The organism is Nonomuraea insulae (genome assembly GCF_042656245.1).
Genome location: NZ_JBHSPA010000006.1, coordinates 353963 through 408517, shown reverse-complemented (window position 1 = coordinate 408517; position 54555 = coordinate 353963). Strand labels below are relative to the sequence as shown.

The following is a 54555-nucleotide window of genomic DNA, read 5'->3' as shown; positions in this document are numbered from 1 at the left end:
TGCGGCCGGATCCGGTACCTCTTGGTCACCTTGCGGCGTACGGGGCTCTTCACTGCTTTTGAGGCCGCTGATGGCGTCCTGGTCTCCTGCGTGGTCCGGTCCGCCCGGGATTCGTCCCGCGTGGTCCGGTCCGCCCGGAAGTCATCCCGGGTGATCCGGTCCACCCGGAAGTCGTCCTGGGCGGTCCAGTCTCCCTGGAATTCGTCGGTGTCCCACGCGTTTTCGTGGATCATGTTCGGCCACCGGGGATCGATCGACGGCCAGTCATGTACCGTTTCGAGCCGCTCGTAGACCTCCATGAGGTCTCCGTACGCGACCGTCCGCAGTCCCAGTTCGGGCCCGCCCATCCAGCCGTCGACCTCGTACAGGCTGCCTGGGACCGCCGACCCTTCGGGGTGGGTGGCGGCTGAGGCGGCCGAGGCCAGCGCGATTATGGTGATCTCAATGCCGAGGAGCGCGACTACGATGAGGCGCACTGTTCCACGTATCCACATGTCGATGCCTTTTCGCGGAAATAGCCCTTCCGCCTGAAACGACAATCCCACCTTTCACAGGAGATAACTCATGCCGCGAGCGCAACTTTGCCTTGTGGCGGTGATCACCGTGCGGGTCCATGACCTAACCAGGTCCTACGACGTAAAGTGACGAACGTGTCCGAAGCCCGAAACCGAGGAGCGGAGAGCACCCGAGAGGTCATCGTCGAGACGGCCTTGCGACTTTTTCGGGAGCGCGGCTTCGACGCGACCACTATGCGGGCCATCGCCGCCGAGGCGGGGGTCTCCGTAGGCAACGCCTACTACTACTTCGAGGGCAAGGAGGCGTTGATCCAGGCGTACTACGACCGCGCACAGGCCGAGCACGAGGCGGCCTGCAGGGAGTTCCTGGCCACGGAGGAGTCGTTCGCGGCCAGGCTGAGCGGGGTGTTGCGCGAGTGGGTCCGCGTCTCGGAGCCCTACCATGAGTTCGCCGTCAAGTTCTTCAAGCACGCGGCCGAGCCGACGAATCCGCTGAGCCCCTTCAGCGAGCAGTCCTCCCCGGCGCGTGAGGCGTCCATCGCCATCTACCGGCAGGTGGTGGAGGGGTCGCGCGACCGGATGAACGCCGAGCTGCGTGAGGAGCTGCCCGAGCTGCTGTGGTTGTTGTCGATGGGGATGGTGCTGTTCTGGGTGCACGACACCTCGCCGGGGTGTGAGCGTACGTACCGGCTGATCGACGTGACGGTGCCGCTGGTGGATCGGCTGGTCGGGTTGTCGCATCTGCCGGGGTTGCGGGGGATCACGAAGGACTTCATCGCGGCGGTTCACGAGCTGCGCGCCTAGGCGACATACCGAGCGGTTGGTAAGTTGGGTCTCCCAAGATCTGGAGGCCGCATGACGCAGAACTGGGGCATGACGATCCCCTTTTACGACCGCTCGCTGGCGAACTCGAAGGACCTGATCGCCGAGCTGCCCGGGCTCGGTTACACCGACGCGTGGTCCGCCGAGGTCAACGGGGCCGACGGGTTCACGCCGCTGGCCCTGGCCGCGCAGTGGGCGCCGGGGCTCAGGCTGGGCAGCGCCATCGTGCCCGTCTCGACGCGCGGCCCTGGGCTGCTGGCCATGTCCGCGGCCACGCTCGCCGACCTCGCTCCCGAGCGGTTCGTGCTGGGCATCGGGGCCTCCTCGCCGGCGATCGTCGAGGGGTGGAACGCGGGCACGTTCGGCAAGCCGTACGCGCGCACCCGCGACACCCTGCGCTTCCTGAAGAAGGCGCTGGCGGGGGAGAAGGTCTCGGAGGCGTATGAGACGTTCGAGGTCAAGGGCTTCAGGCTGGAACGCGCGCCCAAGGTGCCGCCGAAGATCGTGCTGGCGGCGCTGCGGCCCAGGATGTTGCGCCTGGCCGCCGCGGAGGCCGACGGGGCCATCACCAACTGGCTCTCGCCGCAGGACGTGCGGAAGGTGCGGGCGGAGATCGGCCCCGGCACCGAGCTGATCGCCCGCCTGTTCGTCTGCGTGGACGAGGACACCGACCGCGTACGCCAGATCGCCAGACGGATGCTGGCCGGCTACCTGACCGTCCCCGTGTACGCGGCCTTCCACGACTGGCTGGGCCGCGGCGAGGTGCTGCGCCCGATGCACGAGGCGTGGGCGGCCGGCGACCGGCAGGGCGCGGTCAAGGCCATCCCCGACGAGGTGGTGGACGCCCTGATCGTGCACGGCGACGCCGCCACCTGCCGCGCCAGGATCCGCGAATACGTGGCGGCCGGCCTCGACACCCCCGTCCTGGCCCCCATCCCGAGTGGCGACGTCCCCATCGACCAGGCAGTACGCGAGCTGGCTCCGGAAGGGTAGGCATGGACGGGTTACTGAGACTGGACGCCGTCGGGCAGGCGAAGGCGGTCAGGGACGGCCAGGTGTCGGCACGGGAGCTCGCCGAGGCCGCGATCGCGCGCATCGAGGCCGCCGACGGCGAGCTGAACGCGGTCATCCACCGCCGCTTCGAACGGGCGCTGGCCGAGATCGACGCGATCCCCGCGGACGCGCCCTTCCGCGGGGTGCCGATCCTGCTCAAGGACCTGGGCTGGCGGGAGGCGGGGGAGCCGTACAGCGGGGGCTCCAACGTGCGCGACGGTCTGGAGGGGGCCGAGTCCTACGGCGTCGCACGGCTGCGCGAGGCCGGGTTCGTGCTGCTCGGGCGGACGAACACGCCCGAGTTCGGCAGCACGATCACGACGGAGCCGGTGGCGTTCGGGGCGACGCGGAATCCCTACGATCCCGCGTACTCGGCGGGTGGCTCCAGCGGCGGCTCGGCGGCGGCGGTGGCGGCCGGGATGGTCGCCCTGGCCACCGCCAGCGACGGCGGCGGGTCGATCCGCGTCCCGTCGTCCATGTGCGGCCTGGTGGGCCTCAAACCGACGCGGGGACGCGTGAGCCACGGCCCCCAGGGCGAGGGGTGGAGCGGGTTCTCCTGCCCTGGGTTCGTCAACAGGAGCGTGCGCGACGCGGCCGTGGCTCTCGACGTGGTCTCCGGCCGGTACCCGGGCGACCCGTACGACGCCCCCGCCCTTCCTGGGAGGCTGGCCGACGAGGTGGGCCGGGATCCGGGGAGGTTGCGGATCGGGTTCCTCACCAAGCACCCCAGGGGCGACGTGCCGGAGGTGCCCGAGCTGACCGAGGCCGTCACCGGGGCCGCCGCGTTGCTGGACTCGCTCGGGCACGAGGTCACGCCCGGCGGCCCCGGGGCGCTGGGCGACGGTGACTTCCCCCGCCATTTCGGGGCCATCGTGGCCGACAATCTGGCCGCGCACGTCGCCGCCCTGGGTGAGGCGCGCGGCAAGCCCGTACAGCCGGAGGAGCTGGAGACGCGCAACGCCGCCATGGTGGGCGCGGCCGCCCGGCACAGCGCGGCCGAGCACATCCTGGCCACGCAGTGGGTGGACGGCTTCCGGCGCCGCATGGCCGCCTGGTGGAGCGAGGGGCACGACCTGCTGCTGGTGCCGTCGATGGGGGCGGCGCCGTTCCCGCTGGGCTGGATCCCGCCCGACGACCTGAGCGTCGCCTTCGGGCGCACCTCTTACGTCGTGGCCTACACCTCGCCGTTCAACGCGACCGGGCAGCCGGCCGTGTCGCTGCCGCTGCACAGGAACGGGCTGGGGCTGCCGGTGGGCGTACAGCTCGTGGCCGCGGCGGGCCGGGAGGACCTGCTGGTACGGGTGGCGGCGCAGATCGAGTCGGCCAGACCGTTCGACCACGCGGCCCTGCCATGAAGGAACTCGTGGCCAGGCCGACGCGTTATATCGTGAGAATCGAGGGGTAGGGGGATCTCATGATGGCGAAGGCAGCACGGGCGGCAGCGGCGTGGCGCACCTACCGCGAGGTGACCAAGCCCGGTTCGCCCAAACTGATGACCAGGCTGCGCGCGATCCCCCGCATGGTGGGGTCGGTCATGCGCGGCAACTACGCGGGCATGGGCAAGGGCAAGCTCGCCCTGCTCGGCATGGGCGTGGTCTACCTCGTGTCGCCGATCGACGTGATCCCCGACTTCCTCATGGTGATCGGCGTCGTCGACGACTTCGGTGTGTTCCTGTGGCTCATGGCCTCGCTGCTCGGCGAGAGCGGACGCTACGTGCAGCACGAGCGCGGCGTCATCCAGGCCCGCCTGGAAGAAGGCTAGATCTCCTCCATCCGCAGCCACGCCCTCGACGGCAGCGGATGGCCGAACAGGCGGGCCGCGTTGCCGTAGGCGACTCTGGCGATGTCGGCCGGTGGGAGCGTTCCGAGATTGCGGGCCACCGACTGCTGCGTGTCGGGCCAGGTCGAGTCGGAGTGCGGGTAGCCGCTCTCCTGCAGCACGTGGTCGAGGCCGACCGCGAGCCGCACGCCTGACAGGGCGTGGTCGTCGAGTGTGCCGAAGAAGAAGTTGCGGCGCAGCACCTCGCTCGGCTTCAGCCCGCCCTCCCACTCCGCCTCGCCCGCGACCGGGTGGTCGAGGGCGTAGTCGGCGCGCTCGGCCAGCATGGGCAGCCAGCCCACCCCGCCCTCGACGATGAGGATGCGCAGCGAGGGGAAGCGCAGCGGCAGCCCCGACCAGAGCCAGTCGGCGCAGGCGAACATGGCGCTGGTGGGCATCAGCGTGGTGATGGCCTCGATGGGCGTGTCAGGGGAGGGCACGGGCGACCAGGAGGAGTCGCCGGTGTGCAGGCAGACGACGGTGCCGGTCTCCTCGCAGGCGGCGAAGAACGGGTCCCAGTGGCCGGTGTGGATCGAGGGCAGCCGCAGCCGGGTCGGGAACTCGGGGAAGACCACGGCCTTGAAACCCCTGGCGGCGTTCGCGCGGATCTCCTTGGCGGCCACGTCGGGATCGGGCAGCCACGGGAGTTGCAGGCCGACGATCCGCTCGGGGTAGGTGCCCGCCCAGACGTCGATGTGCCAGTCGTTCCACGCCTTGACCAGGGCCAGGCCCAGCTCCTGGTCGCGGGTCCTGGCGAACGGCATGCCCGACTGCTGGGCCAGCATGCCGGGGAAGCAGAGCGCGGCCCAGATGCCGGCCACGTCCATGTCCTGGATGCGGGCCTCGATGTCGTGGCAGCCGGGGCGCATCTGCTCGAACCTGACCGGATCGAGCGTCCACTGCTCTCTGGGCAGGCCCGCGCCCACGTCGATGCCGGCGCACGGGTAGGTGGCGCCGCTGTAGCGCCAGACCTGATGGCCCGCCTCCGTCTCCACGACCTTGGGCGCGACCTCGGCGTATTTCTCCGGCAATCGGCCTTCGAACAGGTCAGGAGGCTCGATCAGGTGATCGTCGGCGGAGATGATCACATAGTCGCGCCGCCTCGGGTCAGGGTCGGGGAGCAGCGGCGTAGTCACGCACGTAACCGTACGACGAGCGGATAACGTCGAACAAGCTGCGACGTATCCGTTGGGTATCCGAGATGGTCTGAACCCGGGATCGCCGGGAGGGGGATGGCTGGCGATCCCGGGAGTGGAGGGCCCGCTCGCGCAGGGACGGACCCGGTCATCCCGCTACCCCTCTGAGATCGGTTCAGTCAGCAAATGACGGCGAAGTTCGGCGATGGCGGCCGGAGAGAGTTGGAGCACCCGGGTGACGTATCTCTCGATGGAGCCGTGCCGGGCCGTGAGGTCGGTGAGGAAGAGGCGCATGGTCTCGGCGGGCGCGAGGCCGAATCCGGGCCACATGGGCGCGTCAGGGTGCCTCGTGCGCCAGTCGGTGACGAAGCGCTCGGTGGCCAGGCCGGTGAGCGCGTAGTCCGCCACGATGTCGTCCTCGCTCACGCCCGCCAGCGACAGCACCAGCGCGGTGAGCACCCCCGTACGGTCCTTGCCGGCGGCGCAGTGCACGACCACGGGCGCGTTGTCGGCCCGCGCGATCGTCTCCAGGGCGGTCCTGAGGTTCTCGACGCCGTCCTCGGTCACCTCCAGATAGCGATCGGCGAGATAGCGGGAGATGCCGATCTCCTCGCTGAAGACGGAGGTGTTCCAGCGCCGCCCCTCGATCGGCAGGTTCTGGTAGTGCTGTCCTTCGGTCTCCGGGACCCGTCCGGCCTTTTCGACCTCGAACGGGTGCCGCAGGTCGATGACGCTGCGCACGCGTAGCGCCTGGAAGGCCACCAGGTCGTCGCCGGCCAGCCAGCCGAGGGAGTCGGCCCGGTAGAACCGCTGCCACTTGACGGTGCGCCCGTCGTCGGCGGCATACCCTCCTACGTCGCGGAAGTTGCAGAGGTTGCTGAACTCAATGTGGCGGATCACCCTCAACAGCCTAATTGGCGGCGGTCTGCGCATCCGGGGTCGCGGGCGTCTCCTGGGACCTCTGTTCGGCCGCCTCGCGCCGGATCAGCAGGATCCACCCGCCGATCGCGATCCCGATGAACAACCACCACTGCACCCCGTAGGCCAGGTTGAGCCCGCCCCCGGCGCCGACGTCCGGCTCGGGGACCGGCGCGGGCGCCGCGGCGGGCTTGGGCTGCTGCTCGGTCAGCTCGACGTAGCCACCCACGAGCCGGTACGGGAGCCCCTGGCCGATCTGGTCGGCGTTGATCAGCAGCACCTGGCCGGCCGGCAGCCCGGAGCGCTCGCGGATCCCGCTGGACTCCTCGGTCTCGCTGAGCCGTAGCCGCCCCGTTACAGTTATCTGCCCGGTGGACGGGGCGGGCACCTCGGGGGCGGCGTCGGCGGTGGCGCCCGCGCGGACCCAGCCCCGGTTCACGATCACGGCCGTGCCCGCGCCGGTGACGAGCGGGGTCAGGACGTAGTAGCCGTTGACGCCGTCCTGGGGGCGGCGGCGTACGAGGAGGGCGTGGGCCGCGTCGTAGGTGCCGGCGACCGTGACCTTCCTGAACCGGTCGTCCTCCCCGACCTGCCGGCCCACCGCGGCGAGCCGCTCCAGGGGCACGGGCGCGGCCTCGATGTTGGCGCTCACCCGCTCGCTGTTGGCGGAGCGCTCCTCGAAGCGCCCGAACTGCCATCGCCCGAGGAAGACGAAGGCGGGAATGACCAGCAGCACCACCACGTGGAGCGCGAGCCATCGAGGCGTCAGCAGGAACCGGTACACGCCTCCAAGGGTAGGCACCGGCACCTGTGGTTCCGAACTCAGGCGCTCCCTGGAATGGGCGTGACCTCGCGCGGCCCGCCCACCTCGTGTCCGTCGGCGCATCGGAAGCGGAGCTCGATGGGGGCGCCGCAGTCGCGATGCGTGAGCAGCACCGGCGGGCCCTTGTCGTCCGCCAGGTGTTTGTCTCCCCAGTGCATGAGCGAGACCAGCAGGGGATAGAGGTCGCGGCCCTTCTCCGTGAGCCGGTATTCGTCGCGCTGCCGCTTCCCCGGCTCGCGGTAGGGCTCCTTGCGCAGCAGCCCCTCGTCGACCAGCCGGGCCAGACGGGCGCTGAGCACCTGGCGGGGGGCGCCGGTGATCGCCTGCATGTCGGCGAACCTGCGCACGCCACTGAACGCCTCGCGCAGAACCAGGAAGGTCCACTTCTCCCCGACGATGTCCAGGGTGCGCACGATCGAGCAATTGTCCACCCGGAAACCCATGCGGGATGGCATGTTCATTTTTGCATTATACCTGAGTTCAATTGACAGACTCAGCTTCGACGGGCACGCTGAGTCTATGCAAGGAACTCAGATCCGCCCGGCTCGTCAGGACGACGAGGAACGCGTAAGGCGCTTCCTGGCCGGGCTGACCCTGCACACCCAGACGCTCCGGTTCTTCACCGGCGTCTCGGCCCCCACCGCCGCACTCGTGCGCGTGCTGCTGGCCCTGGACGAGCGCCGCGACGCGATCGTCGCCACCACGGACACGGGTGAGATCGTCGGCCACGCCATGAGCTTCAAGGGCGACTGCACCGACGTGGAGATCGCCGTGGTGGTGGCCGACGAGTGGCAGGGGCGCGGGATCGGGCCCAGGCTGGTGGACACGTTGTTACTCAGGGCCTCCGTGCGGGGAGCGCGGAGCGTGGGCATGGACGTCCTGGGGGAGAACCGGCGCGTGCTCAGGCTCGTCCGCAGGCTCTGGCCCGACGCCCGGATGAAGGTCGTTTCCGGGGCCGTCGAAGTGACCGCTATGATCGATCAGGCTGGCCTATTTGCGGAACAAGGTTCTGGTAGCACACCATTGACAGTGTGAAGAGTGTCAAGAACGGACGCGACGGCCGCACCCGGATCATCGAGGGTGCCCTCCGCCGTTTCAGCCAGGACGGGGTTTCGGCCACCACCCTGGCCAGCCTGCGTGAGGAAAGCGGCGTCAGCGTCGGTAGCTTCTACCACCACTTCGCCAGCAAGGAGCACGTCTTCGGCGTGCTTTACGCCGAGATCCTCACCGCCTATCAGAGTTCCTTCCTCGCCGAGCTGGTCCGGCACGGGGAGGCCCGCGCCGGCATCGAGGCCGTCGTCGCCTTCCACATGCGGTGGGCCGGTGAGCACCCCGAGCGGGCCCGGCTGCTGATCAGTGAGCGGCCGCCGCGCAAGCACGAGCCGGGCGGCGCGGAGGTGGCGGAGGAGCGGCGCACGTTCTTCCGGCAGGTCTCCGACTGGTGGCGGCCACACATGAAGAACGGGCTGCTCCAGCCCGTCCACGCGACCATGTGCTACGTGTTGTGGCTCGGGCCCGCGCAGGAGATGTGCCGGTTGTGGTTCGCCGGGGCGCACACGCCCACCGAGGAAGAGATCCAGGGACTGGGCGAGGCCGCCTGGCAGAGCCTGCGCCAGCGCCCCGAATGACGCCACGCGTGAGCTGCGTCAACGCGGGGCGAGCAGGGTCTGGCCTGCGCGGGGAGCAATGATCTGAGCACCGTCTGTGGTGTTATTGTCCACATGTGAGACGACCTCGGGCGCTGGTGCTGCCCACCTTGCCGGAGAGCGCGCTCGCCCGACTGGGTGAGATCGCCGACCTGACCGAGGCTCCCGCACGACCGAACCTCGGTTTCACCGACGAGCAACTCGCCGACCTGGTCATCGAGACCGGAGCGACCGTGCTCATCACCGATGGCGACCAGGTGCGCACGTCAGTGCTCGGACTGCACCTGGACGTCGTGGCCACCATGGGACCGCCCGGCAGCGTGGACCTGGCGCTGGCGGCCGAGCGCGGGGTGACGGTCCTGTACGCCGTCGACCGCGACCCCGAGGCGGTCGCCGAACTGACGCTCGCCCTGCTGTTCGCCGTCTGCAGGAACATCGTCACCGCCGACAGGGAAGTACGCAGGGGGCAGGTCTACCACGGCGGGGTGCCGCCCGCGCAGCGCCACCGCGGCCGCCGGTTGTCCGGCAGGACGTTCGGCCTCGTCGGCCTCGGCCGCGTCGGCAGGGCGCTGCGCTGGCGCTGTGAGGGGCTGGGCATGCGGGTGATCGTCTGCGACCCGTTCGTGCCCGAGGCCACCCACACGCTCCCCGCGCTGCTGGCGGAGGCCGACGTGGTGTCCCTGCACGTGCCGCTGACGGAGGAGACGAGGGGGTTCTTCGGCTACTCCGAGTTCGGCTCGATGCGGCCGGGATCGATCTACCTCAACACCTCACGCGGGGCGCTGCACGACCTGAGGGCGCTGGTCGACGCGCTGCAATGGGGCCAGGTGGGCGGTGCCGGGCTCGACCACTTCGAGGGTGAGTGGCTCGACCGGGCCCATCCGCTGACCCGGCTGCCGAACGTGGTGCTGACGCCCCGGCTGGGCGAGGCCACCGGGGAGAGCCGGGAGGAGCTGGCGGAGACGCTGGTGGAGGACATCGCGCGGTTGTTGCGCGGGGAGGAGCCGGCGCACGCGTACCTGCCGGTCACCGCTTAGACGGCGGCTCGCAGGCGCGTCGGCACACGCCAGCTCGCCCGGTCGAGCGAGATGTCCAGCCGCAGGTCGCCACGCTGCCTGCGCAGACCCGGCACGCGTACGCGGTCGTGCACGTCGAACCTGCCCCGATGCGGATAGCCGAAGCCCAGCTCGCCGGGCAACACGCGCAGGTCGTCGCGGTTGCCGCAGCGCGGGCACGTCCAGGACACCAGGTCCATGCCGCGGTTGTAGTCGGAGCAGGCGCTGAAGTACTCGTCGGGCCCGAATCGGGACTCGCAGGCCAAGCAGGGGATCAGCATGGGTCCGCTCCTCGGAGGACGTGGTGACCCTTTAGAGATACCGCGCGTGACTTGTTCGCCGCTTGCAGAATGCTTGGGAGCTTAAGTAACAGTATGAGCACTGTCGGTATGGTGAGTCGGCGGTGCAAGGATGGTCTTGTGGAACGACTGCGCCATCACCTCCTCCGAACCGGCTACACGATCGACGGCGTACGCGAGCGCCTGGGCAGCATGGCCGCCACCGCCCTGGCTCGCGAGGAACTGATACCGGCCCTGCGCGCCACCGCGGACGGCGATCCGCTGGCGACCCTGATCAGGTTGTGGTGGCTGGGCGTTTCCGTCCCCGCCAAGGGCCTCGCGCCCGAGGTGCTCGAGTCGGGGCTGGTCACCGCCGAAGGTGACCAGGTCAGCGCCACCGTGCACCTCCAGCCGTGGGAGAGCGGCGGCTACCTGGTCTCCGACAGGAAAGTACGCCCGGGCGACCCCGCGCTGCGGCCCGACCACGTGGTGGGGGCCGGCGGCGCCTCGGCCAACCTGGCCCAGCTCGTCACCCGACGCCCGGTGGGCCGCGCGCTCGACCTGGGCACCGGCTGCGGGGTGCAGGTGCTGCACCTGGCCGGCCGGGCGGAGCGGATCGTGGCCACCGACCTCAACCCGCGCGCCCTGGAGCTGGCCCGGCTGAGCTGGGAGTTGTCGGGGGTGGAAGGGGCCGAGGGGATCGAGGCGCGGGCGGGGTCGATGTTCGAGCCGGTCGAGGGCGAGTTGTTCGACCTGGTGGTGAGCAACCCGCCGTTCGTCATCGCCCCGGCGCGTGAGGGGCGGCTGACCTATCGCGAGTCCGGCGGGGAGGGCGACGACTTCTGCCGCGACCTCGTCCAGCAGACGCCCCACCACCTCGCCCCCGGCGGCCAGGCGCACTTCCTGGCCAACTGGCTGCACGTCGAGGGCGAGGACTGGCACGACCGCGTGGGCGGCTGGTTGCGCGAGACCGGCTGCGACGCCTGGGTGGTCCAGCGCGACGTGCAGGACCCGGCCGAATACGTCGAGCTGTGGCTCAGGGACGCGGCCGTGCAGGGCACCAAGGAATACGCGGAGCTCTACGATCGCTGGCTGGCCTGGTTCGAGGAGCGCCGGGTCGAGGGTGTCGGGTTCGGCTGGATCACCATGCGCAACTCGGGCACGCTCGACCCGGTGGTCCGCGTGGAGCATCTCGCCCACCAGGTCGCGCTCCCGGTCGGCGACTACGTCGACTCCGTCGTCGACGCCATCGCCTCGGCGCATCGGGCGCAGGGGCTGGACGCCGCGCTGCTGCGTACCGTGGACGGGCTGCTCGACGAGCGGGTCGGGCTGCCGGGCGCGGAGGACCCGATCCGCATCGTGCTGCGCCAGACGCAGGGGCTGCGCCGCAGCAGGGAGGTCGGCACGGTGGAGGCCGCGCTGGCCGGTGTGTGCGACGGTGAGCTGGCGCTCGGGCCGCTGCTCAACGTGATCGCCGAGCTGGTGGGCGACGGTGAGATCGCCGACTCCGACGCGGTTCGGTCCCTCATCGCCGAGGGTTACTTCCTGCTTTAATCCGGCGTTGATTCGACGTTGACACCTTGGGTGGATGCTCTCAGTCAAGACACGGACCTGGGGGGTTCGAGGGCCGTGTCAGGTCCGGCCGGTCGTCCGTGTGAGGCGGCTAGCCGCCACGCGGAGCATCCGGATAACCGGGCCCCCTAGCGATGCGTGGTGGCAAGGATGATCGGCCGGGCTGAACACCATCGATCACGAGTTTCTTCGTGACTCCCTAAGGACAGCCTTGATCAACCATGTGTGGATGACACGTCTGGACGACGAGCTGTACTCAGGACTCGACGACGGACCCAGCAGTGGACCCGGCGACGGACCCGGCAGCGGGGATGCCGTCGAGCAGGACCTTGAGATCACCGGCCTCGGGAGCCCCGAGCCTGGAGAAGATCTCGTGAGCCCGCCCTAGGCAGTCGAGACTCCTCGTCGTGCTGCCGAGACCGAGCAGCGCCTTGCCGAGCACGGTGAGCGAGAGCGCCTCCCCGTACGGGTGGCCGATGTCGCGGGAGACCGTCAGGGCCTCCTCGGCGTGGCGTACGGCGTCGGGGTAACGCTTGGCCGCGATGAACGTCTCGGCCAGCCGGGAGCACACCCGCTGCTCCCAGACGCGCTGCTTGCTGGCGCGGAAATAGGCCAGGCACTCGGCGTGGTGATGGACGGCCTCGGTGAGCCTGCCCACGCGGCTGAGCACGATGCCGAGGTGGTAGCGGGCCCTGGCGGTGCCGGCGCCGCTGCCGATCTCGGTGAAGATGGCCAGGCCCTTCTCCGCCGCGGCGATCGCGTCTTCCGGCCGGCTCAGGCCGAGGTGGTCGCGCGCCGAGTAGCTGAGGACCAGCGCCTCGCCGGCCGGCACGCCGTTCTCGCGGTAGAAGCGCATCGCCGAGTCGAACAGCGCCAGCGCCTCGGTGTGCCGCCGCTGCCTGCCGACGACCACGGCCAGGGCGTTGAGCACCTCGCCGGTGACGATCTTCTCCTCGCGGCGCAGCGACAGGTCGTGGACGACCCTGAAGTGCTCCTCGGCGTCCTTGAGCCGGTTGCCGGCGAACAACACCCGGCCCAGCACGTAGCGGGCCCGCAGCTCGCCGGCCTGGTCGCCGATGTTGAGCGCGGTGGCCAGCACGGCACGGGTGCTGAGGTCGAACTCGCGGGTGTGGGTGCCCGACTCCAGCAGCGGCTCCATGGCCACCAGCAGGTCGGCGGCGGGCAGGAGCTGCTCGGCGACGCGGGCGGACGCGGCGGCCTGGTTGATGGCGGCGAACAACGAGTCGCCCTCGGAGATCAGCCAGGCGACGGCCTCGTCGGCGGTGGTGAACGCGCGCCCGGCGCCGACGACCACGAGGTTGGCCGGGATCATGCTGCCCTCGTAGGCCAGGCTGTGCGCGGACTGGGCCGAGGCCAGGTAGAAGCCGAGCAGGCGGCGCAGCGCCATCGTACGGGCCTGGGGCCGCTCGACCTTGTCCAGCACGCGCCTGGCGAACAGTTTGAGCAGGTCGTGGAAGCGGTAGCGGCCCGGCGCGGGCGCCTCCAGCAGGCTGGCGTCCACCAGCGACTCCAGCACCTCCTCGGCCTCGAACGCGCTCATCGACAACACCGCGGCGGCGGCCCCGGCGGAGATGTCGGGGCCGTTGGGCAGGGAGAGCAGGCGGAAGGCGCGGGCCTGGGTGGCCGAGAGCTGGCCGTACCCGAGCGCGAACGTGGCCTCCACGGCCAGGTTGCCCACGCGCAGCTCGTCGAGGCGGCGCTGCTCGTCGGCCAGCCGGGGCACCAGCGAGGCGACCGTCCATGAGGGCCGGGCGGCCAGCCGGGCGGCCACGATCCGGACCGCCAGCGGCAGGAACCCGCACGCGGCCACCACGTCCATGGCCGCGCCGTGTTCGGCGGAGACCCGCTCGGAGCCGGTCACCGTGGCGAACAGCGACAGCGCCTCGTCCGGCTCCATCACGTCCAGGTCGACCAGCCTGGCCGAGGGCAGGTCGGCCAGCTTGACCCGGCTGGTCACGATGGCCGCGCACCCGGGCGCGCCCGGCAGCAGCGGGCTGACCTGCTCGGCGTCGCGGGCGTTGTCCAGCAGCACGAGGATGCGCCGCTCGGCCAGGATGGAGCGGTAGAGCGCCGAACGTTCCGCCAGGCCGTCGGGGATGACGTCGACCGGGATGCCGAGCGCGCGCAGGAAGGCGCCGAGCGCCGACTCGGGCGCGGTCGCCTCGTCGGTGTAGCCCCGCAGGTCGGCGTAGAGCTGGCCGTCGGGGAAGAGGTCGCCGGCCAGGTGGGCCACGTGTACGGCCAGCGCCGTCTTGCCGACGCCTCCGATGCCGGAGATGGCCGCCACCGGCACGCCCTCGGCCGACAGGAGGCCGCGCAGGCGTACCGCGATCTCCTTGCGGCCGGTGAAGTCGCTGACCGCGGCGGGGAGCTGCGCGGGGCGCGGCAGCTCCAGCGCCGGGGGCTGCTGCTCCTCCTCGTCCAACTGCTCGTCCTCCTGGGTGACCTCGGCGGCGGCGAGCGTGGGGTCGGCGGCCAGGATGCGCTGGTGCAGGGTGGTCAGCTCGTGGCCAGGCTCGATGCCGAGCTCGTCGATGAGCGCCTCGCGCGTCTCGGTGAAGACGTTGAGCGCGTCGCCCTGCTGGCCGCAGCGGTAGTAGGCGAGCATGAGCTGGGCGCGCAGCCGCTCGCGCAGGGGGTGGTCGGCGGTCAGCGCGATCAGCTCAGAGACGATCTTGGCGTGGTTGCCCAGCTCCAGGTCCACGTCCATGAGCGTCTCGATGACGCTGATGCGCCGCTCGACCAGCCGGTCGCGCTGGTGCTCGGAATAGGGCCCGACGGTGCCGGCCAGCGGCTCGCCCTCGAACAACGCCAGCGCCTTCCGCAGGGCCCTGGCGGCCTCGGTGAGCCGGCCGGACCTGCGCGCGGCCTCGGCCTGGCCCATGCCGCGCTCGAACCGGGTCAGGTCGAGCGCGTCGTCGGGCAGCCGCAGCGCGTAGCCGCGGCCGATGGAGGTCAGCAGCTCGGGGCGGGAGCGCGCGGGGCGGTCGGGTTCGAGGACGGTGCGCAATCTGGAGACGTATGTGCGCAACGCGCCCAGAGCCCGTGGCGGCGCGTCCTCGCCCCACACCGCGTCGATCATCTCGTTGGGGGTGACCGCGTGGCCCTCCCGAAGGAGCAGCATGCCGAGAATGGAACGCTGCAGCGGGGTGCCCAGGTCGAGTTCCCGGTCATCACGCCACGCGCGGACAGGACCGAGCACGGCGAACCGCAGCCCGCCCTCAACGCTCTGACCAGCCATGCCGTCTGTCTCCAAGCCAATGGAACGATTTGTTACCAAATGATAGATCCATCATTGCTCGTCACCTAGATGTGGACTGATCGTTAACCGAGCCGTTGATCCGCCTTCAATCCGGTGTTGAGCGCGTCCCTGGATGCTGGTGGTCGGTCAGACATGCCACGCATCGCGGGGGCGTGTGTCATGTAGAGGGAACACAGGCGGGAAAAAATACAGACCCCGCCCTGGAATCGGGCGGGGCCGTGGTGGACGTTGTCAGGCTGCCTCGACCAGATCGAGCCTCATGAGCAGTCGTTCGCGTACGACCGGCCATTCGGAGTTCAGGATCGAGTAGAAGGCGGTATCTCGGACCGTGTCGTCGGCGCCTCGGCTGTCCGCTCGCCGCACCCCGTCGAAGTGCGCGCCGAGGGCCTCGATGGCGACCCGGGACCTGGTGTTGCGTACGTCTGCCTTCAGGGTGACGCGGTGGACGTTCCATGTCTCGAAGGCGTGCGAGAGCAGCAGGAACTTGCTCTCCCGGTTGACCCCCGCGCCCTGGGCGCCTGCGCCCAGCCAGGTGTAACCGATGTCGGCCACGGACGGAACGTCCCCCACGGCACCGCGTGTACCCGGAGGCCAGGGCATGGGGCCCTGCCAGTACTCCAGGTGCATGAAACGGGTGGCACCGACCACGCGGTCGGTGTTCAGCCACCGGATGGCGAAGGGCAGTGAACGGCCCTCCGCCTGCTCAGCCATGGCGGCCTCCACATAGGAGACCACCTCGTCCCGGCCATGCGGGACTCGGGTGAAGGCGTAAGTCGAACGGTCTTCACCCGCCGCGGCGACGAGGTCATCGACCGCCGCGAGGCTGAGAGGTTCCAGGCGCACGGAGCGCCCGGACAGGGTGACAAGAGCGGGCATGAGCACATGATGAGGGCTGCGTGCCGTCCATCGGAACCAGGCGTCGGCCCCAACTTTTCGGCGGTTTTGCTGACACTGTGTTTCCGCAGGTCAGAGGCCCCTTTTGGGGGATGGTAAACCCGCTCTTGGGGAAAGATTCGCCTAACCGTGGCATGGCTCCGGGACGAGCGCGGGGTGGCGTTCGCTCACCGCGCCGTGCCGGACGAGCGACAGCTCCTTCAGGCCACTCGAGAGCTGGTCGAGATTGGCCGCGATCCACGGAAGCCGAAGGGGATCGGGGCTGTTCAGAGCGGCCAGCCGCTCCTCCGCGGTGTCGCCGTAGAGCAGGCTCACCGCGACGCGTACCCGGGCGGCCGAGGGGTCGTCGCCGAAGGCGTGTCCCGGCAGGACTCCGATGCCGTGTTCCTCCAGCAGGATCTTGGTGATCTCGGCGGAGCCGCCGAGTCTCAGGTGGCTCAAATCGGGATAGAGGTAGAAGCCGCCCTGCGGGGCGGGCACACTGGCGCCGATCTCCACGAACCTCTCGCGTACGGCCCGCGCCATGGCGCCGTGCAACCGGCGGCTGCGCACGATGCGGTCGGTCAGCTCGGGCGGGTCGCCGAAGGCGTAGGCCGCGGCCTCCTGGACGGGCGCGGCGGGCGCCGACCAGATCTCGCTGGCCACCGCGAGCAGGCGCCTGCGCAGCGCGTGCCCGTTCTCCGGCAGCCGGGCCACGCCGATCCGCCAGCCGCCCAGAGCCAGGCTCTTGCTCAGCCCGGTGGTGATGATCGTGCGCTCGGGCGCGAGATCGGCGGGCGAGGTGTACGGCAGGATCGGGTCGTGCATGAGATCCCGGTAGATCTCGTCGGAGATGATCATCAGGTCGAGTTCCCTGGCGACCCGTACCAGACGGGCGACGGTCGCCGGCGTGGCCAGCCGTCCCGTCGGGTTGTCGGGCAGGGTGACCAGCACGGAGCTGACGATCCTGCCGTTCGCCCTGGCCCGGCGCACCTCGGTGGCCACCAGGTCGGGGTCGGGCACTCCGCCCTCTCCTGGCGGTGCGGGCACCAGGATTGGACGCGAGCCCACGAGATCGGCCTGCGCGGCGTAGCTGACCCAGCTGGGCATGGGCAAGACGATGTCTCCGCCGATCGCCAGGAGCAGGCCGTACAGCAGCGGCTTGCTGCCGGGTCCGCAGACGACCAGTTCGGGGTCGGTGAGGAGCCCCCGTCGTGTCCAGTGGCCCGCCGCCGCGGCTCGCAGCCCGGACGCCCCCGCGACCGGCCCGTAGCCGTTGCGCTCTGACGCGGCGGCCAGCTTGTCGCGCAGCGCCGGGTGGACGGGCAGACCGGCCTCACCGAAGGCCAGGTGCAGCACGCGCTCCCCGGCGCGTCGTCTTCGTTCGATGTCCTCGTTCGCCGCCAGCGTGGCGGAGAGAGTTACCGTCATGTGTGTCACGTTCCCAGGGTGGTTGGATGAAGGCATCAGCACAAGCGAGGCTTTTTGTGGGTAGGCATAAGGAAGTCCGATGCTCGAATTGCGCCGTTTGGTCCTGATCTGCGAGTTCGCTCGGAAGGGCAGTATCGCGGCGACTGCGGAGTCGCTCGGCTACAGTCCTTCGGCCGTTTCGCAACAACTCGTCGCGCTCGAACGCGAGACCGGCACGGCCCTGATCGACAGGACCGCGCGCAGCGCCGAACTCACCGACGCGGGACGCCGGCTGGTCACGCACGCCCAGCGCATTCTGTCGATGGTCGAGGAGGCCGAGTCCGACCTGTCCGCGCACGCGGGGACACCCGCGGGGCGCGTCGTGGTGACCGCCTTCCCGACGGCGGCGGTGGCCTTCGCGCCCGCGCTCGCGCGCTCGCTGCGCCGCCACACCGAGCTGGCGCTCAGGCTGGGGCAGAGCAGGTCGGGCCGGGGGATAAGAGAGGTGGAGTCGGGGGAGGTGGACATCGCGCTCGTCGACGACTGGTACGGCCGCGTACGCGACAGCGAGAGCCTGCGCGTCTTCCCCCTGCTGCGCGATCCCCTGGTGCTCGTCGTGCCGCGCAAACATCGCCTGGCCGACCCCGACGTGCCCGTCGACCTGCGCGAACTGCGGGACGAGCCGTGGATGGCCACCCCCGACGGCGAGCCCTCGCGACTGGCGGTGGACCGGCTGCTGGTGGACGTGGGCGGCACCCGGCCGACGCCGTGGGAGTTCGAGGGGCTGGGGACCATCCTGTCGCTGGTCGCCAAGGGGATCGGCATCGCCGCCGTCCCCGCGCTCGCGCTGGCCGCCGGGGTGCGGGGCCTGGCCGTGCGGCAGTTCCCCGGCAATCCGGTGGGGCGCGACGTGCACGCCGTGGCGCGCGGGTCCAGCGTGCACCGGCCGTCGGTGTCGGTGACGTTGCGGGCGATTCACGTGGCCGCCCGGTACATCGCGGCCGATCTCGAACCGGTGCGCCCGGCCGAGCGCACGCGGGACGGCGGGCCGGTCTTGGAGTGGGTCGGTGGCACGGTACCCTCCGCGGGCAGCTCGGTGGGGCGCTCGTTCGGGGAATGACATGGCTCTGGGTGGACGGCCGGCCGGTGGGGCGCTCGTTCGGGAATGACATGGCTCGGTGGGGTGCTCGTTCGGGAATGACATGGTGATCTCGGGGAGGCGGTAGCGTCTGCGTTCATGGCGCCGACGTACGACATCGAGCAGTTGCTGCTCTCCCAGCCGAGCACGCGCACGGTCGCGGGCGTCGATGAGGTGGGCCGCGGTGCGTGGGCGGGTCCTGTCACGGTCTGCGCCGTCGTCACCGACCTGTCCGAACCCCCGAAGGGGCTGACGGACTCCAAGCAGGTCTCCGAGGTCAAGCGCGGGCCGCTGGCCGCCGAGCTGGCCACCTGGGTGGCCGGCGCCGGCTTCGGCGAGGCCACGCACCAGGAGATCGACACGCTCGGCATGACGGAGGCCCTGCGCAGGGCCGCCCGCCGGGCGCTGGAGTCACTGCCGGTCCGGCCGGACGCGGTGATCCTGGACGGCAAGCACGACTACATCGGCGCGCCCTGGCCGGTACGCCTGGAGATCAAGGGTGACGCGGCGAGCATCTCGGTCGCCGCGGCGTCCGTGCTGGCGAAGGTGCGGCGCGATGCGTACATGGCGACGATCGGGTGTGAGGAGTACGGCTTCGCCGAGAACGCGGGCTACCCCTCGCCCGCGCACCAAGAGGCCCTGGCCCGGCTCGGGCCCACCCCGCATCATCGGCTTTCCTGGTCATACCTGGACGACCTGCCCCAGTGGCGGCACTTGAAGCATCACCGGGACCCGATGGCGATCGAAGGGCAGGCCAGCCTCTTCGCATAGGTCCGCGTGTGGCGCACGCATTCGTGGCCGCGATCGGTCATCATTCGGGGAATGCGGATCGGGGTCTTTGTCGTCGCGGGACTGTTTCCCGGGCAGGAAGCCGGACGGGTGCTGACGAACGCCGTCGAATGGATCGTCGCGGCCGAGGAGTCGGGGTTCGACGACGCGTGGATCGCCGAGCACCACTTCATGCCCTATGGGGTGTGCCCGTCTCCCACCACGCTGGCGGCGGTGGCGGCCGGCCGCACCACGCGGATCGGGCTGGGCACGGCCGTCAGCGTGTTGTCCAGCCAGCATCCCGTGGCGCTCGCCGAGCAGGCCGCCATGTTGCACCACCTGTCCGGCGGGCGGTTCACGCTCGGCGTGGGCAGGGGCGGGCCCTGGGTGGACCTGGAGGTGTTCGGGACCGGGCTCGAACGGTACGAGCGGGGGTTCGGGGAGTCACTCGACCTGCTGCTCGACGCCCTGTCGGGTGGCTCCGTGGCCGCTGACGGGGAGTTCTTCCGGTTCAGGGAGGTGCCTGTGGTGCCCTCTGTCCGGATGCGGCCGGTGGTCGCGTGCACCTCGGCGGGGACCGTCGGGCTGGCCGCCTCGCGCGGGCTGGCGATGTTGCTGGGGCTGCACGTCGGGGACTCGGAGAAGGCCGCGCTGGTACGGCAGTACCGCGAGCGCGGGGGGCCGGCGGCCGGGCATGTGGCGGCGGGGGTGGCGTATGTGGCCGACTCCACGGGTGCGGCCGTGCGGGAGCTCAAGGAGGCCATGCCGTCGTGGCTGGGGCCGGGGCTGGCCGGGTACGTGCCGGTGGACGATCGGCCGCGGAGCCCGCGGGACGCCCGAAAATATGTGGATTTGTTGGCAGATATCCATCCGGTGGGGTCGGCCAAACACTGCGCGGAGACCCTCCGGCGTACCGCGGAGAGCACCGGCATCGAGCACTTCATCCTGCTCATGGAAGGGCTGGGTGAGCACCGGCGGACCCTGGCGAACATCAGGAGGTTCGGCGCCGAGGTGCTCCCGCTGCTGCGCGGGTGACCCGGCGAGCCGGGCGGGACCGGCTCGCCGGACGGGGCTCAGCAGTCCACGAGCTCCGGTTTCTGGTTGAGGATCTGAGCGCGCGGGGTGACGAAGTCAGACAGAGCCTTCGTCGCCCCCGGGTCGAAGACGGCCACCCGGTGGCAGTTCTGGAAGGCCAGGCGCACTCCGTAGTGACGCTCCAGCGCGCCGCGCATCGAGTCGCTCGCCAGGCAGCGCAGGAGCTGGCCGCGCGCCTCCTCGGACGGCGGCGGCACCTGGTTGTCGGCGAACTCGGCCCCGCTGTGCTCACGCTGCTTGACCAGCTCGCTGATCAGCGACCACGCGTAGGGCAGTGAGTCGCGTACGCAGGCGAGAAACGCCGCGTCGTCCACTTCACCGGCTCTGGCCTGGTCGAGCAGATCGTTCGGGACGGTCAGCGACATGCTGTCTCCTCTCGAAGGGGGGGTCAAAACTGACGCTAGGTCGGAAAAGGGAAAGGCTCCAGAGACCTGGCGGGAACAGTCATGTGGTCGGTCAGGGGCCGTAGACGAAGTCCGGGTCCACCTGCTCGGCGAGGTCGCAACCGGCCCTGTCGTTGCCCCAGGCCTTGGCGTTGCGCAGGTGGAACTCGACCGTCTGGCGGCCGAAGCGCGGCCAGTCCTTGTCCTGCTCGTCGAGGGTCTTGCGGAGCACGGCCAGTGCGTCCGCGTTGGCCGGCTCCAGGTCGTCGAGGGTGAAGTGGCGGCCCTGCTCCATGGCGCGGACGACGGAGGAGTGCTCCATCCAGGTGAGGAGATCGTCACCTACGTGCTCGCGCAGGAAGTCCACGTCGGAGACGCCGTGCACCTTGTTGCCGATCACGGCCAGGGCGACGCCGTACTTGGCGGCGTAGTCGCGGTACTGCCGGTAGACGCTGACGCCCTGCCTGGTCGGCTCGGCCACCAGGAACGTCAGGTCGAAGCGGGTGAACAGGCCCGAGGCGAAGGAGTCGGCGCCGGCGGTCATGTCCACCACGACGTATTCGCCCGGGCCGTCGATCAGGTGGTTGAGCAGCAGCTCCACCGCGCCGACCTTGGAGTGGTAGCAGGCCACGCCCAGGTCGTCCTCGCTGAACGGGCCCGTGGCGAGCAGGCTCAGGCCGTCGGGGGTGGTCAGGGCGTGGGGGTCGTCGGCCAGGTCCTCGAAGCTCAGGAGCGTGGAGCCGCGGCCGGGCGGGGTGGTCTTGACCATCGCCTCGGCCGAGGGGATGCGGGGGTTCGTGCCGCGCAGGCGGTCCTTGATCTCGGTGAGGTCGGATCCGAGGGGGTCGGGCTGACGGTCGAGGCCGAGCACCAGGGCCAGGTGCTGGTTGATGTCGGCGTCCATGGCGACCACCGGGCCGCCCTGGCTCGCCACGTGCCTGGCGAACAGGGCCGACATCGTCGTCTTGCCGCTGCCGCCCTTTCCGACGAACGCCACTCTCACTTCGCGCTCCAGGTGAGGATGAAAATCGTTTCCGTTTGGGACGGTCCTCATCATGCCACATCCCGTCCCGTCGAACCCCCACAACCGCCCCAGACGCTTTTCCACCGCCCCCTCGCGCCGCCCTTTCGCCGACCTCCCCCGCGCCACACCGGGGATACCGGGGGAGAGGTGTTGCTGGAAGCCGCCACCCGCCACCCGCCAGCCGCCGCCCGCCACTGTCGCCACCGTCGTCGCCACCGTCACTGTCGTCGCCACCGTCGCCACCGCCGGTGGGGAGGTGCAGGGGTGTTGTGGTGAGAGTGGGGGCGAGGGGTTAGGTGCAGGTGGTGTCGAGGTTGATTGGGGTGGTGCCGGTGGGGGTGGCTGAGGGGGTGGGGGCGGTTCGGGTGGAGGAGGAGTGTTCCTCCAGGGCGCCGGTGACCTTGCGGCGGATGAGGTACCAGTCCGGGTCGGCGGTGCTGATGAGCGGCGGTACGAAGCTGAGGCTGCGCATCTTCGCGTCCTTGACCTTCTGCGACAGGTCCACCACGGCAGGCAGGAGGTCCTGGGGCAGGTCGGTGGAGATGGCGCGCTTCGTGGCGGCGGCGAGGCGTTCGAAGCTGTTGAGCACGGTCAGCGGGTCGGCCTGCTTGGCGACGGCGTTGAGCAGGCACTTCTGGCGCCCCATGCGTACATAGTCGTCGCTGTCGGTACGGGAGCGCCCGTACCAGAGGGCCTCCTCGCCGGACAGTTTACGGGTGCCGGCGGGGAGCAGGCCCTCGCGGCGCTTGCCGTACACGATGGGTTCCTTGATGGTGACCCGCACGCCGCCCATGGCGTCGATGATCTCCGCGAAGCCCTTCATGTCCACCATCGCGTAGTAGTTCACGGGCAGGCCGAGGATGTCGCTGATGGTCTGCTTGAGCAGGGCGGGGCCGCGCTTGCCCTTCTCCACACCGGGCACGATCTCGGGATGGTCCTCGGCGAACTGGAAGACCTCGTTGAGCAGGCCCGGTGTGTCCGGTCCCGCGCCGGTGAAGCCCGAGGGGAAGCGCGCCCTGGCCGGACCCTCGGGGAGCCGGACCTGCTGGAGGTTGCGCGGCAGGCCGAACAGGACGGTCGCGCCTGTCTCCACGTCCACGCTGGCCACGGTCATGCTGTCGGTGCGCACGCCGGGCCGCCCGGGAGCCGCGTCCGCGCCGACGAGCAGGAAGTTCACCCGGTCGGCGCCGTTCCATGGGTCCTCGGCCAGGATGGGCGCGGCGGTGCCGTTGCGTGAGAACAGGGTGTCCACGACGTCGCGCGACAGGTACGCGAGCCTGGTGGCGTACGCCGTGGGCGCCAGCACGAGCGCGCAGAGGGCGACGGCCAGCGCGGTGGTCAGGACCCGGCCGATGGTGTCGGAGCGGGCCGGACGTACCAGGATGAAGGACCAGATGATCACCCCGGTCCAGGCGAGCGCGATCACCACCAGCGCGACCGTGAGCCAGGTGAGCCACTGCGGCTGGACGGCCAGGGACAGCAGGTTGGCGCTGAAGGCGGTGAACACGGTCAGCACGGCCGCGATCAGGAGCACGTACGCCACCATGAGTGCCAGACCGGTCTTGCGGCGCTCCGCGGCGAGGTGCGCCACGCCCCACAAGACGGTCGAGGCGAGCGTCAGCGCGATGCTCGCGCCGAGCCCGAATCGTCGATTTACTCCCGTCATACCTGGTCAAACCCCCACTGTGCGCCCATCCAAGCCACCCTAGTAATGCGTGGTGCGTGAGAGTCGGTGCGAAAGGGAAGGGTTCGGTCAATTCCCGGTCAAGACAACCTTGAGATATAACGTGATTTTGAGCAAGCGGCACGGCAGTTATGGGTTCGACGCGCCCTGGGCACTGGTCGGTTTGCTTTTCGGAGCGATCGTGCTGGGCGGTCTGGCGGCGGTCTCGTTCGCCTTCGACATCCTCGCGGCGGGCATCGCCTTCCTCGCCGGTGGGCTCTACACGCTGGCCAGCGCGGTCAGCTACGTCTACACGACGCGGCGCGGCAAGTTCGCCGTCTGGCATGAGGAGCTCCAGCGGCTGCGGGGGGACGAGCGGCTGCTCGACCTCGGCTGCGGCCGGGGAGCGGTGCTGCTGATGGCGGCCGCGCGGCTGGACAAGGGCACGGCGACGGGCATCGACCTGTGGCGCGTCAAGGACCAGTCGGGCAACGAGGAGCCGGTGACCAGGGCCAACGCCGAGGCGGAAGGCGTCTCGGAGCGGGTGGAGCTGATCACGGGCGACATGCGCGACCTGCCCTTCGGCGAGGGGTCGTTCGACGTGGTGGTGTCGAGCCAGGCCATTCACAACATCCCGGGCGAGGAGGGGCGGGCGCAGGCCGTACGGGAGGCGTATCGGGTGGTGCGGCCCGGCGGGCTGATGTTGATCGCCGATTTCCAGCACACCCCCGCGTACGAGAACACGCTGCGCGAGATCGGCGTGACCGACGTGCGGCGGCGGGACGCGGGCTGGCGGTTCTGGTACGGCGGCCCCTGGTTCGCCACCGGCATCCTGGAGGCCAGGAAGCCCGCCGGTTAGGGAGATCGTTCGCCGGGTAGCGAGAAGATCCTATGAGCGACGTGGAAACCGGCACCATCACCACGAAAGTACCCGCCCGGCTGGACCGGCTGCCCTGGTCGCGATGGCACTGGATGATCGTCATAGGGCTCGGCACCGTCTGGATCCTCGACGGGCTGGAAGTCACCATCGTCGGCAACCTGTCCGGGCAACTGGCCAAGCCGGGCAGCGGCCTGGACATCACCCAGGCGCAGGTCGCGGGCATGGCCGCCGCGCTCTACGTCGCCGGAGCCTGTACGGGCGCGCTGTTCTTCGGCTGGCTGACCGACAGGTTCGGCAGGAAGAAGTTGTTCATCATCACGCTGGTCGTCTATCTGGCGGCCACGCTGATGACCGCGTTCTCCTTCAGCGCGTGGTGGTTCTTCCTGTTCAGGTTCCTGACGGGCTTCGGCATCGGGGGCGAGTACGCGGCCATCAACTCGGCCATCGACGAGCTCATCCCGAGCCGCCACCGGGGCCGCATCGACATCATCATCAACGGCAGCTACTGGCTCGGCGCCGCCGGAGGGGCGCTGCTGACCGTGCCGCTGCTGAACGACCTGCCGGTCAACATCGGCTGGCGGGTGGCGTTCGGGCTGGGCGTGGTGCTGGGGCTGGCCATCCTCCTCGTACGCCGCCACGTCCCCGAGAGCCCGCGCTGGTTGTTCATCCACGGCAAGGGCGAGGAGGCCGAACGCATCGTCGACGACATCGAGCACCAGATCGGCAGGGACGACCTGCCGGAGCCGGACCGCTCGATGACCGTCCACCAGCGCAAGTCGATCGGCTTCGTGCGGATCGCGCACACGATGGTGGCCCTCTATCCGAAGCGCACGGTGCTGGGGTTGTCGTTGTTCATCGGGCAGGCGTTCCTCTACAACGCGATCACCTTCGGGTACGCGCAGATCCTGGGCACGTTCTTCCACATCGACACGCAGACGGGCTACTACTTCGCGGTCATCGCCGTCGGGAACTTCCTCGGCCCGCTGCTGCTCGGCCACCTCTTCGACACCGTGGGCCGGATTCCGATGATCTCGGCCACGTACATCGGGTCGGGGTTGCTCCTGCTGGGGACGGCGTGGCTGTTCAACGAGGGGGCGCTCACCGCGGTGACGCTGACGGCGTGCTGGTGCGCGGTGTTGTTCGTGGCCTCGGCCGGGGCGAGTTCCGCGTACCTGACGGTCAGCGAGATCTTCCCGATGGAGACCAGGGCCCTGGCGATCGCGTTCTTCTTCGCGATCGGGACGGGCGCGGGCGGCATCGCGGGGCCGCTCGTCTTCGCCTCGCTGGTCGAGACCGGGGTGCCGGGGGACACGGCGCTCGCGTTCACGATCGGCGCACTGGTGATGATCGCCGGCGGGCTCGTCGAGCTGTTCCTGGGGGTCAAGGCCGAGCGCAGGGGGCTGGAGGACATCGCCGCGCCGCTCACGACAGCCGAGGTGACGAAGGCCGCATGACCTCCCAGGCGTGGGGGCTGTCGGCCAGGTAGAGGTGCGGCACGTCCACGAACACCCGCATCGGGCCCGGCTCGATCCCGAGCTTGCCCGCCATGCTCGCGTGCACCTCCGAGAGCGGCAGGTAGTTGAGGTAGCTGGTGAAGGCGTTCTGGGAGCGGAAGGTCGCCGTCATGACCAGCGCGCCCTCCCTGATCCTGAACGCCAGCCCGATCAGGCACGGCACCGCGTCATAAGCCTCGCCGGGCGCGGTCAGCGAGATCCACGCACTCTTGCTGTACGGCTTGACCCGCAGCAGATCGGCCGCCCACCCGAGCTGCCCCCCGATCCTGGCCCCATAGCTGTACTTGAACGGCGGCACCACCACCTCCTCACTGAACTTCCTGCGGTAGAGGGCCAGCCGGTCCGCGTCACCGTGCCGCGCGATGATCGGGTCGTCCCCGCTCACCCGCGCGATCTCGAACAACACGGACGGCCCCTCGATGACGGGACCCCGATCGTCGTCGGCGAGCGTGCCCGCCGACCAGACATGGCGCATCAACCAGATCCACGCCTCCCCACATGACGCCCAATGTGCTGGGCCGGGCATTCAACTCTCCAAATTCGGGAACCGGTACGGATTGCGAGGAAGCCGCCGCCGCCGGGTGACGTTGCAGCGGATGTAGTAGACGGCGTAGTGGACCAGCGCGACGAGCAGGATGCCGGTCATGAGCATGAGCGCGTTCGGCTCCTGGCCGCTGAGGCCGGTGACGCCGACGGTCAGGTAGGTGGAGTTGACCGTCGCCATCACCATGACGTTGATGCCGGGCCAGGTGAGGGGCGCGTAGGTCTCGGGGAAGCGCGGGTCGATCGGGAGGTTCGGGCTCCAGTCGAGGTCGTCCCTGAGCTTGGTGGCGTACAGCAGGCGGAAGTTGTTGATCGCCCGCGCGGTCCTGGCGTGCGCGTTGACGGCCTCGATGAGGCGCAGGAACGGCAGCACGCTGAGCAGGCCGAACGCGGTGACCAGGGCGAACAGGTACCACGGCACGTCCTGCCACCTCGTCAGGCTCTGCGGGTCGACGACCTTGGCGCTGGCCAGGGCGATGGCGGCGAGGAACGGGCCCGACAGCAGGCTCAGCGAGAGCCTGGTCATCTTCAGGCGCTCTTCCTTGGCGGCGAGATGGACCGCGTAGACGCCGGTGAAGTCCACGGCGGCAAGCTGGAGGAACTGGCCCGGCGCCAGGTCGGTCTCCCTGGCCATGCGAGGGGGCGTCTTTCGCATGAGCGTGCTCCTGGTGTGTGTGGCTCCAGTATGAGCACTCTTCTCGGGAATTGGCGGCGATTATTACCAATTGTTCCAACAAATCTCAACCGACCGCGGTTAGGCCGGCCTCTTCGTCCATTCGTCGGACAGGATGCACCTTGTGAGTGAATCAGCGGGCAAGGAGCTCTACCTCGTCGTCTGTGCCGCAGAAGCCGCGGTGGACGCCGGCCGTCTCGTCACCCTGGCGCAGGAGGAGGGGTGGATCGTGCAGGTCGTGGCCACGCCGTCGGCGCTGGACTTCATCGACGCCGCCGCGTTGGAGAAGCAGACCGGGCGGCCGGTGCGCAGCCAGTACCGCAAACCGTCCGAGCCGAAGCCGCCCAGGGCCGACGCCATCATCGTGGCGCCGGCGACGTACAACACGATCAACAAGTTCGCCCACGGCATCGCCGACACCTACGCGCTGGGCATCCTGGCGGAGGCGCCGGGGCTGGGGATCCCGGTGGTCGTGCTGCCGTTCGTCAACCGGGCGCTGGCCGGGCGCACACCGTACCGGCGCAGCGTGGCGGACCTGCGGGCCGACGGGGTCCGCTTCGTACTCGACCCGGACCCCGACCCCTGGGCGCGGGCACTGGCGGAACTCGGCGTCAAGCCCTGACCAAGGTCTTTTGTAAGTAAGAACGGATCTTACTTTCGGAATTGTGTCTGACACCGTGTGATGGTTTATGCCAGGATGTGCCGACTTCTGGGGGTGCGTTGTGGGAATGGCAGAGCGGATCGACGCGGTGCTGGGTTCGGGGCGGGCGTCCGGCCTGCACGGGCTTGTCGTGATGAGGGGCGGGGAGGTGGTGGTCGAGTGGTACGGGGCCGGGGTCGATCATCATCTGAACGAGTCGCTGGGGCATGTGGTGTTCGATCGGGACACCCTGCATGATCTGCGGTCCGTGTCCAAGAGCGTGGTGGCGCTCGTGTACGGGATCGCGCTCGGTGAGGGCCTGGTGCCGGAGCCGGGGGAGTCGTTGATGCGGCAGTTCCCGGAATTTCCGGACCTGGTTCCCGGGCGGGAGCACCTGACCATCGAGCACGCCCTGACCATGACGCTCGGCATCGAATGGCGGGAGGACCTGCCCTACACCGATCCGGCCAACGGTGAGATCGCGATGGAGTTCGCGCCCGACCGGCATCGGTACGTGCTGGAGCGGCCCGTCGTCGAGGAGGCCGGCAAGCGGTGGAGCTACTGCGGTGGCGCCTCCGCCCTGGTCGGGGAGATCGTCAGCCGGGGAGTGGGACGGCCGATGGACGACTACGCGGGGGAGCGGCTCTTCGGCCCCCTCGGGATCTCCGAGTACTTCTGGTCCCGGGGGGACGACGGTGTTCCGAGGGCCGCGTCGGGGCTGCGGTTGCGGCCGATCGACCTGGCCGCCGTCGGGCAGCTCGTGCTCGACGGCGGCCGGGACATCGTGCCGGGTGAGTGGATCCGGGAGGTGTTGCGGGCCCGGGTGGTGGTGGGGGACTGGGCGGAGTACGGCTACCAGTGGTATCTCAACGGCGGCCGGGCCGAGTGCATCGGGAACGGTGGGCAGCGGCTGGTCGTGGTACCCGGGGAAGAGCTGGTCGTGGCCGTGACGGCCGGTGAGTACGACGAAGGGCAGGGGAGCTCGCAGGCCGTGCTCGACGCCGTGCTCGGCGCGTAGCCCCCACCGTCAGGGGGTGAGCAGGACGCGGCCTGTCACCGCGTGGCTCTCCAGGAGGCGGTGGGCCTCGGCGGCCTGCTCCAGGGGGAGCGTGCGGGCGATGGTGGCCTCGCTCCGACCCGAGGCCAGCCTGGACAGCATCTCCGGGTAGTGCGTGCCGAAGACCTGGGCGGCCCAGGCGGGGCCGCTGCAACCGGTGACCGTCACGCCGCGCTCCATGAGGTCGGCGGCGGTGATGGCGGGGGGCTCGCCGCTCAGCAGGCCGTAGGAGAGCAGGCGGCCGGAGCCGGGCGTGAGGTGGTCGAGCACCTGCTTGGCGCGGGCGCCGCCGATGGATTCGAAGACCACGTCCACGTCGGGCAGCTCGGCGGGCCAGTCGGGGTCGTAATGGTCGAGGACCGTGTCGGCGCCCAGGACGGCGGCTCGTTCACGCTTGGCGGGGGATCCGGCGGTGGCGATCACGTGGGCCGCGCCGAACTCCTTGGCGTGCCGTACCAGGTGGCCTCCGACCGAGCTGGTGCCGGCCTCGACCAGGACCGTTTCGCCGCCTTCCAGCTTCGCCCTGTGGAGCAGGCCGAGGGCTATCGCGCCGGGGGCCGCGATCGCCAGGGCCTCGGCGGGGGTGACGCCGTCCGGCACCGGGCAGGTCATGGCGGCGGGCATGGCCACGTACTCGGCGTAGGAGCCCAGGCCGCCGGTCACTCCGACCAGCGTGCTGCCGAGCAGCTTCTCGTCCACCCCCGGGCCGACCTCGACGACCTCGCCGGTCACCTCCGCGCCGATCACGGTCGGCCCGGACATCGGGAACGGCAGCGCCCCCGAACGGATCTGCGTCTCCGCGTAGCTGACGCCGATGACCTGGGCGCGGATCAGGACCTGGCCCTCTCCTGGACTCGGGCGCGGCAGGTCCGCCACTTCGAGACGTTCGGGGCCGCCCGTACCTGACAGGACGATCGCGCGCATGGTTTCCTCCAATTGAACCGGTGGTCCAGTTAATATATGGACCGCTGGTCAACTTGTCTATGGGAAAGAATGACCGGATGGAACGTCGAGAGCGGGCCGACGCCGCGCGCAACAGGCAGGCGATCCTGCGGGCGGCCGACGAACTGCTGCGGCGGCATCCGCCCGAGCAGGTCTCCGTCGAGCGGGTCGCGGCCGCCGCCGGAGTGGGCAAGGGGACGGTCTTCCATCGGTTCGGGAGCCGTACGGGGCTCATGCTCGAACTCATGGCCGAGCGGGCACGCGAGCTGGAGCAGGCCGTCAGCGAGGGGCCGCCGCCGCTCGGGCCGGGCGCGCAGCCGGAGGAGCGACTGGTCGCGTTCCTCGCTGAGGTGGCCGGACTCGGGGCGCGCAACGGCAACCTCATGGCGGCGCACGAGCATGCCATGGTGACCAGGAAAGGCGCGGCCGAGCAGCCCAGAGAGGCCAACCCGATCTACATGTTCTGGCATCGGCACGCCTCGCGTCTGATCGCGGAAGGGCGGCCGGACGTGGACGCCGAGCAGATCGCGCACATGTTGCTCGGCACCCTGCACATGGAGCCGATCGCGAGCCAGTTGCGGGCGGGAGAGCACGAACGGCTGGCGGCGAGCTTCGCCGCGCTGGTCAGAGGGCTGTTCAGGGGTCGAGGCGCTTAACAGCCTTGGCTTCTTCGAAGGCTTCTTCGAAGGCTCCTTCAGAGGCTTTTCAGAGCGGGAGGTGTCTGATGGCGGCGCGGAAGGCCGCCACGGCCGCCTTGATCGCCGGGTGCTCGCCGTTCCCCCTCCTGAACGCGGCCAGCGTACGGCGGCTCAGCGGCAGCCGGGTGAGCCGCACGCCGGGCGGTGGGCTGGTGGCCGCCAGGTGGGGCACGAGCGCGACCCCCTGGCCGGCCGCGGCGAAGGCCAGCACGGTGTCGAAGTCGTCGATGTGGTGCCGTACGAGCGGCTCGAACCCGGCCGCCTGGCAGACCCTGATCGCCATCGTGTGGCAGAGGGTGCCGGGCTTGTTCGTGATCCACGCGTCGGCGCGGGCGGCGGCGACGGAGTCGCGGTCGGTGAGGTACATGGGCTCGCTGAACAGGGGCTCGGTCTCGGTGGAGGCGTCGGTGACGGGCGGGACGAAGTCGTACTCGTGCACCAGGGCCACGTCCAGCTCCCCTGCCCGCAGCGCCGCCGAGACGTCCGCGGGGTCGATCTCGGCCACCGCCGGCTCCAGCCCGGGATGCGCGCCGGTCAGGTCGGTGAGCGCGGGCGGCAGCAGCACGCGGGCGGCAGTGGGGAACGCGCCGATCCGCAGCGGACCCGAGGGGCCGCCGCGGGCGGCGGCGAGGGCGGCCGAGGCGCGTTCGAGCTGCTCCAGCACCGCCTGCGCGTGCTCGACGAGGAGCTGCCCGGCGGGCGTCAGCGCCACCGTGCGCCCTGTGCGTTCGAGCAGCGGCACGCCCGCCTCCCGCTCCAGCGCGCTGAGCTGCTGGGAGATGGCCGACGGCGTGAACGTGACCGCCTCCGCCACGGCGGCGATCGTGCCGCGCCTGGCGAGTTCGCGGAGCAGGTGGAGCTTGCGCGGATCGAGCATAAGCTCATCTTAAGCTTTGGTGAAGAAATCCGTGCTGGACCTAACGGGTCCGGGGCGTCAGGCTCGAAGCATGTTCAGAGGAATCCATGTACCGCTGGTCACGCCGTTCGACTCGTCGGGCGCGGTGGCCGTGGACGCGATCGAGAAGCTCGCCCACCACGTGCTCGACCAGGGCGCCGCCGGGCTGGTCGCGCTGGGCACCACCGGCGAGGTGGCCGCGCTCGACCCCGCGGAGCGGGCACAGGTGATCGAGGTGTGCGCGCGGGTCTGCGAGGAGCGGTCGGCGCTGCTGACGGTGGGGCTGACGGGCAACGACACGCGCTCGACGGCCCGGGCCCTGCGGGAGTTGCCTTCCGGGGTCCACGCGGCGCTGGTCACGGTTCCGTACTTCCTGCGGCCCGGTGAGCGCGGGGTCATCGCGCACTTCGAGGCGCTGGCGGAGGAGTCGCCGGTGCCGCTGATCATCTACCACATCCCCTACAGGACCGGGCAGGCCGTCGGCGCCGGCGCGCTGCGGCGGCTGGGGCGGCACCCGAACATCGCGGGGGTGAAGTACGCGGTCGGCGGGATCGATCAGGACACCGTCGAGTTGCTCGGGGACCTGCCCGAGGGGTTCGACGTGATGGGCGGGGACGACGCGTTCGTCTCGCCGCTGCTCGCGCTGGGGGCGGCGGGCGGCATCCTCGCCTCCGCGCACCTGGAGACCAGGAGCTTCGTCGACCTGGCGGACGCCTGGCGCGCCGGGGATGTGGAGCGGGCCAGGCAGCTCGGGAGCCGGCTGGCCCGGCTCTCCGCGGCGCTGTTCGCCGAGCCCAACCCGACCGTGATCAAGGGGGTCCTGCACGCCCAGGGCCTGATCCCGACCCCGGACGTACGCCTGCCGCTGGTGCCCGCCACTTCCGAGGCGGTGTCACAGGCTCGCCTGGTAGCGGTACATCCAGGCGAGTGACTCCTGGCTCGCGCTCTTCTTCAGGAAGATCGGCAGCATGAGGTCGCGGAAGACCCGGGCGACCGGGCCCGCGGCCTTGCTGTTGCTGATCGTCCTGGAGTAGGCCACCACCCGCTCCGCCCGGGGCCGCCGCTCGGCCTCGAAGCGCTCGAACGCCTCCTCGTGCCCGCCGCTGTCACGCAGGCACCTGGCCAGCACGATCGCGTCCTCGATGGCCAGTGACGCGCCCTGGCCGGAGCTGGGCGAGGTGGCGTGCGCGGCGTCGCCGGTCAGCAGGACCCGGCCGCGGTGCCACACGGGCACCGGCGGCAGGTCGTGGACCGGCAGGGCCAGCTCGACCTCGCCGCGGGCGATGAGGTCGGCCGAGAAGTTCGCGTCGTCCTCGAACGCCTTGACCAGCACGGGCTTCCAGTCCTGCGGCACGTCGCCGAGCTGCCGGGGCAGGTTCGCGAACCACCACGTCTCGCCCGATTCGGCCACCGAGTAACCGAAGAACGCACGCTTGCCGAAGACCATGTTGTACACGCCGGGCTCGCCCGTCACGCCCGCGTCCTTGACGATCCCGCCGAAGCTGTACAGGCCGCTGTAGCGGGGCGCGGGGGCCTGCGGGTCGAGCAGCGCGCGGGTGCGGGAGTGCACGCCGTCGCAGGCGATCAGCAGGTCGCCGGTGGCCTCCGTGCCGTCCTCGAACCTGGCCGTCACCGCGGTTCCGGTGTCCTCGTAGCTCGTCATGCGCTTGCCGTAGGAGATCCGGATGCCGCGCTGCCCGGCCTCGTCGCGGATGGTCCGGTAGAGGTCGGATCGCAGGACGGTGTGGCTCACGGTGCCGTCGTCGAGCCGCAGACCGTTGGCCACCTCGCCGAGCCGCTTGCCCGAGCCGCTCCACATGACCATGCGCGGGGTCGGGATGGCCGACGCCAGGACCTGCCGGTGCGCGCCGAGCGTGCGCAGCGCGGCCAGGCCGTTGGAGGCGATGTTCAGGAACGAGCCCACGTCCTCGGCGCCCTGCCCGTACGCCTCGAAGATCTCGGCCTCGATGCCCACCTCGCGCAGTGCCATCGCGGTGACGGGGCCGCCGATGCCGCAACCTATGATCAGAGCCTTCATGGTGATAACCTTTCGTTCGGTCGAACGAAATATATGTGGAGGAGGTGGGCGGTGTCGAGAGATATTTCGGACAAGCGAAAGAATTTGCTGGAGGCGCTCAGCATGGCGGGGCGGGACAGCAGCAACGCCGCCGTCATGTATCACAGCGCCATGGGCCAGCGCCTCGGCCTGGGCATGACCGAGGAGAAGACGCTCGACCTGCTGCAACGCCTCGGGCCGCTGACGGCGGGGGAGATCGCGCAGCACGCGGGGCTGGCCCCGGCCACGGTCAGCGGGCTGATCGACCGGCTGGAGGCCAAGTGGCTCGTGCGGCGCGTACGCGACACGAAGGACCGGCGGCGGGTCATCGTCGAGATCAACCACGAGCAGCTGGCCGGGTTCTCGGATCTGTTCGAGCCGTTCGTGGCGGCCCTGTCAGACCTGCACGAGCGCTACACCGACGAGGAGCTGGCGCTGGTCCTCGACTGGCTACAACGCTCCACCGCCCTGCAACGCGAGGCCACCCAGGCACTGACCGAGCAGTGACCCGCAGGTCTCAGCGGCCCGAATCCTTGATCGCCGAGCCGACCTCGCCCACCCGGTCCGCCAGCAGCCCGATCGCGCCCACCGCCCGCACCATCGGGTCGTCCTCCGCCCCGCCGAGGGCCTTGGACTTGAGGTAGGCGGCCTTGACCTCCGCCCAGCGCGCCGCCTGGGCGGGCGTCAGGCGGCCGCGCAGTTCGGCCAGCTTGAGCAGGTTCGCCTCGGCGTCCGAGGTCAGCGTCTGGGCCTCGCCCACGTAGTGATCGTCGATCACCGCTTCCAGCTCGTCGTCGTTCATGGCGGGGACGATGCGCTCGGCCAGCTTGTTCATGTTCCGGTAGGAGCCCTGCAGCCGGTACGGGGGCTCGGTGCGGGCGGCGTCCGACTGGGCGGCGGAGGCGATGTAGGCCTGGTTGTTGGCCAGGACGACCTCCTGGACGCGGACGATCTTGGCCAGCACGCTGAGGATCTGGTCCAGCTCCGGCTTGGTGTAGGGGTGAGCGAGCTGGTCGGGCTGGACGGTCGTGTCGCCCTTCGCCAGGCGCACCAGCAGCTCCACGTCAGACCGGTCGCCTCCGGACAGCGGCGCGAGCACGGGGTTGGAGGTGAGCGCGTTGTCCACGTAGCTCAGCGCGAACAGCTCGCCCCTGCCCGACAACACGTCGCCCAGGTTCCACACGTCGGCCCGGTTGGCCAGCATGTCGGGGATGCGGAACCGCGTGCCCGACTCGGTGTACGGGTTGCCCGCCATGCACACCGCGAACCGCTTCCCGCGCAGGTCGTACGTTCGTGTGCGGCCGTTCCAGACGCCCTCGATGCGGCGCTGGGCGTCGCACAGGGAGATGAACTTCTGCAGCAGCTCCGGCGAGGTGTGCTGGATGTCGTCCAGGTAGAGCAGCGTGTTGTTGCCGGTCTCCAGCGCGAACGAGATCTTCTCCACCTCCTGCCTGGCCGTCGCGTCGGGCGCGTCCGCCGGGTCCAGCGAGGTCACCTCGTGTCCCAGGGCCGGGCCGTTCACCTTGACGAAGACCAGTCCGAGGCGGCTGGCCACGTACTCCATCAAGGTCGTCTTGCCGTAGCCGGGCGGGGAGATGAGCAGGAGCAGGCCCATCTGGTCGGTGCGCTTGCCCGCGCCCGCCGCGCCGAGCTGCTTGGCCAGGTTGTCGCCGATCAGCGGCAGGTACACCTCGTCGAGCAGCCTGTTGCGGACGAAGGCGCTCATGACCTTCGGCTTGTACTCCTCCAGCCGCAACCGCCTGCGCTCCGCCTCGACCAGCTCGCCCCTGCGCCGCTGGTAGGCCCGGAACGCCGGGACGCGTTCGTGCGCGAAGTGACGGGTCCTGGTGAGCAGCTCGTCCAGGCGGATCTCCAGCTTGCGGTCCTGGATGCGGGGGTGGGCGCCCAGGAGGCCGTTCACGGTCTCGGTGGTGGTGGCGCTGGAGTCGTGGCGGGGCAGGTCGCACAGCATGACCGCGATCGCCTCGGCCGCCTCCGGGCCCTGGTGGTAGGCGGTCATCCAGGCGGTGGCCAGCTGAAGGCGCTCGGGGAGGGGCAGCGCCTTGAGGTCGTCCTCGAACGCGCGCATCTTCGTGGAGCCGAGGGCGTTTCTGAAGCCGTCCAGGACGTCGCGGGCCGCCTTGCCGGTGACGAAACCGGCGGGGGCGGTGCCCAGCTCCTCGACCAGGTACTCGCCCGCCAGACTCCACGTCGTGTCCAGCGACAGCTCCGCCCCGAACTGCGCGATCAAGGCGCCCAGCTCGTCGGCCAGGGAGCCCAGGGCGGGGGTGAGGCCGAAGACCGTGCGGGCGCGGACGAGTGACACGGCCCGGGTGGTCAATGTTTTACGTGAAACCTCCTCCACGCCGAACGCCCAGAAGAGCTGCGCCGCGGCCCGGACCGCGGCCGGATAACGCAGCAGGCCGGCGCCTTCCCGCAGCCGCACCAGCGTGTCCAGGATGGCCGTGGCGTCGTGGTCGTGGACCCCGCGCTCGTAGCCCTCGTCATAGCGGGACGAGGCCGCCTGGCGTACCAGGTCATCGAGCGCGGTCCCAGGAGCGGCCGAGTCCAGGAGGGAGGCGGCCAGGTATTCGCCGCGATAGACCTCGGCGGTCTCCGAGACCAGCAGCTGCTCCCAGAAGGGCTGGGTATCGGCGAACGAGGCGGGCACGGGGGAGCGGTAGTCGGTGCCGGTGATGGCGAAGGACATCGTGCGGTCGTGCGGCACCAGGGTCAGGTCGATCGGCTGGGTGTTGACGGCGAACCGGTGATGGCCCAGCCGGAGCGTCTCGCCCCCGTCGGAGAACAGGTCCAGCCGGTCCCGCAGCGACCGACCGGCCTCCTGCTGGGCCGCCATGACGCGTCCGTCCAGCTCTTCTGCCCGTACGGCGTCCCCGAGCCCCCGCAGCTCGCCGGCCGCGGAGCGGACCTTGGCCACCATCGGGTCGGTCGCGAAGTAGGTGTTGACCTCGTCCAGGGACGACAGCGTGGCCAGCCGGCGGGTGATGCCGCCCAGGATGCGCCCGGCCGAGGAGAAGACGCGGTCGGCGCGGCGGGCCAGGTCGTCGAGCTGGGTCTGCTTGCGGCCGGAGAAGGCCTCGTAGACCTCGTCCCGCTTGGCCGCGAGCCGCGTGGCGAAGTCGTCGAACTCGCCGAAGCGGGACTCCAGGTTCTCGACCTGGAGCATCAGCCGTCCGAGCTGTTCGTCGCACTTGTCCGGCGAGTCCGCCATGGCCAGCGCGCCCGTGACGGCCTGCCCGAGCAGGGCGAACTCGGCGGCGAACGCGGCCCGGCCCTCCGAGCCCAGCAGCTCGCGCCGCCGCCCGTCCAGGATGGCCCTGGCCCGGTTCACGCCTCCTAGGACCTCGGCGATGCGGCCGAGGATCGAGGTGCGTACGGTGGCGTCGCCGATGTCCAGCGACCCGACGACCTCCGTGACCACCTCCAGGCCCTCGGCCTGCTCCGCCAGCCGGTCGGCCACGGGCCCGGCCCCGGCCACGGTGGCGATCGCGGCGGCCTCGGAGGCGAGGCCCTCGACGGCCGCGTGGTAGGCGGTGAACGCGTCCTGCCCGGAGAGGAACGCGACGGCCCGCTCCCCGGCCGAGCCCACCGACTCCACCACCGAGGCGGACAGCGCGTCCAGGGCGTTCAGATCGATGTAGCGGACCTCGCGCAACGTCACCAGGCGACCCTGGGCGCGGCGCAGCGTGGCCAGGAGGGTGACCCAGGCGTCGGCGGTGACGGGGTCCTCCGCCGTGGAACGGCGTACGAGCTGGGCGGTCTCCTCCGTCGCCGCGGCCAGGGTCCTGTCGGCCTGGCGGGTGAGCTGCTCGACGTTCTCGTACTCGTCGAGGACCTGCTCGGCGGTGGCGCGCACGTCGGTGAGCGGCGTGAGCAGGCCGTGCTCGCCGAGCCAGTGGTAGGAGTCGAACGTCCGCGTGCAGGCGGCGATCAGGCCCTCGAAGGTGCCCGCGGAAGGCGCCATCTCCGCCACCATCCGCGCGACGGACAGGCACTCGGAGATGCCGCGGACGAGGTCGGCGTTGCCGATGCGTTCGAGCGGCCCGGTCCCGGCGGGCTGGGCGGCGGCGTAGGTGTCCGAGACGTACGGCGTCTGCCACACCTGCATCGGGTGCACCCGGGTCGGCTCCTCGGAGGTGGCGCGGAAGACCACCATCGTGCCGTCGTCGAACAACGAGTACCCGTGGCAGACGATGGGGTTGGCCACCTCCTTCCTGATCACGTTGTACGGCAGCAACAACGAGCGCCCGTCGCCCCTGGCGTGGAAGACGTACAGGACGTCCTCGCCGTTGGGCGAGCGCACCACCCGCTCGAACTCCAGGTCGCTCACGTCGGTGTCGAACGTCTTGCTGATCCCGGTCGCCAGGTAGTAGCCGCCGGGGAAGATCAGCCCCTGGTCCTCGGGCAGCCGCTGACAGGCCTGGCCGATGCCGTCCAGCCGGACGACGGCCTTGGTGCGGGTGTTGAAGACCAGGTGCCGCCAGCCCGTCTCCTTGTACGGCCTGATCCGCATGAGGATGAGCGGCCCCACGCGGGCGTACTCGACGTCGGCGTCCGCCAGGCTCTGCAGCGGCTCGGCCACGGGCTCGGCGTAGATGCCGGCCCCGCTCTCCGTGTTGTCCTCGATCTTGATGGTGAGGTCGCCGCCGACGGTCTCGACGAACACCTCGCCGGCGATGGAGATGTGCGGGTGGCGGCCGAGGACGTGGTCGTCGCGGGTGGTGGGCGTCCATTCGAAGTCATGGGACGGGGGGAACGTGTGATCCCGCTCCCCCCTGTTGTCCTGATATTTCGGGACCCCGCCGTTGCTGACCACCCAGCGCAACACCCGCGTGTCCCCCGGACCCGTCTGGAACACGGCCAGCAGCTTGCCCTCGACCCGCCGGAGCTGCTGAAGCCTGGTCTCCTTGTAGTACCGGTACAGCTCGGCGAAGTCCTTCGTGAACGCCGGGTCCGCCAGCGTCTCCAGCTTGTCGGCGTCGAACCTGAAGGCGTCGCCGTCCCTGGAGAACCGGTGCACCGCGAACACGTCCGCCACCGTCGTCTCCGGCTTGAGCCCGATGAAGACGTTGTAGCCGAACAACATCACATCACCCAGGGAGACGATGTCCCTGGGGACGCAGTTGTTCTCCGTACGGATCCGCTCCGTCCCCAGCAGGCGCAGCTCCGCCCCGCCGAAGACGCGCAGCCGCTCCTGGTTGACCGCCGCGGCGGCCGCCGCGAGGGCCTTGGCCTGGGCCTGGAGGCGGTTCCTGAGAACCTCGTACGTGCCCGCCTCCAGCTCGGCCGCCACAGGGCTCACTTCGCGCCGGCCAGCGCGGCCACCGGCGAGTCGGCCACGCCGAGTCTGCGGGCCGCCTCCAGCAGCTCACCGAGCGCCGACGACTGCGGGCCGCCGTCCTGGATGAGCCGCATGAGCAGGGCGGAGACCGTCAGGTTCTTGAGGTCCTCGGTGCTGACGCCGCCGACCACGTTCGCCAGGTCGGCCGCCAGGCTCGCCGTGCCGTTGAGGTACGGCGACACGATCGCCCCGGCCACCGCCGAGTGGTCCACGAAGCCGTCCACCACCTTGCCCGCGGTGATGGAGCCGACCACCCTGTCGAAGAACATCGTGTCGCCGCCGACGATGTCGATGTTGGCCTTGGCCAGCCCGGCGGCCAGCACGCTCGCCTGCGACTCGGCCACCTGCCTGGAGACGTCGATGTGCTTGAGGCGGATCTCCTTGTCGGCCTCCAGGCGCAGGCGGTACTCCTCGTGCCCCCTGCTGGCGTCGTCCAGCGCCGCCATCGCGGCCGCCTTCAGCGTGAGGCCCTCGGCCTCGGCCTTGAGCTTCTCGCCCACCGTGGCGGCCCCGGCCAGCGCCATCGCCGTCTCGCCCTCGGCCTGCGCCTTGAGCCGGTCGCCCTCGACCAGCGCCATGGCCTTGGCGCCGCCGGCCTCGGCGGCCAGCCGCTCCTTCAGCACCATCGCCTCCGCGCGGCCGATCTTCTCGATCGCCTCGGCGTCGCGCTCCCTGACCTGGACCTGCGCCAGCCCGGCCGCGGCCGTCTCGGCCTGGATGCCCTCGGCCAGCCGGATCTTGGCCCGGGCGTCCAGCTCGGCGGCCTGCTGCCTGGACTCGGCCAGCACGACCTCCTCGCGGGCCTTGAACTTGGAGGCGGTCTCCGCGGCCTCGGCCGCCTTGATGTCCTTGACCAGGTTCTCCTGGGCCTCGGCCTCCGCGGCGATGATCACCTGCTGGCGGGTGCGCTCGGCCTCCTCGACCACGCGCAGCCGCTTGATCGACTCCTCCTGCTCGGCCACGGTCTTGTCGACCGCGATGCGCTCCCTGATGACCTCGGCGATCGAGCGCTTCTCGGTCTCGACCTCCTTGTCCTTCGCGATGCGCGACAGCTCGGTCTCCCGTTCGCGCGAGATGACCTCCAGCATGCGGTCCTTCTCGATCCGCTCGGTCTCGATGGCGATCACGCGCTCGCGGTTCTTCTCGGCGACGGCGATCTCCCGGGCCCGGTTCTCGTTCTGCACGCCGAGCGCCTCGTCGGTCTTCATGTGCGCGGCCTGGGCGCGCAGCCGCTCCTCGGCCTGCACGCGGGCGACCTCCGCCTCCTCGCGGGCCTTGACCGTCTCGATCTCGCGGCGCTGCTTGAGCTCGGCGTCGGCCTGGCGGCGCTCCAGTTCGAGGATGGCCTCGCGGGCGTCCACGTTCTGGCGGGTGATCTCCTTCTCCTCGCTGCGCTGGAACTCGTTCGTGCGGACGTGCTCGATCGCCGTCAGCTCGGTGATCTTGCGGATGCCCTGCGCGTCGAGGATGTTGCTCTTGTCGAGCTGCCCCAGAGCGGTCTGCTCCAGGTAGTCGATGGCGGCGTCCTCCAGGCTGTAACCGTTCAGGTCGGTGCCGATCAGCCGGATGATCTCGTCGCGGAACTCGTCGCGCTTGGTGTAGAGGTCGACGAAGTCGAGATGCTTGCCCGCGGTCTTGAGCGCCTCGGAGAACTTGGCGTTGAACAGTACCTGCAACGTCGTCTCGTCGCTGGCCCGCGCGGTGCCGATGGCCTGGGCGACCTTGATGACGTCCTCGGCGGTCTTGTTGACGCGGACGAAGAACGTGATCTTGATGTCGGCCCTGATGTTGTCCCGGCAGATCAGGCCCTCACGGCCGGTCCGCTCGATCTCGATGGTCTTGACCGAGATGTCCATGATCTCAGCCTTGTGGACGACGGGCATGACCACGGCGCCGGTGAACGTGACGTCAACCCTGTTGACCTTCGAGATGATGAGCGCCTTGCCCTGCTCGACCTTGCGGAAAAGGCGGCCGATGGCGAACAGCAGGCCGATCACGACAATCAGGATGACGGCGAGGAATACGCCGAACCCGGTGGAGATGACGTCCATCAGTGCTCACTTTCGTACGGCATGACCCAGAAGAATTCGCCGTCTTTGTCGTATTCGAAGATGAGTGCGTTGTCGCCGCGGGCGAGACGGTCCTGACCGGTCGTGCGTACCTGTACGACCGCGGACGAGCCGTCGGCGGAGGTGACCTCGGCCTGGCCGAAGTCAGGGGTGGCCGTGCCCGTGCGGATCACGCACATCTGGCCGACGAACTCGCCGCGCGAGCGCTGGTCCCCGTCGGGGAACAGCCTGCGCAACGGGGCCATCAGGCCCCGCGTGGCGAGCCAGGCGCCGGCCAGGGCGGCGAAGGGGACGGCGATCAGCAGGCCGCCACTGGCTATCACGCCGCCGATCAGGCTGAGCAGCCAGGCCAGCGCGATGAGCAGCGACAGCGCGACCCCGGCGGGAACTCCCCCGAGTCCCAGCCACGCGGCGTCGTCCTCCAGCTCGAACAGACCGGTGATGACGGCCAGCCAATAGCCGGCGACCACCACGAGAAGAAAGGTGAAAACAACAGTCGGAAAGCTCAGTGCGATGTCTAAGAAGTCGGTCATTCCGCCTCGGTGTACCCCGTGCCCCCTGCGCGTCCTATCGGACTATATACAGATAAAGCGCGACTAAAGAGAAAAGTTCCCGAACCGGCATGTCGCTTGACCTCAACCACGCTTGAGGTAGCAGGCTCGGACCCATGACGGAACTGATGAGAGCGGCGGCGTTCACCGAGCCCGGTGGCCCCGAAGTGCTGAAGGTGATGGAACTGCCCGCGCCCCAGGCCGGTCCTGGACAGGTGCGGGTACGCGTGCGCGCGGCCGGCGTGCAGCCGTTCGACACGGCCGTACGGGCGGGATGGTTGCCGCCGTACATCGAGGAGGCGTCCTACCCGCGCATCCCGGGCAACGAGTTCGCCGGCGTGGTGGACCAGGTGGGCACGGGCGTGAGCGGGGTGGCCGTGGGCGACGAGGTGCTCGGGTTCTCCAAGCTGTTCTCCTATGCCGAGTACGTGGTGGTGCCGGGCACCGACGTGGCCCCCAAGCCCGCGGGCGTGCCATGGGAGGTGGCCGGCGGGCTGACCGCGGGCGTGCAGACGGCCGAGCTGGCCATCGACGGCCTGGGCCTGGCCGCTGGCGAGACGCTGCTGGTCCACGGCGCGGCCGGATCGGTGGGCACGGCGGCCGTGCAGATCGCCAGGCGGCGCGGGGCCACCGTGATCGGCACCGCCCGCGAGGTCAACCACGACTACCTGCGTGCTCTCGGGGCCGTCCCGGTCGTGTACGGGGACGGTCTGGCCGACCGGGTACGCGCCCTGGCGCCCGGCGGCGTGGACGCGGCCCTGGACGGCGCCGGCGGCCATGCCCTGGAGGTCTCGATCGAACTGGTCGAGAACCCCGGGCGCGTCGTCACGCTGGTCGAGCACGCCAAGGCGGCCGGGCTGGGCGTCCAGGTGGTCCAGGGGGAGCGCACGGCCGAGCGGCTCGGGCGCTACGCCAGGCTCTGCGCGGAGGGGGAGTTCGCCTTCGCGATACGCAGGGCGTACCGGCTGGAGGAGGCCGCGGACGCGCACCGGGAGATGGAGGCAGGCCACGGCCAGGGCAAGATCGTCCTCACCATCTAGCCCGCACGGCCTCCGCGACCCGTACCTGGATCTCGCTGAGCCCGACGGCGCCGGCCTTGACGTCCCACAGGCAGTTCTGCAACACGCGGCCGAGCGTCCAGCCGGCCGCCCTGCGCGGGTCGAGGCCGAGCCCGTCCACCATGAGGTCGAAGCGCCGCAGCACCGCCCGCGGCACGTCGCCGCTCGTGACCACCTCGTCCCACCGGTTGTGCAGCGCGGGCAGCAGGTCGAACCCCGGGTCGCCGGCCAGCGGCTTGGGGTCGATGGCCAGCCACGGCTCCCGGTCGGCGGCCAGCACGTTGTCGTAGTGCAGGTCCCAGTGCAGCAGCCGGTCGCCGGGTTCGGGGACGAGTTCGGCGACCGCCGCGGCGCACCACCGCAGCCAGTAGCGGTCCCGTTCCATCAGGTACACCCTCTCCAGGGCGCCCTCCACGTCCTCCAGCATGGCCTGAGCGATGTCGCCCAGCCGGCGCACCCCCTCAGGGGCGGGATGCGCCACCAGGCCGCGCAGCAGGCCGGTCAGGACCTCCAGGGCCTTCATGACGTCGGGCACACCGGCCAGGGACCGGCCGGCCTCCAGCCGTTCGAGCAACATGGTGCCGGTCTCGGGGTCCGCGTCGAGCAGCCGCACGCAGCCGTCACCCGCCCAGGTGCGCAGCGCCAAGGCCTCGTCGGCGGTCTCCTCGTTGACGGGCTGGAGCTTGAGCGCGCCCCTGGTGCCGTCGGCCCGGAGCACGGGCAGCACGAGGGCGCACACCCCGTGCCCCGGCTCGCCGTCGGGGCGCAGGTCCCACTCGTCGAAATAGCGCTCGGCCAGCGCGGGCAGCCCCTCGGCCCACGCGCGCCCCGCCTCGCCGTCGTAATGCACGAGCGACTCGGTCAACGCCTCGGGAATCTTGATCCGCATGGCCCCAGTCTGCCAAGGGCCCCAGGTCTAGGGCTTCCTCTTATACGCACCCTGAGGCGCTCCCGGGAAGGGCCGTGCCTACGCTGACGCCCTCATGGGATGGAGGGGATGGCCATGACGACGATCGTGTTCATCCACGGGCGCGGCCAGGAGGGCATGGACCCGAAGGTGCTGCTGCAGGAGTGGCGCACCGCGCTGGCCGCCGGGCTCGGCACCCCGCTGGACACGCGGAGCGTGCTGCCCTACTACGGCAACGTCCTGCACAAGGTCACCGCAGAGGTGGCCAAGCGCGCCGACGTGCTGGAACCCCTGCCCGCCGCCGCGAGCGAGGAGGTGCCCTTCCACCCCTTCCTTCCCCAGGACGTCGGTGAGATCGAGCGCGGGCTCCTCGCGGACATGGCCCTGACCGCGGGCGCGCCGCCGGCGGTGATGATGGGCATCGAGGACGTCCTGTCGTGGGCGCTGGCGCGGCGCATGCTCGCCTGGGTCTCCCAGCACACGAGCGTGGACAAGGAGATCATCAAGATCTTCCTCCAGGACGTCGCCGTGTACCTCAGCCACGGCCGCCAGCCGGTGCTCAACGAGGTACGCCGCTTCCTGCCCGCCTCGGGCGCCCTCGTGCTGGTCTCGCACAGCCTGGGGACGGTCGTGGCCAGGGATCTGCTGGTGGACGAGTCGGTACGGCGGCGGGTCGCGTTCTGGGTGACGGCCGGCTCGCCGCTCGGGATGCCCACGATCCAGCGCAACCTGCTGGCCAAGGGGACGAAACATCCGGGTGTGCGGTGGCTGACCACGTACGACGTGAACGACGTCGTCGCGCTCGGCCACCCGCTGGCCACCACGTGGGGCACCCCGCTGAGTCAGGTCGAGGTGGAGAACCGCGACTCCCCGCACGCCATCGACCACTACCTGCGCCACCGCACGGTGGCGGCGCCGATCGGCATCGCCTGTCGCTGACGGCTTCCTGGACGAGGACACGTGAACGTGCCCGACTGAGTACACTCGGGCACGTTCAACGGCCGAGATCTGTACGGCGAGGCTCTTGGCCATGGGCGGCGGCCCTCGGCCCCGTCCCTGTTGGAGTCACGTGAGCAGCGGGCTTGTCGACGCGCCCCCTTCCCAGCCGGGCGCGCCGCCGCGGCGACCTCGCCGTCCCTGGCTGCGCTGGGTGATCGCGGCCGTGGTGGCCGTGGTCCTCCTGGCCGCCGGTGTGACGGTCGGTGTGATCGTCAAGCTGACCGGCAACGTCAAGCACATCGACGTCACCGCCGAGGACCTGGGCGCCACCCGCCCGCCGAAGGTCGCGGGCACCGCGATGAACGTCCTGGTCGTCGGCTCCGACCAGCGCGACGGCAAGAACGCCAAGTACGGCCGGGTCGCGGGCGAGCGCACCGACACGATCATGCTGGTGCACGTGTCGTCCCAGCGCGACGGCGCGATGGTCGTCAGCTTCCCGCGCGACTCGCTCGTCCAGCTTCCCGCCTGCCGGGCCACCACCGGCTTCCCCGGGCAGCACGCGCACCTCGGCATGATCAACGAGTCGTTCAACTCCGGCGGCATCGGCTGCACGTGGAAGACGGTCGAGTCGCTCACCCACGTGCGCATCGACCACTTCGTGAAGGTCGACTTCACCGGCTTCAAGGGCATCGTGAACGCCGTCGGCGGCGTCGAGGTCTGCCTGTCCGAGCCGGTCAACGACAAGAAGGCCCTCCTGCACCTGCCCGCGGGCAAGCAGACGCTCAACGGCGAGCAGGCGCTCGGCTACGTACGCGCCCGCTACAGCCTCGGCGACGGCTCCGACATCGGGCGCATCCAGCGGCAGCAGATGTTCATCGCCTCGATGGCCAAGAAGGCGATGAGCGGCGAGACGCTCACCGACCCCGCCAAGTTGTTCGCCATCCTCGACGCGGGCACCCAGGCCGTCACCACCGACCGCGGCCTGTCCGTCGGCGTCATGAAGGACCTGGCGACCAGCCTTCAGGGGCTCGACGCCGGCAAGATCCACTTCATCACCACCCCGTGGCACTACTCGCTCACCCAGCCGGGCCGGGTCGAGTGGGTGGAGCCGCAGGCGGGACGGCTCTTCCAGATCGTGGCCAAGGACCAGAGCGTCGACGGCGTCAAGGGCGGCCAGGCCAAGGTGGGCCGCTCGAAGATCCAGATCGAGCTGCGCAACGGCACCTGGCGCTCGGGGCTGGCCACCGAGGTGGCCGCCTACCTGGAGCAGCGCGGCTACCACATCGCCAAGATCGGCGACACCGAACGCAAGCCGCAGGCGAGGACCACGCTCTTCTACGGCCCGAACGGCGAGACCCGCGTGCCCACGCTTACCAACGACCTCCAGAAGGCCGCTACGCGTGCGGTGCCCGCCGCCCAGACCAACCGGCTGATCCTGGTCGTCGGGGACGACTGGAAGGGCCTCAAGCCTCTGCGGACGGACGACACCGAGGCGATCAAGGGCTTCGACGCCACGCACGACTCGTGCGCCGCCTGATCTGAGGGACGCCGCCTGATCTCGTGCGCCGTCTGATCGGAGGGACGCCGCCCGATCAGAGAGACTCGGACAGGCCGCCGCCGTCGATGGCGGTGAACCCGGCGTCCTCGATGAGCGGCACCACGGCCTTCTTGGCGCCGTCGTCGTCGCCCCAGTAGGGCATGTCGGCCCGCGCTCCGCCCCGCTGGCCCACGGTGCCCAGCTCCAGCAGCTCGTTGGGGTATTTGGTGTTGAACGTGCGTACCAGGCGCACCTCGGCGCCGAGCACGTGCTGCTGGTACTGCGGACTGGTCAGCCCGTCAGGCACCGCCACCACCACGGCCGCGCCGTCACGCTCGCCGATCGGGTTGCTGGGATCCACGACGATCTTGCCCGCGAGCGCCACGCCGAGCTCCGCCACGACCGCAGGGAACGCCTCCCACCCGACCGCCATGATGACGACCTCGCCGAACCGCATGGCCTCGATCGGCGACCCGCCACGGGCGTGGCCGTCGGCGGCTCTCGCCGCGGCGGCCGCCGCACGGGCGGGGTCGGCGTCGCTGAAGAACACGTCGTGGCCCGCCACCGCGAGCAGGCGGCCGAGCGGCGAGCCCAGCCTTCCGGAACCCACGATTCCTACGCGCATGTCTTGATCTCCTCGTCACCGGGGATCTTGCCCAGCCCCGCCGGTGACATTCCTCACAGGAGAGACCTTTGCCGCGACGGTGCCACGCGATGGATCACGGTCGGATGGTACGCCGAACCGTGCCTCTCGCCCAGGATGCCTCTTCGGGCAGAGGTGCGCATCGTCTTTCTTGACGTGCCGACCGCCTGGAACTCCTGGCGCCCGATCAGGCGCCGGAGACCAGGCGGGCGAAGAACGTCACCGTGGAACCCGCGAGCCGGCGCGTGTCAACGCCCGCGCTCGGACTCCTGGTCAGATGGCGCGGGCGGATGAATCTCCTCGCTGCCCGCGTCAGTGCCGAGCTCCTCGCGAAGCCGGTCGTAGTCGATACTGTGGTTGGTGTACTTCAGCTGGCGAGCGACCTTCGTCTGCTTCGCCTTGGCTCTTCCTCGGCCCATGGCTACTCCCTAGTCCCCGCTGTCATGCTATCCAACAACGTTACGACTTGAAGAATTATGCAACCGCACTGGATTAGTCTGGCCAATATGCACGTGGAGGTCTACCAGGCCAAGGCCGACTTCTTCCGAACTCTCGGCCACCCCGCTCGCATCCGAGTGTTGGAGCTACTCCAGGAAGGGCCGCTTCCCGTCAGGGAACTTCTGGCCCAGATCGACATCGAGGCTTCGAGCCTCTCCCAGCAGCTCGCCGTCCTGCGCAGAGCGGGGATCGTGAGCGCCATCCGGGAGGGCAGCACCGTGGTGTACACGCTGGCCACGCCGGAGCTGGCCGACCTGCTGGGCGCCGCCCGGCGCATCCTTACCGACATGCTGGCCGACCAGGGTGAACTGCTCGCGGAGCTGCGGGCCGAGGTCACTTAGCGAGTGCCCGCCGCACGTGCTTGGGGTACCAGACGGTGAAGGCGGCGGGCAGGACGAACGAGAGCACCTTGACGGTGATGACGAGCGTGGTCGCGTGGGGCGCGGCGGCGAGCACGAAGGCCAGGGAGATCGCGGCGGCGGTGAAGGCCACCGCCCACACCGTGGTGATGATCGCGTTGACGCGGTAGAACTCCGGGGTCTCCCAGACCTCCTTGGGCGCCATCGTGCGCGCGATCCCGAGCGTGAACGGCTTGCGGATGGCCAGCGAACCCCAGGCCGTGCCGGCCAGCCAGACGTTGACGAGCGCGGGGCCGTACGGGGTGAGCGGCGAGTCGGGGGCGAGCAGCGACACCGCCGTGAGCAGCGCGAAGAAGGTCACCGCGCTGGTCTCGATCACCATCATGTCCCAGGACTTGCCGGACCTGCGGTCGAGGGCCACGAGAGCGAGGGCGATGACGAGGCCGGTGATCGCGCCCCAGCGCCACTCGTCGCTGGTCGCGACGAAGGCGTAGGCGATCCAGGGGAGGAAACCGAGCAGGCCGGGCATGGGGGTGACTCCTTCGACATTCCTACGATGACATGTCGACGGTAGAACCTCCTGTCGAGATATGTCAATATAGGAATATGAGCCTTCGACACGCCGTGCTTGGACTGCTTTCCGAGGGGCCCGCGAGCGGATACGACCTGCTGAAGCTGTTCGACGTCTCGCTCGCCAACGTGTGGCCGGCCACGCAGAGCCAGCTTTACACCGAGCTGGGCAAGCTGGCCGAGGCGGGCCTGGTGGACGTGGTGGCGGAGGGCCCGCGGGGCCGCAAGGAATACGCGGTCACCGAGGCGGGCCTGGCCGAGCTGCGGCGCTGGATCACCGAGGTCGAGCCGACGAGGGTGGCCCGCAGCGACATGTTGCTGCGGGTGTTCTTCCTGGCCGAGATCTCGCCCGAGCAGGCCCGCGGCTACCTGCGGGAGCAGGCCGAGCTGGCAGGCAAGCAACTGGAGCGCATGGAGGGCATGCGCGAGTTCGTGGAGGCAGGCCAGGACAACCTGTCGGTGTACGGTCGCCTCGCCCTCGAATACGGCCTGCGTCTGGCCAAGGGGCAACGGGAGTGGGCCGAATGGGCCGAAAGCCAGATCCGTTAGGCTTCCGGCCATGGTCTCCGAGCTGTTCGATCCCAAGGCGTGGCAGGCGGTCGAGGGATTCGACTTCACCGACATCACCTACCACCGTGCAGTGGATCAGGGCACCGTGCGCATCGCGTTCAACCGGCCGGAGGTCCGCAACGCCTTCCGGCCGCAGACCGTGGACGAGCTCTACCGCGCGTTCGACCATGCCAGGCAGAGCACCGACGTCGGCTGCGTGCTGCTGACCGGCAACGGCCCCTCGCCCAAGGACGGCGGGTGGGCCTTCTGCTCCGGCGGCGACCAGCGCATCAGGGGCAAGGACGGCTACCAGTACGCCGACGGCACCCCCTCGACCGGGCGCCTGCACATCCTGGAGGTGCAGCGGCTGATCCGGTTCATGCCCAAGATCGTGATCTGCGTGGTTCCCGGCTGGGCGGCGGGCGGCGGGCACAGCCTGCACGTCGTGGCCGACCTCACCTTGGCCAGCGCCGAGCACGCCCGGTTCAAGCAGACCGACGCCGACGTGGCCAGCTTCGACGGGGGGTTCGGGTCGGCGTACCTGGCGCGGCAGGTCGGGCAGAAGTTCGCCAGGGAGATCTTCTTCCTCGGTGAGACCTACACGGCGGCCGACGCCCATCGCATGGGCATGGTCAACGCCGTGGTGCCGCACGAGGAGCTGGAGACGACGGCTCTCGAGTGGGCCCGCAAGGTCAACGGCAAATCGCCCACCGCGCAGCGGATGCTCAAGTTCGCCTTCAACGCCGTCGACGACGGGCTGGTGGGGCAGCAGGTGTTCGCGGGCGAGGCGACGCGGCTGGCGTACATGACGGACGAGGCGGCCGAGGGGCGCGACTCGTTCCTGGACAAGCGCGAGCCCGACTGGTCGCCCTTCCCCTGGCACTTCTGACGCGCTCCAAGCTCAGTCGGGCAGGCTGACCCGCAGGGAGACCGTGCCGCGGAGGTCGAGCCAGGCCGTGCCGGGGCCGCGGACGAGCCTGAGCACGACCTCGTCGCAGCCCGGGCAGCGGGCCACCAGGCCGGGGTCCGGGCCGTAGACGCGCAGGGAGGCGACCGGGCCGGTCAGGCCGCAGCTCGCGCAGCGGCCGATCGCGGCGGTCACGTCCACGGCGAAGAGCTCGCCCAGCGGGCCCGCCAGCGCGTTGCCGTCCAGGTGTTCTGCGGTCATGTCAGCCTCCGGTGGGACCGAAACGTTCGGTTCTGATGCGTTCGGGGGCGTGCCCGAGGGCGAGCAGCAGGTCGGCCGCCGCCTCCACGAATCCGGTCGGCCCGCACACGTAGCAGTCGGGCTCCGAGGCGGCCGGCCAGCCGCCCTCGGCCAGGTCGTCCAGCATGATCCGGCCCGCCGGGCGGGACAGGCCCTCCGGCACCGACCTGGTGTAGAGGTAGGTGATGTCGAGGCCGGGGTCCGGGCGGCGCAGCTCGTCGGCGTAGTAGCCGCGTTCGGGCGCGCGCAGGGAGTACAGCAGGCGGAACGGCGCGGGGCTGCCCGCCTGCCTGCGCGCCCTGATCATGGCCATCAGCGGCACGATCCCCGACCCGCCGCCGACCAGCAGCACCGGCGTCACGCTCGCGGGCCGCCAGACGAACCAGCCGCCCACCGGGCCCCGGATCTCGACCTGGTCGCCGGCCTGGATCTCCTCCGTCAGGTACGGCGACACCTCCCCGTCCGGCACGATCTCCACGGTCAGCTCGACGAGATCCCCGTCGGCGGGCGCGGCCAGCGAGTAGCTGCGTTGCGCCGTGTAGCCGTCCTCGGCCGTCAGCCGCACGTCCACGTGCTGGCCCGCCAGATGCCCCGGCCAGCCGGGCACCAGGAAGCGCAGCGTGCGCGCGCCGGCGCTCTCGGCGGTGCCGCCGACCAGCTCGGCCCGCCGCCAGACCAGGCGGGGCACCCTAGTCGCCCTCGTAGCGCTGCTCGCGCCACGGGTCGCCGTAGTTGTGGTATCCGGCGGTCTCCCAGAAGCCGGGCCAGTCCTCGTTCAGCAGCCGGATGCCGCGTACCCACTTGGCCGACTTCCAGAAGTACAGGTGCGGGACGATCAGCCGGGCCGGGCCGCCGTGCCGGGGCTCCAGGTCCTCGCCGTCGAAGCGGTGCACGATCCACGCCTTGCCGTCGAGCAGGTCCTCCAGCGGCAGGTTCGTGGTGTAGCCGCCGTAGGAGTAGACCAGCGCGTACTCGGCCGCCGTCTCCACGTTCTCGAAGAGCACGTCCAGGGAGACGCCCTCCCAGGCGGTGTCCAGCTTCGACCACTTGGTGACGCAGTGGATGTCCACCGTGGGCGTCTGGCGGGGCAGCGCCATGAGCTCCTCCCACGACCACCGATGCGTCTGCTCCGCCTCGGTGTCGATGGCGAACTCCCACCGGTCCAGCGGGACCCGCGGTGTCGGCCCCGCCGAGAGCACCGGGAAGTCGTCCACCAGGTATTGGCCCGGCGGCAGCCGGTCGCCCGCGTCTCTGCGTTTCCCCCGAAAACCGCGCGAAATGATGTTCACGTAGCCTCCCGAGGATCATTCCACCACGAACCCCCCGGCGACGGGCTCAGCGACCCGCCCGTGGGGTGACGAGGCCGGACTCGTAGGCGAAGACGACGAGCTGGGCGCGGTCGCGGGCACGCAGCTTGGTCATCGCCCGGCTGACGTGGGTCTTGGCGGTGGTCGGGCTGATCACCATGTGCGCGGCGATCTCGTCGTTGGACAGGCCGCGGGCCACCAGGGCTGTCACCTCGCGTTCGCGGTTGGTCAGCACGTCCAGGCCCCCGTGGTCCGGCTGGGGGCGGCGGGCGACGTACTCGCCGATCAGGCGGCGGGTGATCGCGGGCGACAGCAGGGCGTCGCCGCGGGCCGCCACCCTGACGCCCTGCAGCAGGTCGGCGGGCTCGGTGTCCTTGACCAGGAAGCCACCGGCGCCCGCCCTGAGCGCGTTGAAGACGTACTCGTCGAGGCCGTAGTTGGTCAGGATCACCACGTGTACGCCGCTCAGGCGCTCGTCCGAGGCGATGCGCCGGGTCGCCTCGATTCCGTCCATCACCGGCATCTGCACGTCGATGAGAGCCACGTCCGGGAGGTGTTGCAGGGCCAGGGCGAGGGCCTGCTCGCCGTTCGCGGCCTCGGCCACCACCTCGATGTCGTCCTCGGCCTCCAGCAGGGCGCGGAAACCGCCGCGGATGAGCGCCTGGTCGTCCACGAGCAGCACACGGATCACGATGACCTCCCCAGGGTCTCGCCCGACGGTTCACGCAGCGGGAGCGACGCGCGTACGGTGAAGCCGCCCTCCGTGCGGGGCTCGGCCCGCAGCCGGCCGCCGAGCGCCGTGACGCGCTCGCGCATGCCGAGCAGGCCCACCCCCGGCACGGGGGGCGCGTCCTGGCTGGCCTCGCCGTCGTCGTCCACCTGCACGACCAACTCCTCGCCGCCGTAGTCGATGCGCACGGTGGCGGCGGCCCCGCCCGCGTGCCTGGAGACGTTCGTGAGCGCCTCCTGGACGATCCGGTACGCGGCCCTGTCCACCTCGGCGGGCAACTCCCGGCGCGCGCCGGAGACCGTCACCGTGGCGGGCAGGCCGGTCGAGCGGGCCCGGTCCACGAGATCGTCGAGCCGGTCGAGCCCGCTGGCCCGCTGTTCGTCCGCCGAGCCGTCCGCAGCCTCGTCTTCGGCGCCGTCTTCTGCGCTGTTCTCCGGGGGGTCGTCCTCGCGCAGCACCTCCAGCGTCGCGCGCAGTTCGCGCATGGCGTCGGCGCCGGCCTCCTGGATGGCCAGCAGCGCGGCGGGCACCTCGTCGCCCCGCTTGCGCGCCAGATGCACGGCCACCCCCGCCTGCACCTTGATGACCGAGATGCTGTGGGTGAGCGAGTCGTGCAACTCCCTGGCGATCCGCAGCCGCTCCTCACCGGCGCGGCGGCGGGCGACCTCCTCGCGGGTGCGCTCTGCCTCCAGGGCGCGTTGTTCTGCCGCCTCCACGTACGCCTGCCGGTGCCTGGTCACCGTCCCCGTCACCCCGGCCGCCAGGAACCACCCAAGCAGCAGCGTCGTCTGCTGGACGACCACCTGCGAGTCGCTGCCGGCGGCGTCGGCCAGGTTCGCGGCCAGGCTGGCGCCCAGGAAGACGGCGCCGGCCAGGGCGGGCAGCAGCCGGTAACCGGCTCTGACCGCGCCGAAGACGGCCACGAGCACGGGGAAGGCGGCGGGCGGGCCCGGCTGGGCGTGTCCCGCGTACACGAGCATGCAGACCGTGCCGATCGCCAGCGTCACCAGCGGCGCGCGGCGCCAGACGACGAGTGCGGCCGAGCCGATCAGGACGGCCACGAGGTCGAGGGCGCCGGCGGCCGGGGTGGCGATCACGGTGAGCGACAACATGGCGGCCACCACGGCGGCCAAGCCGACGTCCATGGCGAAGGGGCGCCAGGTGTGCGCAGAGCTCATTCCTGCACATTAGAGCCTTGTCCGGACGCTTTCGTCAGCGCCAGGGCGGAGTTCGGCGCTACTACCGGCGATGTACGCCCGGCGATCCTGCATCCCAGGTCGTAGCGGCAGGAGTCTCCCCGCGCACGACGACCGGAGGGGGGTCCTGGCGGCACCATTCCGGTCATGGACACAATCCGCATCACGGTCGCGGGCGCCGCACAAGCCCGCACCGCACGGGGAGGCCGATCATGACCGCTCAGTCCCTTGCCGCCCGGCCAGCGCAGGCGCCGTGGACCGTGCAGGTGCTCAGGGCCGTGGTGGTCCTGCACGTCGTCGCGCTGCTGTTCCAGGCCGTGACGGCGGGCATGTTGCTGTCGTCGCCCGGCGGCCGCGGGCTGCACGCGGCCTCGGGGATGGCGCTGGCCGTCATCGGGCTCGCCCACCTGGTGGTCGCGATCCTGGTCTGGCGGCCGGGCGGCGGGTCCGCCAAGTTCATCGGGCCGGCCGCGGGGCTGCTGGTGTTGACGGTGGTGGCGGCGGTTCTCGGCATGGCGCATGTGAAGACCGTTCACCTGCCGCTCGGGGTGTTGTTGTTCGGCGGTGGCGTCATGCAGCTCACCAGAGTCATGGCGGTCACCAGAGTCATGGCGGTCACCAGAGTCATGGCGCGGCCGGGATCGGCATGACCCCGAGCAGGCGGGACGTGCTGCGGCTGCTCGGGGTCGGCGCGGTGGCGGCGGCCGGGGCGCAGGGGTGCTCGCTGATCGCCGGCACCCCGCAGCCGCAGCTCCTGACCAGCGCGGCGGCGCTGCCCAAGCCGTACGCGGTGCCGCTGCCGGTCCCCGAGGCGGCCAAGCCGGTCCGCAGCACGGGCGGGGTGGACTTCTACGAGCTGACCGAGCGGGCGGCCGAGGCGGAGATGCTGCCGGGGCTGCGCACCCCGATCTGGGGGTACGGCGGCACCTTCCCCGGCCCCACCATCCGCGCCCGCAGCGGCCGGCGCACGGTCGTGAAGCTGATCAACCAGCTCGGCGAGCCGACCGTGCTTCACCTGCACGGCGGGCACACCCCGCCCGAGTCGGACGGCTACCCGACGGACCTGGTGGCGCCGGGGGCGTCGCGCGAGTACGTGTTCCCGCTGGAGCAGCGGGCCGCCACGCTCTGGTACCACGACCACCGCATGGACTACACGGGGCCGCAGGTGTGGCGTGGACTGGCGGGGATGTTCCTGATCGGGGACGCGGAGGAGGCGGCGCTGCCGCTGCCCGCGGGGGAGCGCGACCTGCCGCTGCTGATCTGCGACCGCTCGTTCGCGGCCGACGGCACCATGTTGTATCCGGCGCTGGAGGGGCGGCCGGGGGTGCGGGAGGCGTACATGGGGGGTGTGCTCGGTGACGTGATCCTGGTGAACGGGGCGCCGTGGCCGGAGTTGCGGGTGGCCAGGGCGCGGTATCGGCTGCGGTTGTGCAACGCCTCGAACGCGCGGGCGTACGAACTGTCCACGGGTGGGGCGATGGTCCAGATCGGCAGCGATGGCGGGCTGCTGGCCGCGCCGCGGACCGTCAAGCAGGTCAGGCTGGCGCCGGGGGAGCGGGCCGACGTGGTCGTGGACTTCTCGGCGTACAAGGTGGGCCAGTACGTGGAGCTGCGGAACCTGGACGGGGAGGGCGCGCAGGCCAGGGTGATGCGGTTCGCGGTGGACAGGAACGAGGCCGATGACTCGGCCGTGCCGCCACGGTTGTCCACCGTGGAGGCGCTCGATCCCGGCAGGGCGACCGTGACGCGGGACTTCGAGTTCAGCAGCGGCAGCATGCACGGGGGCACGGGCTGGCTGATCAACGGCAGGCCGTTCGACGCCAAGCGGATGGAGGCCAGGCCCAAGCTCGGTGACATCGAGGTCTGGCGGCTGACCAGCGACAGGTCGCGTATCACCGTGC

At 70.4% G+C, this 54555-nt stretch carries 55 protein-coding genes (1 of these 55 running past the window's edge); 26 read left to right on the top strand and 29 right to left on the bottom strand.

Annotated features, from left to right (window positions below; translation table 11 throughout):
- A protein-coding gene (locus ACFPZ3_RS04650) for a hypothetical protein (protein WP_379512677.1) crosses the window boundary here: on the bottom strand, window positions 1-476 show its 5' portion. 451 nt of this gene lie to the left of the window's left edge; the window shows 476 of its 927 coding nt (coding positions 1-476); the start codon lies at window positions 474-476; its stop codon lies off the left edge, out of view.
- Window positions 477-650: 174 nt separating this feature from the next.
- Between ACFPZ3_RS04650 and ACFPZ3_RS04645 the strand changes: the two genes are divergently transcribed.
- From ACFPZ3_RS04645 to ACFPZ3_RS04630, 4 genes are read left to right on the top strand one after another with little or no spacing between them, the layout of a single operon-like run.
- A complete protein-coding gene (locus ACFPZ3_RS04645) occupies window positions 651-1319 on the top strand; it encodes a TetR/AcrR family transcriptional regulator (protein ID WP_379512676.1) in 669 nt (222 codons plus the stop codon).
- A 51-nt stretch (window positions 1320-1370) separates the two neighbouring features.
- Complete coding sequence (locus ACFPZ3_RS04640; protein WP_379512675.1) at window positions 1371-2330, top strand: LLM class F420-dependent oxidoreductase; 960 nt, start codon at window positions 1371-1373, stop codon at window positions 2328-2330.
- A gap of 2 nt (window positions 2331-2332) precedes the next feature.
- On the top strand, window positions 2333-3745 hold the full coding sequence (locus ACFPZ3_RS04635; RefSeq protein WP_379512674.1) for an amidase: 1413 nt from the start codon (window positions 2333-2335) through the stop codon (window positions 3743-3745).
- 59 nt (window positions 3746-3804) lie between these two features.
- Complete coding sequence (locus tag ACFPZ3_RS04630; protein WP_379512673.1) at window positions 3805-4152, top strand: YkvA family protein; 348 nt, start codon at window positions 3805-3807, stop codon at window positions 4150-4152.
- Here the strand turns inward: ACFPZ3_RS04630 and ACFPZ3_RS04625 are convergent.
- The 4 genes from ACFPZ3_RS04625 to ACFPZ3_RS04610 form a co-directional block, all read right to left on the bottom strand.
- Window positions 4149-5345 (bottom strand): amidohydrolase family protein, encoded by a 1197-nt coding sequence (locus ACFPZ3_RS04625; protein ID WP_379512672.1) that lies wholly within the window; start codon window positions 5343-5345, stop codon window positions 4149-4151. The genes ACFPZ3_RS04630 and ACFPZ3_RS04625 overlap by 4 nt on opposite strands.
- A 156-nt stretch (window positions 5346-5501) precedes the next feature.
- Complete coding sequence (locus ACFPZ3_RS04620; RefSeq protein ID WP_379512671.1) at window positions 5502-6245, bottom strand: tyrosine-protein phosphatase; 744 nt, start codon at window positions 6243-6245, stop codon at window positions 5502-5504.
- 10 nt (window positions 6246-6255) lie between these two features.
- On the bottom strand, window positions 6256-7047 hold the full coding sequence (locus ACFPZ3_RS04615) for an SURF1 family cytochrome oxidase biogenesis protein (RefSeq protein ID WP_379512670.1): 792 nt from the start codon (window positions 7045-7047) through the stop codon (window positions 6256-6258).
- A gap of 38 nt (window positions 7048-7085) precedes the next feature.
- On the bottom strand, window positions 7086-7547 hold the full coding sequence (locus ACFPZ3_RS04610) for a winged helix-turn-helix transcriptional regulator (RefSeq protein ID WP_379512669.1): 462 nt from the start codon (window positions 7545-7547) through the stop codon (window positions 7086-7088).
- Window positions 7548-7605: 58 nt separating this feature from the next.
- Here ACFPZ3_RS04610 and ACFPZ3_RS04605 point away from each other — a divergent pair, with 58 nt between their 5' ends.
- The 3 genes from ACFPZ3_RS04605 to ACFPZ3_RS04595 all read left to right on the top strand — a co-directional run bounded on the left by ACFPZ3_RS04605 (window position 7606) and on the right by ACFPZ3_RS04595 (window position 9769).
- Window positions 7606-8121 carry a GNAT family N-acetyltransferase gene (locus tag ACFPZ3_RS04605; protein ID WP_379512668.1) on the top strand — a complete coding sequence of 172 codons (516 nt, stop codon included), beginning with the start codon at window positions 7606-7608 and terminating at the stop codon, window positions 8119-8121.
- The gene (locus tag ACFPZ3_RS04600) at window positions 8118-8714 is read left to right on the top strand and encodes a TetR/AcrR family transcriptional regulator (protein WP_379512667.1); all 597 of its coding nucleotides are present in this window, start codon (window positions 8118-8120) and stop codon (window positions 8712-8714) included. The genes ACFPZ3_RS04605 and ACFPZ3_RS04600 overlap by 4 nt, the downstream gene beginning before the upstream one ends.
- A 95-nt stretch (window positions 8715-8809) precedes the next feature.
- Window positions 8810-9769, top strand: coding sequence for an NAD(P)-dependent oxidoreductase (locus tag ACFPZ3_RS04595; RefSeq protein WP_379512666.1), 960 nt, complete (start codon window positions 8810-8812; stop codon window positions 9767-9769).
- On the opposite strand, the gene ACFPZ3_RS04590 is transcribed toward ACFPZ3_RS04595, so the two are convergent.
- Complete coding sequence (locus ACFPZ3_RS04590) at window positions 9766-10068, bottom strand: hypothetical protein (RefSeq protein ID WP_379512665.1); 303 nt, start codon at window positions 10066-10068, stop codon at window positions 9766-9768. The two genes, ACFPZ3_RS04595 and ACFPZ3_RS04590, sit on opposite strands and share 4 nt — an antisense overlap.
- Window positions 10069-10176: 108 nt before the next feature.
- Here ACFPZ3_RS04590 and ACFPZ3_RS04585 point away from each other — a divergent pair, with 108 nt between their 5' ends.
- Window positions 10177-11619, top strand: a complete 1443-nt coding sequence (locus ACFPZ3_RS04585; protein WP_379512771.1) for a DUF7059 domain-containing protein — start codon at window positions 10177-10179, stop codon at window positions 11617-11619.
- Window positions 11620-11893: 274 nt separating this feature from the next.
- Here ACFPZ3_RS04585 and ACFPZ3_RS04580 read toward each other — a convergent pair whose 3' ends face one another.
- The 3 genes from ACFPZ3_RS04580 to ACFPZ3_RS04570 form a co-directional block, all read right to left on the bottom strand.
- Window positions 11894-14899, bottom strand: a complete 3006-nt coding sequence (locus ACFPZ3_RS04580; RefSeq protein WP_379512664.1) for an AfsR/SARP family transcriptional regulator — start codon at window positions 14897-14899, stop codon at window positions 11894-11896.
- Window positions 14900-15151: 252 nt separating this feature from the next.
- A complete protein-coding gene (locus ACFPZ3_RS04575; RefSeq protein ID WP_379512663.1) occupies window positions 15152-15796 on the bottom strand; it encodes a GNAT family N-acetyltransferase in 645 nt (214 codons plus the stop codon).
- 141 nt (window positions 15797-15937) lie between these two features.
- A complete protein-coding gene (locus ACFPZ3_RS04570; RefSeq protein ID WP_379512662.1) occupies window positions 15938-17224 on the bottom strand; it encodes a pyridoxal phosphate-dependent aminotransferase in 1287 nt (428 codons plus the stop codon).
- A 79-nt stretch (window positions 17225-17303) separates the two neighbouring features.
- On the opposite strand from ACFPZ3_RS04570, the gene ACFPZ3_RS04565 reads away from it, so the two are divergent.
- The 3 genes from ACFPZ3_RS04565 to ACFPZ3_RS04555 all read left to right on the top strand — a co-directional run bounded on the left by ACFPZ3_RS04565 (window position 17304) and on the right by ACFPZ3_RS04555 (window position 20144).
- On the top strand, window positions 17304-18323 hold the full coding sequence (locus ACFPZ3_RS04565) for a LysR family transcriptional regulator (protein ID WP_379512661.1): 1020 nt from the start codon (window positions 17304-17306) through the stop codon (window positions 18321-18323).
- A 117-nt stretch (window positions 18324-18440) separates the two neighbouring features.
- On the top strand, window positions 18441-19112 hold the full coding sequence (locus ACFPZ3_RS04560) for a ribonuclease HII (protein WP_379512660.1): 672 nt from the start codon (window positions 18441-18443) through the stop codon (window positions 19110-19112).
- A 51-nt stretch (window positions 19113-19163) separates the two neighbouring features.
- On the top strand, window positions 19164-20144 hold the full coding sequence (locus ACFPZ3_RS04555; protein WP_379512659.1) for an LLM class flavin-dependent oxidoreductase: 981 nt from the start codon (window positions 19164-19166) through the stop codon (window positions 20142-20144).
- A 38-nt stretch (window positions 20145-20182) separates the two neighbouring features.
- On the opposite strand, the gene ACFPZ3_RS04550 is transcribed toward ACFPZ3_RS04555, so the two are convergent.
- From ACFPZ3_RS04550 to ACFPZ3_RS04540, 3 genes are all read right to left on the bottom strand, one after another.
- A complete protein-coding gene (locus ACFPZ3_RS04550; RefSeq protein WP_379512658.1) occupies window positions 20183-20569 on the bottom strand; it encodes an SCO5389 family protein in 387 nt (128 codons plus the stop codon).
- A 91-nt stretch (window positions 20570-20660) separates the two neighbouring features.
- Window positions 20661-21590, bottom strand: coding sequence for an ATP-binding protein (locus tag ACFPZ3_RS04545; RefSeq protein WP_379512657.1), 930 nt, complete (start codon window positions 21588-21590; stop codon window positions 20661-20663).
- Between the two features lie 313 nt (window positions 21591-21903).
- Window positions 21904-23277, bottom strand: coding sequence for an LCP family glycopolymer transferase (locus ACFPZ3_RS04540; protein ID WP_379512656.1), 1374 nt, complete (start codon window positions 23275-23277; stop codon window positions 21904-21906).
- A 127-nt stretch (window positions 23278-23404) separates the two neighbouring features.
- On the opposite strand from ACFPZ3_RS04540, the gene ACFPZ3_RS04535 reads away from it, so the two are divergent.
- On the top strand, window positions 23405-24133 hold the full coding sequence (locus ACFPZ3_RS04535; protein WP_379512655.1) for a class I SAM-dependent methyltransferase: 729 nt from the start codon (window positions 23405-23407) through the stop codon (window positions 24131-24133).
- Window positions 24134-24165: 32 nt separating this feature from the next.
- Window positions 24166-25608, top strand: coding sequence for an MFS transporter (locus tag ACFPZ3_RS04530; protein ID WP_379512654.1), 1443 nt, complete (start codon window positions 24166-24168; stop codon window positions 25606-25608).
- Here ACFPZ3_RS04530 and ACFPZ3_RS04525 read toward each other — a convergent pair.
- Both ACFPZ3_RS04525 and ACFPZ3_RS04520 read right to left on the bottom strand, forming a co-directional pair.
- Window positions 25577-26143, bottom strand: a complete 567-nt coding sequence (locus tag ACFPZ3_RS04525) for a thymidylate synthase family protein (RefSeq protein ID WP_379512653.1) — start codon at window positions 26141-26143, stop codon at window positions 25577-25579. The genes ACFPZ3_RS04530 and ACFPZ3_RS04525 overlap by 32 nt on opposite strands.
- Before the next feature lie 51 nt (window positions 26144-26194).
- Window positions 26195-26866 carry a hypothetical protein gene (locus ACFPZ3_RS04520; RefSeq protein ID WP_379512652.1) on the bottom strand — a complete coding sequence of 224 codons (672 nt, stop codon included), beginning with the start codon at window positions 26864-26866 and terminating at the stop codon, window positions 26195-26197.
- A 142-nt stretch (window positions 26867-27008) separates the two neighbouring features.
- Between ACFPZ3_RS04520 and ACFPZ3_RS04515 the strand changes: the two genes are divergently transcribed.
- Both ACFPZ3_RS04515 and ACFPZ3_RS04510 read left to right on the top strand, forming a co-directional pair.
- Entirely contained in the window at window positions 27009-27506 is a 498-nt protein-coding gene (locus ACFPZ3_RS04515) for a flavoprotein (protein ID WP_379512651.1), read from the top strand.
- A gap of 106 nt (window positions 27507-27612) precedes the next feature.
- Window positions 27613-28542, top strand: coding sequence for a serine hydrolase domain-containing protein (locus ACFPZ3_RS04510; RefSeq protein WP_379512650.1), 930 nt, complete (start codon window positions 27613-27615; stop codon window positions 28540-28542).
- Between the two features lie 9 nt (window positions 28543-28551).
- Here ACFPZ3_RS04510 and ACFPZ3_RS04505 read toward each other — a convergent pair whose 3' ends face one another.
- Window positions 28552-29505: a quinone oxidoreductase family protein gene (locus ACFPZ3_RS04505; protein WP_379512649.1), complete on the bottom strand. Its 954-nt coding sequence runs from the start codon at window positions 29503-29505 to the stop codon at window positions 28552-28554.
- A 77-nt stretch (window positions 29506-29582) separates the two neighbouring features.
- Here ACFPZ3_RS04505 and ACFPZ3_RS04500 point away from each other — a divergent pair, with 77 nt between their 5' ends.
- Window positions 29583-30179, top strand: a complete 597-nt coding sequence (locus ACFPZ3_RS04500) for a TetR/AcrR family transcriptional regulator (protein WP_379512648.1) — start codon at window positions 29583-29585, stop codon at window positions 30177-30179.
- A gap of 49 nt (window positions 30180-30228) precedes the next feature.
- Here ACFPZ3_RS04500 and ACFPZ3_RS04495 read toward each other — a convergent pair whose 3' ends face one another.
- Complete coding sequence (locus tag ACFPZ3_RS04495; RefSeq protein WP_379512647.1) at window positions 30229-31098, bottom strand: LysR family transcriptional regulator; 870 nt, start codon at window positions 31096-31098, stop codon at window positions 30229-30231.
- Between the two features lie 70 nt (window positions 31099-31168).
- On the opposite strand from ACFPZ3_RS04495, the gene ACFPZ3_RS04490 reads away from it, so the two are divergent.
- Window positions 31169-32047: a 4-hydroxy-tetrahydrodipicolinate synthase family protein gene (locus ACFPZ3_RS04490; RefSeq protein ID WP_379512646.1), complete on the top strand. Its 879-nt coding sequence runs from the start codon at window positions 31169-31171 to the stop codon at window positions 32045-32047.
- Here ACFPZ3_RS04490 and ACFPZ3_RS04485 read toward each other — a convergent pair.
- On the bottom strand, window positions 32009-33154 hold the full coding sequence (locus ACFPZ3_RS04485) for an FAD-dependent oxidoreductase (protein WP_379512645.1): 1146 nt from the start codon (window positions 33152-33154) through the stop codon (window positions 32009-32011). The two genes, ACFPZ3_RS04490 and ACFPZ3_RS04485, sit on opposite strands and share 39 nt — an antisense overlap.
- A 51-nt stretch (window positions 33155-33205) precedes the next feature.
- Between ACFPZ3_RS04485 and ACFPZ3_RS04480 the strand changes: the two genes are divergently transcribed.
- Window positions 33206-33679, top strand: a complete 474-nt coding sequence (locus ACFPZ3_RS04480; protein ID WP_379512644.1) for a MarR family winged helix-turn-helix transcriptional regulator — start codon at window positions 33206-33208, stop codon at window positions 33677-33679.
- Between the two features lie 10 nt (window positions 33680-33689).
- Here the strand turns inward: ACFPZ3_RS04480 and ACFPZ3_RS04475 are convergent, their stop codons facing one another.
- Genes ACFPZ3_RS04475 through ACFPZ3_RS04465 form a run of 3 tightly spaced genes read right to left on the bottom strand, consistent with a single transcriptional unit; the run spans window position 33690 to window position 41136 of the window.
- Window positions 33690-38495: a DNA repair ATPase gene (locus ACFPZ3_RS04475; RefSeq protein WP_379512643.1), complete on the bottom strand. Its 4806-nt coding sequence runs from the start codon at window positions 38493-38495 to the stop codon at window positions 33690-33692.
- Window positions 38492-40585: a flotillin family protein gene (locus ACFPZ3_RS04470; protein ID WP_379512642.1), complete on the bottom strand. Its 2094-nt coding sequence runs from the start codon at window positions 40583-40585 to the stop codon at window positions 38492-38494. Before ACFPZ3_RS04470 ends, ACFPZ3_RS04475 begins: the two co-directional genes overlap by 4 nt.
- The gene (locus ACFPZ3_RS04465; protein ID WP_379512641.1) at window positions 40585-41136 is read right to left on the bottom strand and encodes a hypothetical protein; all 552 of its coding nucleotides are present in this window, start codon (window positions 41134-41136) and stop codon (window positions 40585-40587) included. Before ACFPZ3_RS04465 ends, ACFPZ3_RS04470 begins: the two co-directional genes overlap by 1 nt.
- A gap of 134 nt (window positions 41137-41270) precedes the next feature.
- Between ACFPZ3_RS04465 and ACFPZ3_RS04460 the strand changes: the two genes are divergently transcribed.
- Complete coding sequence (locus ACFPZ3_RS04460) at window positions 41271-42194, top strand: NADP-dependent oxidoreductase (RefSeq protein ID WP_379512640.1); 924 nt, start codon at window positions 41271-41273, stop codon at window positions 42192-42194.
- Here ACFPZ3_RS04460 and ACFPZ3_RS04455 read toward each other — a convergent pair.
- On the bottom strand, window positions 42184-43101 hold the full coding sequence (locus tag ACFPZ3_RS04455; protein WP_379512639.1) for an aminoglycoside phosphotransferase family protein: 918 nt from the start codon (window positions 43099-43101) through the stop codon (window positions 42184-42186). The two genes, ACFPZ3_RS04460 and ACFPZ3_RS04455, sit on opposite strands and share 11 nt — an antisense overlap.
- 114 nt (window positions 43102-43215) lie before the next feature.
- Between ACFPZ3_RS04455 and ACFPZ3_RS04450 the strand changes: the two genes are divergently transcribed.
- Window positions 43216-44058, top strand: a complete 843-nt coding sequence (locus ACFPZ3_RS04450; RefSeq protein ID WP_379512638.1) for a lipase family protein — start codon at window positions 43216-43218, stop codon at window positions 44056-44058.
- Between the two features lie 130 nt (window positions 44059-44188).
- A complete protein-coding gene (locus ACFPZ3_RS04445; protein ID WP_379512637.1) occupies window positions 44189-45595 on the top strand; it encodes an LCP family protein in 1407 nt (468 codons plus the stop codon).
- 55 nt (window positions 45596-45650) lie between these two features.
- On the opposite strand, the gene ACFPZ3_RS04440 is transcribed toward ACFPZ3_RS04445, so the two are convergent.
- Window positions 45651-46220 carry an NADPH-dependent F420 reductase gene (locus ACFPZ3_RS04440; RefSeq protein ID WP_379512636.1) on the bottom strand — a complete coding sequence of 190 codons (570 nt, stop codon included), beginning with the start codon at window positions 46218-46220 and terminating at the stop codon, window positions 45651-45653.
- Between the two features lie 266 nt (window positions 46221-46486).
- Window positions 46487-46657 carry a DUF3073 domain-containing protein gene (locus tag ACFPZ3_RS04435; protein WP_379512635.1) on the bottom strand — a complete coding sequence of 57 codons (171 nt, stop codon included), beginning with the start codon at window positions 46655-46657 and terminating at the stop codon, window positions 46487-46489.
- A gap of 87 nt (window positions 46658-46744) precedes the next feature.
- Here ACFPZ3_RS04435 and ACFPZ3_RS04430 point away from each other — a divergent pair, with 87 nt between their 5' ends.
- Window positions 46745-47077: an ArsR/SmtB family transcription factor gene (locus ACFPZ3_RS04430; protein ID WP_379512634.1), complete on the top strand. Its 333-nt coding sequence runs from the start codon at window positions 46745-46747 to the stop codon at window positions 47075-47077.
- Here ACFPZ3_RS04430 and ACFPZ3_RS04425 read toward each other — a convergent pair.
- Window positions 47070-47624, bottom strand: coding sequence for a hypothetical protein (locus ACFPZ3_RS04425; RefSeq protein ID WP_379512633.1), 555 nt, complete (start codon window positions 47622-47624; stop codon window positions 47070-47072). The genes ACFPZ3_RS04430 and ACFPZ3_RS04425 overlap by 8 nt on opposite strands.
- A 77-nt stretch (window positions 47625-47701) precedes the next feature.
- Here ACFPZ3_RS04425 and ACFPZ3_RS04420 point away from each other — a divergent pair, with 77 nt between their 5' ends.
- A complete protein-coding gene (locus ACFPZ3_RS04420; protein ID WP_379512632.1) occupies window positions 47702-48214 on the top strand; it encodes a PadR family transcriptional regulator in 513 nt (170 codons plus the stop codon).
- A 10-nt stretch (window positions 48215-48224) separates the two neighbouring features.
- Window positions 48225-49103: a 1,4-dihydroxy-2-naphthoyl-CoA synthase gene (locus ACFPZ3_RS04415; RefSeq protein ID WP_379512631.1), complete on the top strand. Its 879-nt coding sequence runs from the start codon at window positions 48225-48227 to the stop codon at window positions 49101-49103.
- Between the two features lie 12 nt (window positions 49104-49115).
- Here the strand turns inward: ACFPZ3_RS04415 and ACFPZ3_RS04410 are convergent, their stop codons facing one another.
- Genes ACFPZ3_RS04410 through ACFPZ3_RS04390 form a run of 5 tightly spaced genes read right to left on the bottom strand, consistent with a single transcriptional unit; the run spans window position 49116 to window position 52636 of the window.
- On the bottom strand, window positions 49116-49382 hold the full coding sequence (locus ACFPZ3_RS04410; RefSeq protein ID WP_379512630.1) for a DUF6510 family protein: 267 nt from the start codon (window positions 49380-49382) through the stop codon (window positions 49116-49118).
- A gap of 1 nt (window position 49383) precedes the next feature.
- Window positions 49384-50109: a ferredoxin reductase gene (locus ACFPZ3_RS04405; protein ID WP_379512629.1), complete on the bottom strand. Its 726-nt coding sequence runs from the start codon at window positions 50107-50109 to the stop codon at window positions 49384-49386.
- A 1-nt stretch (window position 50110) separates the two neighbouring features.
- Complete coding sequence (locus ACFPZ3_RS04400; RefSeq protein ID WP_379512628.1) at window positions 50111-50710, bottom strand: sulfite oxidase-like oxidoreductase; 600 nt, start codon at window positions 50708-50710, stop codon at window positions 50111-50113.
- Window positions 50711-50756: 46 nt separating this feature from the next.
- Complete coding sequence (locus ACFPZ3_RS04395) at window positions 50757-51419, bottom strand: response regulator (RefSeq protein ID WP_379512627.1); 663 nt, start codon at window positions 51417-51419, stop codon at window positions 50757-50759.
- Window positions 51416-52636 carry a sensor histidine kinase gene (locus tag ACFPZ3_RS04390; protein WP_379512626.1) on the bottom strand — a complete coding sequence of 407 codons (1221 nt, stop codon included), beginning with the start codon at window positions 52634-52636 and terminating at the stop codon, window positions 51416-51418. Before ACFPZ3_RS04390 ends, ACFPZ3_RS04395 begins: the two co-directional genes overlap by 4 nt.
- A 230-nt stretch (window positions 52637-52866) precedes the next feature.
- Here ACFPZ3_RS04390 and ACFPZ3_RS04385 point away from each other — a divergent pair, with 230 nt between their 5' ends.
- Both ACFPZ3_RS04385 and ACFPZ3_RS04380 read left to right on the top strand, forming a co-directional pair.
- A complete protein-coding gene (locus ACFPZ3_RS04385) occupies window positions 52867-53304 on the top strand; it encodes a hypothetical protein (protein ID WP_379512625.1) in 438 nt (145 codons plus the stop codon).
- On the top strand, window positions 53301-54555 hold a 1255-nt coding region (locus tag ACFPZ3_RS04380), incomplete at its 3' end, for a multicopper oxidase family protein (RefSeq protein WP_379512624.1). The genes ACFPZ3_RS04385 and ACFPZ3_RS04380, both read left to right, overlap by 4 nt.

What these genes read in the sequence shown, in the direction of transcription:
- ACFPZ3_RS04640 (WP_379512675.1), top strand. Translation starts at nt 1,371, where the DNA reads ATGACGCAGAACTGGGGCATGACGATCCCCTTTTACGACCGCTCGCTG.
- ACFPZ3_RS04635 (WP_379512674.1), top strand. Translation starts at nt 2,333, where the DNA reads ATGGACGGGTTACTGAGACTGGACGCCGTCGGGCAGGCGAAGGCGGTC.
- ACFPZ3_RS04630 (WP_379512673.1), top strand. Translation starts at nt 3,805, where the DNA reads ATGATGGCGAAGGCAGCACGGGCGGCAGCGGCGTGGCGCACCTACCGC.
- ACFPZ3_RS04610 (WP_379512669.1), bottom strand. Translation starts at nt 7,547, where the DNA reads ATGAACATGCCATCCCGCATGGGTTTCCGGGTGGACAATTGCTCGATC.
- ACFPZ3_RS04605 (WP_379512668.1), top strand. Translation starts at nt 7,606, where the DNA reads ATGCAAGGAACTCAGATCCGCCCGGCTCGTCAGGACGACGAGGAACGC.
- ACFPZ3_RS04590 (WP_379512665.1), bottom strand. Translation starts at nt 10,068, where the DNA reads ATGCTGATCCCCTGCTTGGCCTGCGAGTCCCGATTCGGGCCCGACGAG.
- ACFPZ3_RS04585 (WP_379512771.1), top strand. Translation starts at nt 10,177, where the DNA reads ATGGTGAGTCGGCGGTGCAAGGATGGTCTTGTGGAACGACTGCGCCAT.
- ACFPZ3_RS04580 (WP_379512664.1), bottom strand. Translation starts at nt 14,899, where the DNA reads ATGGCTGGTCAGAGCGTTGAGGGCGGGCTGCGGTTCGCCGTGCTCGGT.
- ACFPZ3_RS04575 (WP_379512663.1), bottom strand. Translation starts at nt 15,796, where the DNA reads ATGCCCGCTCTTGTCACCCTGTCCGGGCGCTCCGTGCGCCTGGAACCT.
- ACFPZ3_RS04570 (WP_379512662.1), bottom strand. Translation starts at nt 17,224, where the DNA reads ATGACGGTAACTCTCTCCGCCACGCTGGCGGCGAACGAGGACATCGAA.
- ACFPZ3_RS04565 (WP_379512661.1), top strand. Translation starts at nt 17,304, where the DNA reads ATGCTCGAATTGCGCCGTTTGGTCCTGATCTGCGAGTTCGCTCGGAAG.
- ACFPZ3_RS04560 (WP_379512660.1), top strand. Translation starts at nt 18,441, where the DNA reads ATGGCGCCGACGTACGACATCGAGCAGTTGCTGCTCTCCCAGCCGAGC.
- ACFPZ3_RS04555 (WP_379512659.1), top strand. Translation starts at nt 19,164, where the DNA reads ATGCGGATCGGGGTCTTTGTCGTCGCGGGACTGTTTCCCGGGCAGGAA.
- ACFPZ3_RS04550 (WP_379512658.1), bottom strand. Translation starts at nt 20,569, where the DNA reads ATGTCGCTGACCGTCCCGAACGATCTGCTCGACCAGGCCAGAGCCGGT.
- ACFPZ3_RS04540 (WP_379512656.1), bottom strand. Translation starts at nt 23,277, where the DNA reads ATGACGGGAGTAAATCGACGATTCGGGCTCGGCGCGAGCATCGCGCTG.
- ACFPZ3_RS04530 (WP_379512654.1), top strand. Translation starts at nt 24,166, where the DNA reads ATGAGCGACGTGGAAACCGGCACCATCACCACGAAAGTACCCGCCCGG.
- ACFPZ3_RS04525 (WP_379512653.1), bottom strand. Translation starts at nt 26,143, where the DNA reads ATGCGCCATGTCTGGTCGGCGGGCACGCTCGCCGACGACGATCGGGGT.
- ACFPZ3_RS04520 (WP_379512652.1), bottom strand. Translation starts at nt 26,866, where the DNA reads ATGCGAAAGACGCCCCCTCGCATGGCCAGGGAGACCGACCTGGCGCCG.
- ACFPZ3_RS04510 (WP_379512650.1), top strand. Translation starts at nt 27,613, where the DNA reads ATGGCAGAGCGGATCGACGCGGTGCTGGGTTCGGGGCGGGCGTCCGGC.
- ACFPZ3_RS04505 (WP_379512649.1), bottom strand. Translation starts at nt 29,505, where the DNA reads ATGCGCGCGATCGTCCTGTCAGGTACGGGCGGCCCCGAACGTCTCGAA.
- ACFPZ3_RS04500 (WP_379512648.1), top strand. Translation starts at nt 29,583, where the DNA reads ATGGAACGTCGAGAGCGGGCCGACGCCGCGCGCAACAGGCAGGCGATC.
- ACFPZ3_RS04495 (WP_379512647.1), bottom strand. Translation starts at nt 31,098, where the DNA reads ATGCTCGATCCGCGCAAGCTCCACCTGCTCCGCGAACTCGCCAGGCGC.
- ACFPZ3_RS04490 (WP_379512646.1), top strand. Translation starts at nt 31,169, where the DNA reads ATGTTCAGAGGAATCCATGTACCGCTGGTCACGCCGTTCGACTCGTCG.
- ACFPZ3_RS04485 (WP_379512645.1), bottom strand. Translation starts at nt 33,154, where the DNA reads ATGAAGGCTCTGATCATAGGTTGCGGCATCGGCGGCCCCGTCACCGCG.
- ACFPZ3_RS04470 (WP_379512642.1), bottom strand. Translation starts at nt 40,585, where the DNA reads ATGGACGTCATCTCCACCGGGTTCGGCGTATTCCTCGCCGTCATCCTG.
- ACFPZ3_RS04465 (WP_379512641.1), bottom strand. Translation starts at nt 41,136, where the DNA reads ATGACCGACTTCTTAGACATCGCACTGAGCTTTCCGACTGTTGTTTTC.
- ACFPZ3_RS04460 (WP_379512640.1), top strand. Translation starts at nt 41,271, where the DNA reads ATGACGGAACTGATGAGAGCGGCGGCGTTCACCGAGCCCGGTGGCCCC.
- ACFPZ3_RS04455 (WP_379512639.1), bottom strand. Translation starts at nt 43,101, where the DNA reads ATGCGGATCAAGATTCCCGAGGCGTTGACCGAGTCGCTCGTGCATTAC.
- ACFPZ3_RS04450 (WP_379512638.1), top strand. Translation starts at nt 43,216, where the DNA reads ATGACGACGATCGTGTTCATCCACGGGCGCGGCCAGGAGGGCATGGAC.
- ACFPZ3_RS04440 (WP_379512636.1), bottom strand. Translation starts at nt 46,220, where the DNA reads ATGCGCGTAGGAATCGTGGGTTCCGGAAGGCTGGGCTCGCCGCTCGGC.
- ACFPZ3_RS04435 (WP_379512635.1), bottom strand. Translation starts at nt 46,657, where the DNA reads ATGGGCCGAGGAAGAGCCAAGGCGAAGCAGACGAAGGTCGCTCGCCAG.
- ACFPZ3_RS04430 (WP_379512634.1), top strand. Translation starts at nt 46,745, where the DNA reads ATGCACGTGGAGGTCTACCAGGCCAAGGCCGACTTCTTCCGAACTCTC.
- ACFPZ3_RS04425 (WP_379512633.1), bottom strand. Translation starts at nt 47,624, where the DNA reads ATGCCCGGCCTGCTCGGTTTCCTCCCCTGGATCGCCTACGCCTTCGTC.
- ACFPZ3_RS04420 (WP_379512632.1), top strand. Translation starts at nt 47,702, where the DNA reads ATGAGCCTTCGACACGCCGTGCTTGGACTGCTTTCCGAGGGGCCCGCG.
- ACFPZ3_RS04415 (WP_379512631.1), top strand. Translation starts at nt 48,225, where the DNA reads ATGGTCTCCGAGCTGTTCGATCCCAAGGCGTGGCAGGCGGTCGAGGGA.
- ACFPZ3_RS04410 (WP_379512630.1), bottom strand. Translation starts at nt 49,382, where the DNA reads ATGACCGCAGAACACCTGGACGGCAACGCGCTGGCGGGCCCGCTGGGC.
- ACFPZ3_RS04390 (WP_379512626.1), bottom strand. Translation starts at nt 52,636, where the DNA reads ATGAGCTCTGCGCACACCTGGCGCCCCTTCGCCATGGACGTCGGCTTG.
- ACFPZ3_RS04385 (WP_379512625.1), top strand. Translation starts at nt 52,867, where the DNA reads ATGACCGCTCAGTCCCTTGCCGCCCGGCCAGCGCAGGCGCCGTGGACC.